The organism is Streptomyces sp. NBC_01216, assembly GCF_035994945.1.
GTDB lineage: Bacteria > Actinomycetota > Actinomycetes > Streptomycetales > Streptomycetaceae > Streptomyces.
Window position 1 is genome coordinate 1,893,780 of record NZ_CP108677.1, and the last position, 56,048, is coordinate 1,949,827.

The following is a 56,048-nucleotide window of genomic DNA, read 5'->3' on the forward strand; positions in this document are numbered from 1 at the left end:
GCGTCCTGTTCCTGGAGGGCGAGCCGGTCGGTGGCGCGGCCGGTGGCCAGGTGGAGGGCGTCGCGGGCGTCGAGCAGGCGGCGGCGGGCGGCGTCGAGTCCTTCCCGGGGGGCGTCGGCGAGCCAGGAGGCGGCGACGGCGCGCAGGACCTGGGCGTCGCGCAGTCCGCCGCGGGCCTCCTTGAGGTCGGGTTCGAGGAGGAACTGGAGCTCGCCCATGCGTTCGGCCCGCTCGCGGCAGAGGGCGTCGAGTTCGGGGAGCCGTCCGGGAGCCTGGTTGCGCCAGTCGGCGAGGACGGTGGTGCGCAGCGCGGTGACGAGTCCGAGGTCACCGGCGATGTGCCGGGCGTCGAGCAGGCCGAGCTGGACCTTGAGGTCCTCCCCGGCCGTTCTGCGGGCCTCGGCGGGGGTGCGCACGGAGTGGTCGAGGGCGAGGCCGAGGTCCCAGACCGGATACCAGATGCGGTCGGCGAGGGCGGCGAGGGTGCCGGCGTCGGTCGTGCCGTCGTGGAGCAGGACCAGGTCGAGGTCGCTGCGTGGGGAGAGTTCGCCGCGTCCGTAGCCGCCGACGGCGACGAGCGCCACCCCTCGTGGTGGTCGGGCGGCGGCGAACAGTCCGTTCAGCCAGTCGTCGGTCAGGCGGGCCAGGGCGGCACGGCGCGGCGGCCCGGACTGCGTCTTCTCGCTGAGAAGGCGCAGCCGGGCCGCCGCGTAGCCGCTGGGTCCCGAGTCTTCCGCTTGCGTACTCACTTCGAGGCTCGTCACCCAGCAGCTCCCTGGTTCGCGTGCTTACAGTGCGTCCGGACCGCGTTCGCCGGTGCGGACGCGTACGGCCGTCTCGACGGGCACGCTCCACACCTTGCCGTCACCGATCTTGCCGGTTCGGGCGGCCTTGACCACGACATCGATGAGCTGTTCGGCGTCCTCGTCCTCGACGAGGACCTCGATGCGGATCTTGGGGACGAGGTCGACGGTGTACTCGGCGCCGCGGTAGACCTCGGTGTGCCCGCGCTGCCGGCCGTAGCCGCTGGCCTCGGTGACCGTGAGGCCCTGGACCCCGAATGCCTGGAGGGCTTCCTTGATCTCGTCCAGCCGGTGGGGCTTCACGACGGCGGTGATGAGCTTCATGCGTCCACCTTCTTGGTCTCGGGGGCGGCGGGGGCGGTGGCGGTGGTGGAGCGCGAGGCGGCGCCGCCGCCTGCTCCGCTGAAGTCGTACGCGGTCTCGGCGTGCTCGACCTGGTCGATGCCGGAGATCTCGTCGTCCTCGCTGACCCGCATGCCCATCGTCTTGTCGATGAGGAGCGCGAGGATCGCGGAGGCGATCAGAGAGTACGCGAGGACCCCGAAGACTCCGACGGCCTGCTTGCCGAGCTGGTCGAGGCCGCCGCCGTAGAAGAGGCCCTTGGCGTCGGACTGGACGCCGCCGGTGGCGAAGAAGCCGACGAGGAGAGAACCGACGATTCCGCCGACGAGGTGGACGCCGACGACGTCGAGGGAGTCGTCGTAGCCGAACTTGTACTTCAGGCCGACGGCCATGGCGCACAGGAGACCGGCGACGGCGCCGATGGCGATGGCGCCGAGGGGGGAGCAGGAACCGCCGGAGGGGGTGATGGCGACGAGGCCGGCGACGGCGCCGGAGGCGGCGCCGAGGGTGGTGAAGGAGCCGTGGCGGATCTTCTCGTAGATCAGCCAGGCGAGCATCGCGGCGGCGGTGGCGACCTGGGTGTTGACGAACATCACCGCGCCGACGCCGTCGTCGTTGCCGAGCCAGGAGCCGGCGTTGAAGCCGAACCAGCCGAACCACAGCAGGCCGGCGCCGAGCATGACCAGCGGGAGGCTGTGCGGGCGCATCGGGTCCTTCTTGAAGCCGACGCGCTTGCCGATGACGAGGATCACGCCGAGCGCCGCGGCGCCCGCGTTGATGTGGACGGCGGTGCCGCCGGCGAAGTCGATGACGCCCATCTCGAAGAGCCAGCCGCCGGAGCCCCACACCCAGTGCGCGACCGGGAAGTAGACGACGGTGACCCAGAGGGTGATGAAGAGGGCCCAGGCGGTGAACTTCACCCGGTCGGCGAGGGCGCCGCTGATGAGGGCGGGGGTGATGATCGCGAACATCAGCTGGAAGACGGCGAAGACGAACACCGGGATGGTGTAGCCGTCCCAGACTTCGGAGACGCCGATGCCGCTGAGGCCGACGTATTCGGAGGACCAGCCGACGACCGATCCGAGGTCGGTGCCGAAGGCCATGCTGAAGCCGTAGAGCACCCACAGGATCGTGACGATCCCGAGGCTGATGAAGCTCATCATCAGCATGTTGAGGGTGGACTTGACCCGGACCATTCCTCCGTAGAAGAAGGCCAGGGCCGGGGTCATCAGCATGACCAGGGCGGAGCAGATGAGCATGAACCCGGTGTTCGCGGCAGACAGCTCGGGGGCGTCTGCGGCCAGGGTCGTGATGGCTGAGGCCATCGGCGTCTCCTCGTCGTCGGTACGGCCGGTGCGGGGGGCGGGCCGGAGGGCGGCTTGGCCGTGAGGGGTGGCCGGTTATGGCCCAGAGGTTGGCGCAGCGCCGTTTCCGCCGATGCCGCTCGATGTTTCCGGGCGGTGACGAAGGGGTGGGGAGTGTTACGCCGCTGTGAACCCCTGGGTCACGGGGATGTAACGGCGGTACCGTTCGTGGCCGGCGACCGGGGACGTGGACCGGCCGCGACAGTCGTCCCTGTGTCCTTGCGGCGGGGGAGCCGAGTCGGGCAGTACGGGAGGGCTGTCGCGGCCGGGGTTCCGGGGGTGCGCCGGGGGCGCGGTGGGGGTCAGACGGCCTCGGCGGCCTCGGGGAGCAGCGCGGTGAGCCGGTCGGTGAGCTGGACGACCTCGGTGACGTGGCCGTAGTCGCGGGCGGCGGTGTCGACGGTCTTGCGCAGGCGGGTGTTGACCCGTTCGGAGCGGACGCTCCGGGCGACGCCGAGGGCCTTCTCGGCGAGGAGTGCGGACTGTTCGGGTTCGCGCTTGAGCAGGTGCACGGTGGCCATGCCGATGAGGTTCAGTGCGTACGAACGCTGGTGCTCGGTGTCCTTCTCGAAGAGGGCGACGGCCCGCTCCATGACGGGCTCGGCGAGGGAGGCGTAGGTCGGGGAGCGGCCGGCGACGTAGGCGAGGTCGCGGTACGAGTGCGAGTTCTCGCCGTTGAGTTCGGCCTCGGAGAAGAAGCGGATCCAGTCGGGCTCGGGTTCGCCGTCGAGGCCGATGTCGGCGAAGGTGTCCTCGGCCATCCGGACGGCTCGCTTGCACTTGCCGGGCTGGCCCATGTTGGCGTAGGCGCGGGCCTCCATCGCATACAGCATCGCCTGGGTGCGTGCGGTCGCGCAGTCGCGACTGCCGTACTGGGCGAGGTGGACGAGTTCGAGGGCGTCGTCGGGCCGGCCGAGGTGGATCATCTGGCGGCTCATCGAGGACAGGATGTACGAGCCGAGGGGCTTGTCCCCGGCTTCCTTGGCGGCGTGCAGGGCGAGGACGAAGTACTTCTGCGCGGTGGGTTGGAGGCCCACGTCGTAGCTCATCCAGCCGGCGAGTTCGGCGAGTTCGGCGGCGCAGGCGAAGAGGCGCTTGGCGGTGGCGGTGGGCTGCGGCTCGTGGAGGAGGTCGGTGACCTCGTGGAGCTGGCCGACGACCGCCTTGCGGCGCAGTCCGCCGCCGCACTGGGCGTCCCACTGGCGGAACATCGCGGTGGTGGATTCGAGGAGGTCGAGTTCGCCCGGGGAGAGGCGGTGGGGGCGGCGGGTGTCGGTGGCCGGTTCGGGCCGGTCGGCCTCGGTGGCCGGGGTGGGGACGAGCCAGCGCTGCATGGGCTCGATGAGGGAGGGGCCGGCGGCGAGCGAGAGGGCGGAGCCGAGGAAGCCGCGGCGGGCGAGCATGAGGTCGCTGCGCGAGAACTCGCTGAGCAGGGTGACGGTCTGGGGCCCGGCCCAGGGCAGGTCGACGCCGGAGACGGAGGGCGACTGGTGGGCGGCGCGCAGTCCGAGGTCCTCGACGGCGACGACGGAGCCGAACCGCTCCGAGAACAGTTCGGAGAGGATGCGCGGGATGGGCTCGCGGGGCTGTTCGCCGTCGAGCCAGCGCCGCACCCGGGAGGTGTCGGTGCTGATGTGGTGCGCGCCCATCTGGCGCGCTCTGCGGTTCACCTGGCGCGCCAGTTCGCCCTTGGACCAGCCGCTGCGCACGAACCACGAGCTCAGCTGCTCGTTCGGGCGCTTGCCGGCAGTCGTACCGTCTGCGCCGTTGCCGCCCACAGGATTGCCCCCATCCACATCGATGCCCTTGCTGCGCGAACCCCTATCAGAATGCCGCGAGTTGCGGCGTCCGTCCGGAGCTTGTACTCCTTCGAACGGGAAATCGGGTTGCCTCCGGCATACCCGCGCGCGCATCGACCCGAGGGCTCGTGTACCGAAAGTAATCCTACGATCACCTCTCCCGCGAGGGCGATTCAAGAATCGCCACCATTCGCCACCCCTTCGAATGAACTCACCTGAGACTGAACGCGATTCACTTGACATGCGACGAACCAGGGGTCGGCGGAGCGGTGCGCGTGGAGGCGCGTGTCGCGGTCCACACCACCCCTCCCGCGACGGTGCGCCACCGTTGGACACAGAGCGTGACGGGGGGACTCCCGGTCGTAACCACCGGCGCGTCCGACCCGTTGGAGGGGGCATGGGCTTCACGATCGGCGGCATTCGTGAGATGAGGTCCGGCGCACGACGCCGCGTCCGCAGCACGGAGTGCACGGCAGTGGCGGAGTACACCGGACTGTGGGGCTGGGACGTGCTCCCGGGTGCGAGGGCCGTTTCCGGCCAGTGCTCCTGCGGGCGTTCCGCCTGTATGGCACCGGGGGCGCATCCGCTCCCGTTCGCCGAGGCGGTGCCGGCGGGCGCGGGCCTCGGCGAGGCGACGCGGGCCTGGTCGCGGTATCCGGGAGCGGCGATCCTGCTGCCGCTGGGGCGCGCCTTCGACGTGATCGAGGTGGCGGAGCCGGCCGGGCGGCGCGCCCTGGTCCGGCTGGAGCGGATGGGGCTCCCGCTGGGTCCGGTCTGCGCGACGCCGACGGGGCGGGCGCAGTTCTTCGTGGCGCCCGGAGCGGCCGCGGAGCTCCCGCGGCTGCTGTACCGGATGGGCTGGGATGATGCCGGCCTGGACCTCGAGTGCCTGGGGGCGGGCGCCCACATCACGGCCCCGCCCTCGGACCTGGGCGGCCTCGGCCCCGTCCGCTGGCTGCGCCCGCCGACGCTGGACACGGCCGGGGCGCCGCCACAGGCGCGACTGCTGCTCGGCACGCTCGCCTACGTCTGCCACCGCAGCCCCTCCTGACCCGGCGGCGGGCCCGGCATGACGGAGGCCCCGCCGCCGGGCGGGGCCTCCGTCATGACCGGAGCGTTCGTCGCGACCCGGGGGTTCCGGGTGTCCGGAGCGGTCGTCTCCGGTGGATGTACGGGTCTCCGGCGGGGCGTCAGTCGCCGATGAGGGCGTCGACGAAGGCGCCCGGTTCGAACGGCGCCAGGTCGTCCGGGCCCTCGCCCAGTCCGACCAGCTTGACCGGGACCCCCAGCTCGCGCTGGACGGCGACGACGATGCCACCCTTGGCGGTGCCGTCGAGCTTGGTCAGGACGATGCCGGTGATGTCGACGACCTCGGCGAAGACACGGGCCTGGATGAGACCGTTCTGACCGGTGGTGGCGTCGAGCACGAGAAGGATCTCGTCGAGCGGGCCGTGCTTCTCCACGACGCGCTTGACCTTGCCCAGCTCGTCCATCAGGCCGGTCTTGGTATGCAGCCGGCCGGCGGTGTCGATGAGGACCACGTCGGCGCCCTCGGCGACGCCCTCCTTGACCGCGTCGAAGGCGATGGAGGCAGGGTCGCCGCCTTCCGGGCCGCGCACGGTCCGCGCACCGACCCGCTCACCCCAGGTCTGGAGCTGGTCGGCGGCGGCGGCGCGGAAGGTGTCCGCGGCGCCGAGCACGACCGAGCGGCCGTCGGCGACCAGGACACGGGCGAGCTTTCCGGTGGTGGTGGTCTTGCCGGTGCCGTTGACGCCGACGACCATGACGACGCCCGGGGTGTCCGCGCCGCTCTCGGTCTTCACCGCACGGTCGTGGTCGCCGAGCAGGACGAGCAGCTCCTCGCGGAGCAGGTTCTTGAGTTCCTCGGGGGTGCGGGTGCCGAGGACCTTGACGCGCTCGCGCAGGCGTTCGACGAGCTCCTGGGTGGGGGCGACGCCGACGTCGGCGGTGAGGAGCGTCTCCTCGATCTCCTCCCAGGTGTCCTCGTCGAGGTGCTCACGGGAGAGCAGCGTGAGCAGCCCCTTGCCCAGCGAGTTCTGGGAGCGGGCGAGCTTGGCCCGCAGGCGTACGAGACGACCCGCGGTCGGTTCGGGGACCTCGAGGGCGGGGACGGCCGGCTCGGCGACGACCGGTGGCTCCTCGACGGTGGCGGAGTCCTCGGCGGCCGGGAGCCCGACCTCTTCGACGGTGCGGCGTGGTTCTTCCCGCGGTGCCTCCGCCTCGTCGCCGACATGCGGTTCGGCGGGCGGAGCGGTGATGGTCGGCGTGGTGGACGGACCGGCCGGCGGCAGCTTCTTCTTGCGACCGCTGATCACGAGCCCGCTGGTCACGGCGACCGCGACGACCAGAGCGATGACTACAGCAAGGATGAGTTCCATAACCCGACCAGTATCGGACACGAAGGCGCCGGAGGTCCGCACTCCCCGCCCGGCCCCGCCGCACGCCCACCGGGGGCCCCGCCGGTGGGTACCGGCCCCGGGCCGGGGTCCGCGAGGCCGTTTCCATCTGATGTAGCGTCAGATATGGTCCCTTGGCCGGCCTGTCCCGCCCGCGGAGGGGGTCCCCCATGCCGTTCACGGTCGTACGGTTCAACCTCGCCGACCCCCGGGGGACCCCGGAGTCCCTCTCGGAGCGCTATCGCGCGGCGCTCGCGATGGCCGCGTACGCCGACACGCACGGGATCGACACGGTGCAGACCGAGGAGCACCACGGGGTGGCCGACAACTGGCTGCCCTCGCCCTTCGCCTTCGCCGGCGCGGTCTTCGGGGCGACCCGCCGGATCGCGGTCACCGTCTCGGCGGCCATCGGGCCGCTGCACGATCCGCTGCGGCTCGCCGAGGAGATCGCGGTCCTCGACCTGCTCAGCGCGGGCCGCCTGGTGACGGTCGCGGGAATCGGCTACCGGCCGGAGGAGTACGCGGAGCGCGGCATCGACTGGAGCCGGCGCGGCGAACTCCAGGACCTGCTCCTGGAGACGCTGCTGCGGGCGTGGTCCGGCGAGCCCTTCACCTACCGGGGCCGCACGGTGCGGGTCACCCCCCGGCCCCTCACCAGGCCGCATCCCCCGCTGCTGGTGGGCGGCTCCTCCCGGGCGGCGGCGCGGCGGGCGGCCCGGCTGGGGCTGCCGTTCTTCCCGAGCGCCCATCTGCCGGAGCTGGCGGCGTACTACCGGCAGCGGTGCGCGGAGTACGGCACCGACGGCTGGACCCTGATGCCCGCGGAGGAGACACCGCTGCTGCACGTGTCGCGGGACCCGGACCGCTGCTGGGCGCTGTACGGGGAGCACCTCCTCCACGAAGCGCGCACCTACGCCTCGTGGCAGTCGAAGGACATCCGCTCTGCGGTGCGCTCGAGGGCGACGACGACGGAGGAACTGCGCGCCGAGGGCGTCTACCGGATCGTCACTCCGGACGAGTGCGTCGCGCTGGGGCCGCGGAGTCCGGTGCTGCATCCACTGTGCGGCGGGATGCCGGTGGAGGAGGCGTGGCGGAGCCTGCGACTGTTCGGCGAGGAGGTACTGCCCCGGCTCGGGGCGTAGGGCCGCGAGCCGGGTCCGTACTCACACCGAGGAGAGGGGCAGCGGGGTTCAGCACATCTCCTCCAACGCCTCGCCCTTCGACTCCTTGACGTACCGCAGCACGAAGGGGATCGAGAGCACGGCGAAGACCGTGTAGATGACGTAGGTGCCGGAGAGGTTCCAGTCGGCGAGGGACGGGAAGCTCGCGGTGACGGCCCAGCCGGCGATCCACCGGCTTCATCCCCCATGAGGTAACGGGGCGTCCCTTCCAGTGGGACACGACGAAACGACTGCCGGCCTACCCCTCACTGGAGGCCCATCGGGGGATTGGATATTCAAGCCTTGAATGTGATGGTGCTCGAGGGACCGTCAGCGCAGCCGCTGGCTGATCACCTTCGACACCCCGTCGCCCTGCATGGAGACGCCGTACAGCGCGTCCGCGACCTCCATGGTCCGCTTCTGGTGCGTGATCACGAGTAGCTGCGAGGACTCCTGGAGCTCCCGCATGATCCGGATCAGCCGCTGGAGGTTGGTGTCGTCGAGCGCCGCCTCCACCTCGTCCATGACGTAGAACGGGCTGGGGCGGGCCTTGAAGATGGAGACGAGGATGGCCACGGCGGTCAGCGAGCGTTCGCCGCCGGAGAGCAGTGAGAGCCGCTTGACCTTCTTGCCGGGCGGGCGGGCCTCCACCTCGACTCCCGTGGTGAGCATGTCGTCGGGGTCGGTCAGGACCAGCCGCCCCTCACCGCCCGGGAAGAGCCGCGAGAAGACCCCCTCGAACTCCCGTGCCGTGTCCCGGAACGCCTCGGTGAAGACCTGCTCGACCCGGATGTCGACCTCCTTCACGACCTGGAGGAGGTCCGCCCGGGTCTTCTTCAGGTCCTCCAGCTGCTCGGAGAGGAACTGGTGGCGCTCCTCCAGGGCGGCGAACTCCTCCAGCGCCAGCGGATTGACCTTGCCGAGCCGCTGGTACGCCCGCTCCGCGGCCCTGAGTCGCTTCTCCTGCTCCGTTCGGAGGAACGGGCGGGGCTGGTTGCGCGGATGTCCGGGGTCCTCGGGAAGCTCCTCCCCCTCGGCCGGCGGAGACGGCGGCACCGGCTGGTGGGGGCCGTACTCGGAGACCAGCCCGGCCGGTTCGACGCCGAGCTCCTCCAGCGCCTTCGTCTCCAGCTGCTCGATCCGCATCCGCTTCTCGGCGCCGAGGACCTCGCCGCGGTGCACGGAGTCGGTGAGCTTGTCGAGTTCGGCCTTGAGCGCGCGTCCCCGGTTCCGGGCCGTGGTCAGCTCCTGCTCGCGGGCCCTTCCGGCGGCGTCGGCCAGCGCGCGTTCCCGCTCGGCGCGGACCAGCGAGACCTCGATGTGGGCGAGCAGCCGGCGCGCGCCGGCGGCGACGGCCCCCGCCACCTCGGCCTCGTGGCGCAGCCGGGCGCGGCGCCGCGCGGCCCGCGCGCGTGCCTCGCGTTCGGCGCGGGCCGACCGGTCGAGGGAGTCCGCGCGGCCCGCGAGGCCCTTGACCCGTTCCTCGTGGGTGCGCAGCTGGAGGCGGGCCTCCATCTCGGTCTGCCGGGCGTTGGCGCCGTCGGCCGCGAGCCGCTCGCGGACGGAGGTGTCGGGCTCCTCCTCGGCGGGGGCCTCCTCCGCGACGAGCAGCCGCTCGGCGAGTTCCTCGGCCTCGGAGCCCGCCCGCTCCAGGGCCTCCTCGGCGCGGGCGGTCGCCGCGGCGGTCCGCTCGGCCTCCCCGGCGGCACCCCGGGCCTGCCCGGCGAGCCGTCCGAGCCGCTGCGCCACGGCGGACTTCTCGCGGTCGGCGGCACGGCGGAGTTCGGCCAGTTCCTCGACGAGCGCGGCGGCTGCGGCCCGGCGCCCGGTGGCTTCCTCCTGGGCGGCGGCCAGTTCCTCGCAGCGCACGGCGAGCCGCTCCAGCTCGGCGGCGGCCTCGTCGACCGATGCCCGCACTTCGAGGAGGCTGGGCGCCCCGGCCGAGCCTCCCTGGGCGAAGTGCGCGCCGAGCAGGTCGCCTTCGGCGGTGACGGCGGTGAGGTGCGGGAAGTGACGGACGAGCTCCTCGGCCTCCTCCAGCGTGCCCACCACGACGATCCCGTCCAGGAGTCGGCGGACGGCCCGCATGATCTCCTCGGGCCCGCTCACGAAGGCGACGGCGGGCCGGGCCTCCGCTCCGGGGCCGGGGACCCCGTCGACCGGGTCGTGCCCCGCGCCCCGCGACGCCCCGTCGACCGGGTCGCGGTCGGCGGGTCCGGCACCCTCCGGGGGGCGGTACGGCTCCGGGGAACCGGCCGTCAGGAGGGCGGCACGGCCCGCGTCCTGCTTGCGCAGCAGTCGCAGGGCGTCGGCCGCCGCCGCCGGGCCTGACACGGCGACCGCGTCGGCCGCCGCGCCCAGCGCGGCGGCGAGCGGAATCTCGTGACCGGGTGTGACGGCGAGGAGTTCGGCGGCCGGTCCGAGGAGGCCGTTCAGTGTGTCGCGGGCGCCGAGCAGCGCGCCGGTGCCGTCCTTGCGGCGGAGCCCCAGCGCCAGCGCGTCGTGTCGGGCCCGGGTCGCGGCCCGGCTGCGCTCCGCGTCGGTGGCCGCCTCGCGGGCCTCCGTCAGCGCGGACTCCGCCGCGGCCAGGTCACGGCGGGCGGCCTCGTACCGCTCGCCCCGCTCACTGTCGTCCGCGTCGAGACCGTCGACCTCGGCCTTGAGCTGTTCGTACTCCTCCTGGGCGAGGGCCGCCCGGTCCCGCGCCTCGTCACGCGCGGCGGCCAGCCGGTCGATCTCGGCCTGTGCGGAGGCGGCCCGCGAGCGAGCGGCGTTGACCTGTCCGTGCAGCCTCGCGAGACCCTCGCGCCGGTCGGCGATGGCGCGGGCCGCGTCTTTGAGGCGCCGCTCCTCCGCCGCGAGTTCGCGCTCCAGTTCGGCGCGGTGGGCGACGGTGTCCTCCCGTGCGCGCTCGGCGGCCTCCAGGGCCGCTTCCAACTCGGCCTCCTGCTCCCGGATGCGCGCCGCCTCTCGCTCCATGTCCTCCGGGTCGCGGCCCCGCCGCTCCTCGGGGGGCTGCGCGGTGGCGCTCTTCACTCGCGCGTCGGCGAGCGAGACGGTGCCGCGCACCCGCTCGGCGAGCTGGGAGAGTTCGTACCAGGTCTGCTGGGCGCGCTGAAGGCGTGGGGCGAGCCGGCGGACCTCGTCCTCCAGGCCGGTCTCCGCGGCGAGCGCGGCCCGCAGTTCCGCCTCCGTGCCCTCCTTGCGTGCGAGCAGGGCGGCCTCGTCGGCGACCTCGGTCCGCAGCGCCTCCTGAAGGCGTACGAGGTCGTCGGAGAGCAGGCGAAGCCGCGCGTCGCGCAGATCGGCCTGGATGACGGCGGCTCGGCGGGCGACCGCCGCCTGGCGCCCCAGTGGTTTGAGCTGTCGGCGCAGTTCGTCCGTCAGGTCCTGCACACGGGCGAGGTTGACCTGCATCGCGTCGAGCTTCCGAAGCGCCTTCTCCTTGCGCTTGCGGTGCTTGAGTACACCGGCGGCCTCCTCGATGAAGGCACGGCGGCCCATCGGGTCGGCGTGCAGCACGGAGTCGAGCCGGCCCTGGCCGACGATGACGTGCATCTCGCGGCCGATCCCGGAGTCGGAGAGCAGGTCCTGGATGTCGAGCAGCCGGCAGGTGTCACCGTTGATCTGGTACTCGCTGCTGCCGCCCCGGAACATGATCCGGGTGAGGGTGACCTCCGCGTAGTCGATGGGCAGGGCGCCGTCGGAGTTGTCGATGGTCAACGAGACCTCGGCACGGCCGAGCGGAGGCCGCCCGGTCGTGCCGGCGAAGATGACGTCCTCCATCTTGCCGCCGCGCAGCGACTTGGCACCCTGTTCGCCCATGACCCAGGACAGCGCGTCCACCACGTTGGACTTGCCCGATCCGTTCGGCCCCACGACGCAGGTGATTCCCGGTTCGAACCGCAGCGTGGTGGCGGAGGCGAACGACTTGAAGCCACGGAGGGTGAGGGCCTTGAGGTGCACGCCCCCGGACTCTACCGGGGACCGTGCGTTTCACCGGTGAGGGCGCAGGGCACATCCTCCCTCAAGAAAGGGGTGTCACCTGGGGGGACGCGGGTCGGCGAAGAAAGAAGGGACGCCGGAGCGCCCCTTGCATGTCTGGCTGTGCCGGCGAGAGTGATTCTCACCTGGCCCCGGCACGGGGCTTGCCTGTCAGGTGAGCGCGGGCTCCGCCTGGGGAACGTCGAGGTCGATGCTGTCGAGCAGCGACTCTCCATGCTGAGCGGCGGCAGCGTTGAGCGCGTCGTTCTCGGACTGGATCCGAACAAGCTCGGACTCCAGATCCTGGACGCGCTGCTGAAGCCGTCGCATCTCGGCGAGGAGTCGCGGGTCGGAGCCGCCGACGTAACCGAGAAGCGCCTTTGCCATGATGGATGGTCCTCCACACTGAGTGACCGACCGAAGCGGTGTGGGTCGTGAGGGATTCGCACCCGCGGTGCTCGGCAGCACTGCTGATCGTGCCGATTCCTACTGCCAAACAGCTAAGGTGCGCGGGGATTCCAGAGTCTCACCAAAAAGTTTGACGGTCAACACGATCACGCCCCGCATCAAGGGGCGACCGGCGGGCGGCGGCCGTGGGAACGGCGGCGGGGCCTCGCGACTCGGTGCCTCGGGGGGCGTGGAGATCATCCTTGCGCGCACAGACTCCCAGGGCAAGCCCCTCTCCGCAACCACCAGGCCGTTTCCCCTTCAGGGGGCCGTCTTCGAACGTCCACCCGAGGACCGCGCGAGGCACCGGGCGGGCCACTGCCGACAAGATCGTCAGCGGATGGCGAAGCCGTCGTAGCCGCCACGCGGAGTGCCCCATATCTCAGTGACTCCGTCCACACGTCCGGGCGTGTCGGCCGAGCGCAGCCACTCCAGCAGACGGTGGCAATTCTCACTCGACCCCTCGGCCACGACCTGCACCCTGCCGTCGTCGAGGTTGAGCGCGAAGCCGACGAGCGCTCCGATCTCCAGCGCGTTTGCCCTGGTGAACCAACGGAAGCCCACTCCCTGTACACGGCCGCGCACCCAGGCGGTGAGCCGTACGTCTTCGTTCATGACTGCACGTTAGCGCCCGGAATGCCGGAAGAGCACGGCACCCCCGCCCCGTCATGGCGTACAGTCCCCACCCGGTGAGCGTCACGCGAACGGGCGCGCTCCCGAAGGCACTCGACAGCGATTGCAAAGATCAGCAAAGCGCAGAGCACAGTGCAGACAGCACAGGTCGTCAGGAAGGCAGAGCAGATGGGACGCCATCGTCGCTCCGGCGCCGCGCCCGCCGCAGAAGGATATGCGGACGGCACGGACCGCCGGCACCGGGGTACCCGACGCAGGAGGCCGGTCCGCACCGGGCTTCTCGGTGCCTCCGCGGCCGTCGCGGTCGGCGCGGTCGCCGTCGCCTCGGGCCTGATACCCGGAGGCGGGGATACCGTCACCGTGGGCAGCGCCGGTTCCGGCGAACGCCAGACACAGTCCCAGCGGGCGCCGGAGCTGCTCACGCAGCAGGGCGGCGCCTCGGCGACAGCCTCCGACGAGCCCACGGGCACCGTCACCGGTCCCGGCGGGGCGGCCTCACCCGCGAGCCCGTCCCGGACCGCCGCTCCCTCGCCCACGGCCACGCCGTCCGCGAAGCCGAAGCCGAAGCCGGCCGCTTCGAAGGAGGCTCCCGCGAAGGCGAGCCCCACGAAGGAGGCTCCCGCGAAGGCGAGCCCCACGAGGGCGGCCCCCACGAAGGCCGCCGCCCCGGCTCCGAAGAAGACGGCGGCGGTCGAGCCCTCGCGCACGGCGCGGCCGAAGCCCACCACTCAGCCACCGGTCCAGCGCACCCAGCCCCCGGCTCCGGTGAATCGTGAGGCCGCCGCGGCGGCGGAGGTCGCCCGGCTGGTCAACCAGGAGCGGGCCAAGGTGGGCTGCACCCCGGTCACGGTCGACGCGCGGCTCGCGGCGCTGGCCGACGCCTTCAGCGCGGACATGGCGACGCGCGGCTTCTTCGACCACACCGACCCGGACGGCGCGACCCCCTGGGCGCGTGCCGCGAAGGCGGGCATCGTGGGCATGGGCGGCGAGAACATCGCCCGCGGCCAGGTGGACGCCGCGGCGGTGGTGGCGTCCTGGATGAACAGCGACGGCCACCGCGCGAACATCCTCAACTGCGACTTCCGGACCATGGGGGTCGGCGTCCACTTCGCGGACGGCGGCCCGTGGTGGACGCAGGACTTCGGCTACTGAGACAGCGGCCGGCCGACGGCGCGGGGCGCGCCCGACCGGATGCGAGAGGACCCGTCACCTGCCGGTGACGGGTCCTCTCGCATCCGGTGAGCGGGACGGCCGCCCGAGGAACGGCTCCGCGACGCGCGGCGAGCGTCGCGGCTCGACGCGGGCCGGGTCAGGTCGGGTACAGGTCAGGTCAGGTCAGACCGTGGCGCGGCCGGCCGCGAAGGTGCGGGCCGTCTCGGCGACGCGGCGGCCGAGGTGCTCCGCAGTGGCGATGTCGGCCTTGTGCACGGTCTCCGGGCCCTCGTCGCTGTTCGACTGGGCGGCGGCACCGGCGAAGAAGCCGAGGCGGTTGATGTCGTGCTCGGACCCCGTGCTCGAGTTCCAGCCCGGCTTCAGACCGAGGTTCACCCAGTGCATGCCGTGCTGGCCGGCCAGCACCTGGAAGAACTGGAGCGTGTGCAGTTTGTCGCCGCTCTTGGAGGCGGAGTTGGTGAAGCCCGCGGCCAGCTTGTCCCGCCAGGCGTCGGTGAACCAGCGCTTGGAGCTCAGCTCCGCGAAGGCGTGGAAGGCGCCCGAGGCGGTGCCCATGTAGGTCGGCGATCCGAAGACGATCGCGTCGGACGAGTCGAGCAGCTCCCACTGGGCGTCGGTGATCTCGTCGACCTTGACGAGGTGGACGGTGGCGCCGGTGTCGGCGGCCCCGACACGGACGGCCTCCGCGAGGACGGCGGTGTGGCCGTAGCCGGAGTGATACGCGATGGAGACGACAGGGGTGGTCACAGGAATGCTCCTCATCGGCAGGGAATGCACCAGAAGTAGAGCACTAACAAATAGTTAGCGCAATCTGTAAGTAAGCGCACTCCAGTAGTAAGCGCTGCGTCCGCGTATGGTAGGGACATGACTGACGACCCCGCGTTCGATGTGTTCGCCCGGTCCTGTCCGTCCCGTTGCACGCTGGAACACGTGACGGGGCGGTGGGGCAGCCTCACGCTCGGAGCCCTGCACGAGGGCACGTTCCGCTTCAACGAGCTGCGCCGCAGGATCGACGGCGTGAGCGAGAAGATGCTGGCCCAGACCCTGCACGCGCTGGAGCGGGACGGTCTGGTCCATCGCGAGGCCCAGTCGACGAACCCGCCGCGGGTGGACTACCGCCTCACCCCCCTGGGCCGGGAGATCACCGAACGGCTGCTCGGCCTGATCGACGTGGTCGAGAACCGGATGCCGCAGGTCCTGTCGGCACGGGAGACCTACGACGCCAAGCACACGCCCACGGACCCCGAGCCGCGCGCCTCGACCTGCGCCGCGGTGCGCTGACGGACGAGCCGTCCGAGCGCTGTCGTACCGGGTCGTCACACGGCCCGTCCGGCGCCCGGCGGCGACGGGGCTCGGCGTCAGGCGGTCGCCCGCGGCGGCCGCTGGCAGCGCGGACAGAAGTAGCTCGAACGGTTCATCCAGGGACGGCGGCGTATCGGCGTGCCGCACCGGTGACAGGGCTCGTCCTCGCGCCCGTACGCGTCCAGCGACCGGTCGAAGTAGCCCGACTCGCCGTTCACGTTGACATAGAGACTGTCGAAGCTGGTCCCGCCGGCCGAGAGGGCCGCGTTCATGACGTCCCGCACATGGCCGAGCAGCTCGGCCGAGCGGGGACGGACCAGCGTCGCCGTCGGCCGGTCGTAGTGCAGCATGCTGCGCCACAGCGCCTCGTCGGCGTAGATGTTGCCGACCCCGCTGATCAGCGACTGGTCGAGCAGCGCGCGCTTGACGGTCGTCCGGCGCAGGCGGAGCGCGACCTGGAAGGCGGCGTCGTCGAACCGGGGGTCCAGGGGGTCCCGCGCGATGTGCGCGATGACCTCGGGCAGTCCCTCGGGAGTATCGTCGTGCAGCGAGAGACCGCCGAAGGTGCGCTGGTCGACGAAGCGGAGCTCGGTGCCCAGGTCGTCCTGGAACCGTACCCGGATCCGCAGGTGCTTCTCGTCCGGCGCGGTCTCCGGCTGGACGAGCAGCTGCCCGCTCATGCCGAGGTGCCCGAGAACCGAGGAGCCCGAGTCGGCCAGCGGGATCCAGAGATACTTGCCCCGTCGGCGGGCCGTCCCGAGACGGTGGCCCTTCAGCCGCGCCGCGAAGTCCGCGCCGCCCGCCGGATGCCGTCGCACCGCCCGGGGGTGCAGCACCTCGACCTCGCCGACGGTCCGGCCGCCGACCCATCGCTCCAGCCCGCGCCGTACGACCTCGACCTCGGGCAACTCGGGCACGGGAATCCTCCGCGGGGGTACGTACGGGAACGCTGCCGAAAGCCTATCTCCCGCGGGAGGGAGGCCGGACCGGGTCCCAGGAGGCCGGCCGGCACCGCACACGAATCCGCCCGCCCCCGGACTCGGGGGCGGGCGGACCGACGGTGCGAAAGAGCGGGCGGCTCAGAGCCTGTCGGGTGGCCTCTGGCCGGGCGCTCGAAGGCCACCCGACAGGCTCTCGGTCTTCAGGCCGAAGGAAGGTCGGCGGAGGTCGGCGCCCCGCCGTCGTGCTCCTGCGGACCGGACTCGGCGGCGCCGGACTCGGCCGCCGCCTTCGCCTCGGCCGCGCGCTCGTCCGCCGCGGCACGGATCGCGCGCCACGCGGACTCGGCGGCCTGCTGCTCCGCCTCCTTCTTGCTGCGGCCGGTGCCGGTGCCGTACGAGACACCACCGACGCGGGCGGCAGCAGTGAAGGTCTTCTCGTGGTCCGGACCCTCTTCGGAGACGAGGTACTCCGGCACACCCAGACCCTCGGCCGCGGTCAGTTCCTGGAGACTGGTCTTCCAGTCCAGGCCCGCACCGAGGTTCGAGGACTTCTCGATCAGCGGGTCGAAGAGCCGGTGTACCAGCTCGGACGCCGCGTCGAGACCCTGGTCGAGATAGACCGCGCCGATCACCGCTTCCAGGGTGTCGGCGAGGATGGACGCCTTGTCCCGGCCGCCTGTGCCCTCCTCACCCCGGCCGAGTCGGATGAAGGAACCGAGTTCGAGGCCTCGGCCGACCTCCGCCAGCGCACGCGAGTTGACCACCGCGGCCCGCAACTTGGCCAGTTGGCCTTCGGGCAGGTCGGGGTGGGTGCGGTACAGCGTGTCCGTGACCACCAGACCGAGCACGGAGTCCCCGAGGAACTCGAGACGCTCGTTGGTGGGCAGACCGCCGTTCTCGTACGCGTACGAGCGATGGGTCAGCGCACGCACCAGAAGGGCGGACTCGAGCCGATAGCCGAGCCGCCCTTCCAGAAGCGTGTGGGACGAGGCATTGTCCGTCTTGTTGGACTCAGACATTGCGCCTCTCACCAGCCACTCAGACCGAGAGGACCTGGCGCTTGTTGTAGGTGCCGCAGCTCGGGCACGCGATGTGCTGCTGCTTCGGCTCCTGGCAACGCTCACACGAAACCAGGGTGGGGACCGCAGCCTTCCACTGCGACCGGCGGTGGCGCGTGTTGCTGCGCGACATCTTCCGCTTCGGAACAGCCACGGCTACTTCTCCTGCTTCTCGGCGGCGCTCTGAACGTCGTCAGATGCAGTGCCGCTCATGTTGTCCTTCTCATCGGTTCCCAGCGAACCGGCGAGTCCCTGCAGTGCCGCCCAACGGATGTCGACGGCTTCATGGTGGTGGTCCGGGTGATCGTTCAGGTTGATTCCACAGTCGGAACACAGACCCGCACAGTCCTCCCGGCACACCGGCTGCAGCGGCAGTGCGAGCACCACCGCGTCACGCAGCACGGGTTCGAGGTCGAACATGCCGTCCTCGAGGGGAATCATGTCCTCGTCGTCCTCGGCTTCGTCGTCCGCGGCCGCCTTGGAGCGGCCCCGGTCGTCGGAGTCGGGGTACGAGAACATCTCCTGGAAGTCCACGTCGAGATCGAGCTCGACGGGCTCCAGACACCTTACGCACTCCCCCTCGGCCGATGCACGGGCGGTGCCTGTGACGAGCACCCCTTCCATGACCGACTCGAGACGGAGGTCGATTTCCAGAGGCGCGCCTTCCGGCACACCCACGACTCCTTCGACACCGAAGTGCTGAGGGGCCGCGACCGAACGCGAGAGCCGCTGAAGGGCACCAGGACGCCGCCCCAGCTCGTGTGTGTCGAACACGAGGGGGTTGCGGTGGTCGAGGCGCGTGCTCAGGGTTCTTCCCGCTTTCGGATCGTGAGGGGTCTGCCGCGCGCGCATCGCGTGACGAAGCGGGCAGCAGGGATCGCGGTCATGCGCGCGACCGAAGAGCCAGGATACTGGACGCTTCGCTCAGGGCCCAATCCGGTCCGCGGGCCGCCGGGCGCACCCGCTCCGCCGGGGCCGCCGGGCGGGGCGCGCCGCGGTCGGGCCGGGCCGGGCGGCCGCGCCCGGCACCCTCCCGAGCGGCCTCAGTGTCCCTGCTCGTAGCGGCGCAGCTGCTCCAGATCGATCATGCTCGTGTCGAAGAAGCTGGTCTCGTCGAGGGCGGCCTGCTGCTGCGGGGCCGGCTGCTGGTAGCCGTACGGGTCCGTCTGCTGGTGCTGCGGCTGCTGGTACGCGTACGGGTCCTGCGCCTGGTAGGCGTAGGAGTCCTGCGAGCCGACGTACTCGTCGGCGTAGGCGGTGTCGGCCGCGTAGACGTCCTGGGACTGCTGCGGGTACCCGTACGGATCGGGCTGCTGCGCCGGGATCTGCGGGGCCGGCTGCCGGACGGGCTCGGGGTCGGCCAGTTCGGCGAGGCCGGCCAGGTAGTCCGCGTCGCTGGTGTGCACCGTGCCGGCCGCCGCGTCCTGGGCCGCCATGTGGGCCCCGAGTTCGTCGGTGGCGATCCTGCCGTGCAGTGTCTGCCGGCCGCGGCCGACGGCCTCCAGGGTCTTGCCGAGGACGGCCTCGAAGGCGCCGAGCTTGGCGGCGATGAACTCGTCGGCCTCGTCGATCCGCTGGATCAGCTGCCGCGGGTCGGCGGCGTACTCGGGGTCGCCCTCGTCGGTGTAGCCGTGCTCGGCGCCGCCCGGGCCGCGGCTCAGCAGCTTCTCGCGGCCGCGGTCGACCGAGCCGATGGTCTTGTTGAGGACGACCTCGAAGTTGGCGAGCTTGGAGTCGACGTAGTCGTCGGCCTCGGCGCGGATCTCCTCGGCCTCCCGGCGGGCCTCACCCAGGATGCGGTCCGCCTCGTCCTGGGACTGGCGGGCCACCTGGGTGTCGGAGATCAGGGAGCCGCGCTCGAGGTGGGCGGCCTCGATGATGCGCTCGGCCTCCTGGCGGGCCTGTTCGACCATGTGCTCCCGGCCGCCGAGGAGCTCCTGGGCCTGTGCGAGCGAGCCCGGCAGCGCCTCGCGCACCTCTTCGAGCGCGGCGAGCAGCTCGGCGCGGTTGACCACGCAGGACGCCGACATCGGCATGGAGCGGGCGTTGGTGATCGTCGAGACGATCTCGTCGAGTTTCTTCTGCACGTCCACCGGGTGCTCGCCACTCTCTACAGCTGGATGGAGACGGACGGGACGACTGTAAGGGCAGTCGGCGCCCGTCCGACACCGGGTGACCGTGCGTGACGGGGTGTCAGCGTCCCTCGCCCGTGGTCACGTCGGGCGTCGCTGCTCGGCGAGACGTGCGGTGAGCCGGCCGAGGACGGCGGGCGGAACCAGGTGGGAGACGTCGCCGCCCCAGGCCGCGACCTCCTTGACCAGGGAGGACGACAGGAAGCTGTAGGTGGGGTTGGTCGGCACGAACAGGGTTTCGACACCCGAGAGGCCGTTGTTCATCTGGGCCATCTGGAGTTCGTAGTCGAAGTCGCTGACGGCGCGCAGGCCCTTGACGATCGCGGGGATGTCGCGCTGCTTGCAGAAGTCGACGAGGAGGCCGTGGAAGGACTCCACCTCGACGTTGCCGAAGTCGGCGGTGACCTCGCGGATCAGCTCGATCCGCTCGTCGACGGTGAACAGTCCCTTCTTCGACTGGTTGATCATCACCGCGACGTGTACGACGTCGTACAGCTTGGAGGCGCGGGCGATGATGTCGAGATGTCCGTTGGTGATGGGGTCGAATGACCCCGGACAGACGGCGCGGCGCAACGTGGGTTCCTCGCTCTCCGGTCCGGTCATCGTGCGTCTTCGCACGTAGAGGCGGCGCGACCGTACCAAAACGTTCCCTCGCCGTAGCGACGGGCCCGCAGTGGATCGAAACCGGCCGGCCAGCCGAATTCCCCGCCTCGGGTGCTGCGCTCCACGGTGACGAGCGCGGCGTCGCCGATCCAGCCCTCCGAGCGGAGTGTGAGGAGGATCTCCCGAAGATCGTCGTCCGGGACCGCGTAGGGCGGGTCGAGGAAGACCAGGTCGTAGGGGGTGGCGGGGGCGGGTCCGGTGACGATCTGCTCGGCTTTGCCGGTGCGGACCTCGGCGCCGGGCAGACCGAGCGCGCGGACGTTCTCGCGGACGGTCCGGGCGGCGCGGGCGTCGGCCTCGACGAGCAGGGCGTGGGCCGCGCCCCGGGAGAGCGCCTCCAGGCCGACGGCGCCGGAGCCCGCGTAGAGGTCGGCGACCCGGGCGCCTTCGAGCGTGCCCCGGAGCGACTCCCAGGTGGAGAAGAGGCCCTCGCGCGCCCGGTCGGAGGTGGGGCGGGTGCCGTTGCCCGGCGGTACGGCCAGTCGGCGTCCGCCGGCGGTTCCGGCGATCACGCGGGTCATCTGAGGTCCTCGTCCTTCGCTGAGATCGGTGTCTCCACGATATGGCCGGGGACCGGCCCGCGAGGTCACCCCTTCTCCAGGAACTCCTCCCGTTCCTTGTCGAGCAGGGCGTCCAGGGCCGTCCGCAGGGCCGGATGGCCGGCCAGGTCGGGGTCGGCGAGCACGACGGCGGTGGCCTCCTCCCGGGCGGCGGCGATGACCTCCTCGTCCTCGATGACGGTGAGCATCCGCAGCGAGGAGCGGACGCCGGACTGGGCCTGGCCGAGGACGTCGCCCTCGCGGCGCTGTTCGAGGTCGATCCGGGAGAGTTCGAAGCCGTCGAGGGTGGAGGCGACGGAGGTCAGCCGCTGCCGGGCGGGACTGGCCTCGGGCATCTCGGTGACGAGCAGGCAGAGGCCCGGGGCGGAGCCACGGCCGACGCGACCGCGCAGCTGGTGCAGCTGGGAGACACCGAAGCGGTCCGCGTCCATGATCACCATGGCGGTGGCGTTGGGGACGTTGACGCCGACCTCGATGACCGTGGTGGCGACGAGGACATCGGCCTCACCGGCGGCGAAGCGGCGCATCACGCCGTCCTTGTCGTCCGGGTGCATCCGGCCGTGCAGCACCTCGACGCGCAGCCCGGCCAGCGGACCGGTCCGGAGCGTCTCGGCGACGTCCAGGACGGCCAGCGGGGGACGTTTGCCGGTCTCGTCCTCGGGCGGGGACTTCTCTCCGGCACCCTTGCGTCCCGTGGCCGCCTGGCCGTTCTCCTCGTCTCCGTCGCCGATCCGCGGGCAGACGACATACGCCTGGTGGCCGTTCTCCACCTCCTCGCGCACCCGCTCCCAGGCGCGGGTGAGGAAGTGGGGCTTGTCCGCGGCCGGCACCACATGACTGGCGATGGGCGAACGTCCGGCGGGGAGCTGGTCGAGGACGGAGGTCTCCAGGTCGCCGAAGACGGTCATGGCGACGGTGCGCGGGATCGGGGTGGCCGTCATGACCAGCAGGTGGGGGGTCCGCTTCTCGTCCCCGGTGTGGCCCTTGCCGCGCAGCGCGTCGCGCTGCTCCACGCCGAAGCGGTGCTGCTCGTCGACGACGACGAGACCCAGGTCGTGGAACCGCACCGTGTCCTCGATCAGGGCGTGTGTGCCGATGACGATCCCGGCCTCGCCGGTGACCAGGTCGAGCAGCGCACGCCGGCGCGCGGCGGCGCCCATGGAGCCGGTGAGCAGCACGACCTTGGTGGCGTGTTCGGCTCCGCCGAGCATGCCGCGCTCGGCGAGCTCGCCCATCATCTCGGTGATCGAGCGGTGGTGCTGCTGGGCGAGGACCTCGGTGGGGGCGAGCATGGCGGCCTGCCCACCGGCGTCGACGACGGCGAGCATCGCGCGCAGCGCCACCATCGTCTTGCCCGAACCCACTTCTCCCTGGAGCAGCCGGTGCATGGGGTGCTCGGTGGCGAGGTCGTCGAAGATCTCCTCCGTCACCCGCCGCTGGCCGTCGGTGAGGGTGAAGGGCAGTCCGGCGTCGAAGGCGTCCAGGAGACCTCCCGGGGCGGGGCGGCGGGCGACGGCGGGGAGCTGGGTGTCGGCGTACCGGCGGCGGGCGAGGGCGACCTGGAGGACGAATGCCTCGTCCCACTTGAGCCGGTCGCGGGCGACGGCGATGTCCGCCTTGCTGCGGGGGCGGTGGACCTTCCACAGGGCGTCGGGCAGGTCGGTGAGGCCGCGGCCCTCGCGCAGGGCGGGCGGCAGGGGGTCGGCGAGTCCGGCCCACCCGGTGGCCGCGAGGGAGTCCAGCGCGATGGAGACGGACTGCTCGATCGTCCAGGACTCGAGTTGCCGGACGGCGGGGTAGATCGGGAGGAGTTCGTTCGCGAAGGCCCGGACGGCCTCGTCTCCGGTGTCGGCGTCCAGGAGTTTGTACTCGGGGTGCGAGAGCTGGAGCTTGCGGTTGAACACGCCGACCTTGCCGGCGAACATCCCGCGCCGTCCGGGCAGGAGCTCCTTCTGGTGGAAGTGGACCGCGCGGCCGAAGAAGACCAGTTGCATGCGGCCGCCACCGTCGGTGACGGTCACCTCCAGGCGCCGTCCGGTGCCCCGACCACCCTTGTTGAAGGTGTGCACCCGGGCGTCGGCCACCTGCGCCACCACCGTGACGTGTTCGTCCAGGGGCAGTTCCGCGAGCGAGGTGAGTTCACCGCGTTCGGCGTACCGCCGTGGGTAATGGTGCAGCAGGTCGCCGACCGTGTGCAGGTCGAGGTGCTCGGCCATCACCTTGGCGGTGGCGGCTCCGAGCAGTTTCTTCAGTGGTTCGTCGAGCGCGGGCACGGGCTCCATTGCACACCACCGCACCGACAGTCGTCCCGCGGGCCGGGGAGATCCGCCGGCCGGGTCGCGGCGGGCGGGCCTCTCCGGCGCGGGGACGGGCGGTGCGGACGCGTGTCCTCCCGGGGGTGCGGCGGGCTGTCGAGGGGCCTCCGGCCCCGGTCGTAGCGGGTCGTGCCGGTCCCGGCTACTCGACCCCGATGAGGAGCGGCGGGGCGCCTTCGCCCGCGTGGTAGGTGGTGGTGTCGACCGCCAGATGGGTCTCGCGGACGTGCCGTTCCAGGGCGGCGGCGAGGGACGGGGGCGTGCCGTCGGCGACGATCAGGGTGACCAGTTCACCGCCGGCCGACAGCATCCGGTCCAGGACCGTGCGGGCCGTCGCCGTCAGGTCCCGGCCGATCACCGCCACGTCGCCCTCGATGAGGCCCAGGACGTCACCGGCCTGGCAGACACCGGCCGAGGTGAAGGACTGCCGTTCGGCGACGGCGAGTTCGGCGTAGCGGGTGGCGCCCGCCGCCGCGGTCATGGCGACGACGTCCTCGTCGAAACGCCGGTCGGGTTCGTGGACGGCGAGGGCCGCGATGCCCTGCACGGCCGCCCGGGTGGGGATCAGGGCGACCCGGATGCCCTCCGCGCGGGCCTGTTCGGCCGCGGCGCCGGCGGTGTGCCGCAGGTCGGTGTCGTTCGGCAGGAGGACGACCTCGTGCGCGTGGGCCCGCCGGATCGCCTCGACCAGGGCGCCGCTGACCGGCGGCCGGCCCGGCCGGGCCAGCAGGGTGGTGGCGCCGGCCGCCTCGCACAGTCCGGCGAGCCCCTCCCCCGGCAGGACGGCCACCACGGCCCGCTGGGCGCGTTCGGGCGCCTGGGCGGTGCCGGGGAAGTGCGTGATCCGGATCCGGTACGGCCGGCCCGCCTCCACGCCCGCCTCGACGGCGGCTCCCGCGTCGTCGACGTGGACGTGGACGTTCCACAGCCCGTCCCCGCCGACCACGACGAGGGACTCGCCCAGCGCGTCGAGCCGGTCCCGGAGGCGGGCCACGGATTCCTCGGGCGCCTCCAGGAGATAGATCACCTCGAACGCCGGACCCCCGCGCGTCGCGCAGTCCTCGGCCGCGACCGGTCGGTGCGGGGCCGCCGTCGCGGGCCGGATCTGCGCCTCGCCGGAGACGACCTCGACCAGGGCGCCGAGGACGGTGACCAGTCCTCGTCCGCCCGCGTCCACGACCCCGGCGCGCTCCAGTACGGCGAGTTGGCCGGGGGTCGCCTCCAGGGCGACCCTGGCCCCGTCGTAGGCGGCCCGGGCCACCGTCACGAGGGTTCCGCCGCCCGCGCAGGCCGCGGCGGCGGCGCCCGCCACGCTCAGGATGGTGCCCTCCACCGGGTGGGCCACGGCCTGCCGGGCCGCGCTCGCCGCGGCGGCGAGCGCGCGGGCGAGGTGCTCTCCGTCGCCCCCTTCGGCCAGGACCGAGGCCATCCCGCGCAGCAGCTGCGAGAGGATCGTCCCCGAGTTGCCGCGGGCTCCGATCAGGGCGCCGTGCGCCATCGCCCGTACGGCGGTGGCGGGGTCGGGAGGGCCGGCGTGGCCGCCGTCTCCGGCGTCGACCGCGAAGGCCGCGTCGACCGCCTGGGCGGCGGACTCCACGGTGAGGTAGAGGTTCGTTCCGGTGTCCCCGTCGGCGATCGGGTACACGTTGATCGCGTCGATCTCCTCGCGTTCCCGGCCGAGCGCGTGCAGCGCCCGTACGCACCAGGATCGGACCGCTGCGGCGTCGAGGGTCTGCGCGGTCTGCGGCAACGGGGGGTCCTCCTGCTCGGGGCCTCGGGTTCCGGGTCATCGCAGCGTAGACCGGCTCGTGACCTGGGCCGGGAGCGGGGGCCGCGACGGCCATGGTAGTTTCGTTCCACGGGAGCAGTCGTTGTATGCTGCTTCGGTTGCCCGATGAGAGTCGGGCCATTCCCCCGGCAAGCCACTTCAGAACTCTGATTCCGGTGCGCCGGATTTCACTGTAAACCTGAAGTCTTTGGAGTGACCCGTGGCTGCCAACTGCGATGTCTGCGGCAAGGGGCCGGGCTTCGGCAACAACATTTCGCACTCGCACCGCCGTACGTCTCGTCGCTGGAACCCCAACATCCAGCGTGTGCGTGCCGTGGTCGGTCGGACGCCGAAGCGGCTCAACGTCTGCACCTCGTGCATCAAGGCCGGCAAGGTCTCGCGCTAAGTGATGTTCCCCGCGCGAGCGGGGATGATCTCGCCGACGTTTTGTCGTAGCGCAGCCCCTGCGGTTGCCTTGAAAGGCCGGTTCACCTTGGTGAACCGGCCTTTTGCCATGTCCGCGTGAGGCCCTGTCCGACGGGGGACCGCCCCGACCGGGCCGCGGGGATCGGCCGACGGCGAGGACGGCGCCGGTGCCGCGCCGGGGGCGCGGGCCCGGCGGGACGTCCGGAACACGGTCTACGGCCGGAACGGCCAGGCGTGGTCGACGGGGCCGATGCCGGACCCCAGCCGGAAACCGGCGGCGATGGCGCCGGTCACGTACTCCTTGGCCTCCCGGACCGCGTCCGGGACCGGCAGCCCCTTGGCGAGGCCGGAGGCCACCGCCGAGGCGAGCGTGCAGCCCGTGCCGTGGGTGTGCCGGTTGTCGTGGCGGGGAGCGCGCAGCCAGTGCTCCTCGGCACCGTCGGTGAGGAGGTCCACCGCTCCGGCGCCGACGGGCAGGTGCCCGCCCTTGACGAGTGCCCAGCGCGGCCCGAAGGCGAGGATCGCCCCGGCGGCGGCGCGCATCCCGTCCTCGTCGACCACGCGCAGGCCGGTGAGCTGTTCGACCTCGTCCAGATTGGGGGTGGCGACGGTCGCGAGCGGCAGCAGCCTCCGGCGCACCGAGTCCAGCGCGGAGGCCGCGAGCAGCGCGTCACCGTGCTTGGAGATCCCGACCGGGTCCACGACCACCGGGGCGTCGGTCGAGGCGAGCAGTTCGGCCACCGTGTCCACCAGGACGGCGGAGGCCAGCATGCCGGTCTTCACCGCCTGGACGCCGATGTCGTCGGCCACGGCGCGGTACTGGGCGCGTACGGCCTCCGCGGGCAGTTCCCAGCTGCCCTGGACGCCAAGCGAGTTCTGGGCGGTGACGGCGGTGATCACGCTCATGCCGTGGACGCCGAGGGTCAGCATGGTCTTGAGGTCGGCCTGGATACCGGCGCCGCCGCCGGAGTCGGACCCCGCGACGGTCAGCACCCGGGGCGGTGCGGTGGTCACTCGCCCGCTCCGAAGTGGTCCCAGCCGCCCTTGCTGTGCCAGGGCGCCCCGTCGACGGTCACCTGGGGCAGCGCGGAGGGGTTGAGCACCTCGCCGATGACCTTCCAGCGGGCGGGCAGTTTCACGTCCGGCGGGAAGGTGGCCACGATGGCGTGGTCCTCTCCCCCGGTGAGCACCCACTGCAGAGGGTCCACTCCGACGGCCTGGCCGATGTCGTTCATCTGCGTGGGAATGTCGATGCGTCCGGAGCGCAGGTCGATGCGGACCTTGCTGGCCTCGGCGATGTGGCCCAGGTCGGCGATGAGTCCGTCGCTGACGTCGCACATCGCGGTCGCGCCGAGGCCCGCCGCCGCGGGTCCCGCGTGATACGGCGGCTCGGGTCGCCGGTGGGCCTCGACGAAGGCGCGCGGGGAGCGGAAGCCGCGGGAGAGGACCGCGTATCCCGCGGCGGACCAGCCGAGCCAGCCGGTGTAGGCGACGACGTCGCCGGGCTGCGCCCCGCCCCGCGTCACCGGGTCGTGGTTCCGCAGGTCGCCGAGCGCGGTGATGGACACCGTGATGGTGTCGCCGCGGACGACGTCGCCGCCGACGACGGCCGCTCCGGCGACCTGGCACTCGTCGCGGAGTCCGTCCATGAGCTCGGTGGGCCAGGTGACCGGGAGCTCCGCGGGGACGACCAGTCCGAGGAGCAGCGCGGTGGGTACGGCGCCCATGGCGGCGATGTCGGCGAGGTTCTGCGCCGCGGCCTTGCGGCCCACGTCGTACGCCGTCGACCAGTCGCGGCGGAAGTGACGTCCCTCCAGCAGGATGTCCGTGCTGGCCACCACGCGCCGGTCGGGCGCGGAGACGACCGCGGCGTCGTCGCCGGGGCCGATCCGTACCGCCGGTGTGGTGGTGAGCCGCGAGGTGAGCTCCCTGATGAGCCCGAACTCCCCCAACTCGCCGACTGTGCCCTTCACCGCGCCTCACCTCGTGTCGTCGTGCCGGACGTGCGCGCCCCGTTCCGCGGGTCGCGGGCCGCCACTGCGCCGGATACCGTCAAGTAGACCGTCAACTTCTGTCGTGCGTACGCCACCCTGTGGGCGCCGCCGGGCGCGCGGGTCTCCCCGCGGCCCGCGGCGACGCGGTACCGTTGCGAACCTTTCAGCAGGTTCATTCATCTCCCCCCAATGATCCTCGTGGCCGCCCTGGAGGTTCCGTGGTACAGGCGTACATCCTCATTCAGACCGAGGTGGGCAAGGCGTCGACCGTCGCCCAGACCATCTCCGAGATCCCAGGGGTGATCCAGGCCGAAGACGTGACGGGCCCGTACGACGTGATCGTCCGCGCCCAGTCCGACACGGTCGACGACCTCGGCCGCATGGTGGTCGCCAGGGTGCAGCAAGTCGAGGGCATCACCCGCACCCTCACCTGCCCGGTCGTCCATCTGTAGCCCCCGTCTACCCTTGGCCGGTGATGTCTTCCCACCGGCCCTCCGCCCTGCCCGCCGCCGTCGCCGCCGCGTTGCTGCTGGGCGCCGCGGGCTGCTCCTCCACGGACGCGACGGCGTCGGTCCCGGTTCCCAGCCCTCCGGCGGCGGAAGCCGCCGTCTGCCAGGCACTGGCGAAGGAGCTTCCGGACACCGTGGCGGGGCTGGAACGGAAGGACCCGGAGCCTGACTCCGAACTGACCGCCGGGTGGGGGGACGCGGCGATCGTACTGCGCTGCGGGGTTCCCCGGCCCGAGAAGATGAGCGATCCCCAGGCGCACGGTGTCGAGGTCGACGGCGTGAACTGGATGCTGGAGGAAAGGGAGGGCGACGGCCCCCGCTTCACCAGCACGTACCGGGTGGCCTACGTCGAGGTGACGCTGGACGAGCGGTACGCCCATGACGCCGGCCCGCTGGTGGACCTGGCCGGCCCCGTCGCCGCGGCGGTTCCCCCCGGTCTGTGACCCGCCCTCGACGGCGGGCGGGTCCGGCGGGGCCTCCGGGACACGCCCGGGGGCGTCGTCCCGGCCCGGCGGATCGTGGTCCTCCCCGACGACCCGCCCCGGTCCCGGGTGGCCCGCGGCGCCGTCCCTCAGCGCAGGCCGGTGGAGCGGGTCAGCGCCGCCTGGATGAGCCGGTCGACCAGTTCCGGGTAGCTCACGCCGCTCTCCTGCCACATCCGCGGGTACATGGAGATCGGGGTGAACCCGGGCATGGTGTTGATCTCGTTGATCACGAACTCGCCTTCGTCGGTGAGGAAGAAGTCCGCGCGGACCAGCCCCTCGCAGGAGACGGCCTCGTAGGCGGCGACCGCGAGCCGCCGGACCTCCGCGGTGGCCGCGTCACCGATCGGCGCGGGGACGATCCCGGAGGCCGAGTCGATGTACTTGGCCTCGAAGTCGTAGAAGTCGTGGTCGGTGACCGGCGGGATCTCGGCGGGCACGCTGGCCCGCGGGCCGTCCTCGAACTCCAGGACACCGCACTCGATCTCGCGTCCGCGCAGCAACGACTCGACGAGGATCTTGGGGTCGTGGCGGCGGGCCTCCTCGACGGCCTCGTCGAGGCCCGCCAGGTCGTCGACCTTGGTGATGCCCATCGAGGAGCCGCCACGGGCGGGCTTCACGAACAGCGGCCAGCCGTGGGTCGCGGCGAACTCCACGATCTTCTTGCGGGCGGCGGCCGGGTTCTGCTCCCACTCCCGGGGGCGAACGACCTCGTAGGGGCCGACGGGCAGGCCGAAGGAGGTGAAGACCCGCTTCATGTACTCCTTGTCCTGGCCGACGGCGGAGGCGAGGACGCCCGCGCCGACGTAGGGGACCCCGGACAGCTCCAGGAGACCCTGCAGGGTGCCGTCCTCGCCGTAGGGGCCGTGGAGCACCGGGAAGACCACGTCCACCTCGCCCAGGGCCCTGGGCACGGCGCCGGGCTCGGTGTGCACGACCTCGCGGTTGGCCGGGTCGACGGAGAGGATCACGCCGCCCTGCTCGGATTCGGTGAGGTCGGAGACGCTCGGCAGGGAGCGGTCGGCGATGGCCATCCGCTCGGGAGCGTCGGCGGTCAGCGCCCAGCGGCCGTCGGTGGTGATCCCGATGGGCAGCACGTCGTACTTGGTCCGGTCGATGGCGCGCAGGACGGCGCCGGCCGTGACGACGGAGATGGCGTGCTCGGAGCTGCGTCCGCCGAAGACGACGGCCACGCGCGGCTTGCGGGGGCTCTGGGTGTTCTCGCTCATATCGCGATGAGCGTACCTTGCGCCTCCGGCGCTCCCGAGGGCCTGGTCCGCCGCGCGCGGGTCGTGTCCCGCGGTGGGCCGGGCCGCGTCGGGCGGGGTCAGCGGCGCTCGGACTTCGCGCTGCGCGACATCAGTTCCTTCAGCGCGACGATGGGCGGCTTGCCCTCGTGGACGATGGAGACGACCGTCTCGGTGATCGGCATGTCGACGCCGTGGCGGCGGGCCAGGTCGAGGACGGACTCGCAGGACTTGACGCCCTCGGCGGTCTGCTTGGTCGCGGCGATGGTCTCCTGGAGCGTCATCCCGCGGCCCAGGTTGGTACCGAAGGTGTGGTTCCGGGACAGCGGCGAGGAGCAGGTGGCCACCAGGTCGCCGAGACCGGCCAGGCCGGCGAAGGTGAGCGGGTCGGCGCCCATGACCAGGCCGAGCCGGGTGGTCTCGGCGAGGCCGCGGGTGATGAGGGTGGCCTTGGAGTTGTCACCGAGGCCCATGCCGTCGGCGATGCCGACGGCGAGCCCGATGACGTTCTTGACCGCTCCGCCGAGTTCGCAGCCGACGACGTCGGTGTTGGTGTAGGGGCGGAAGTAGGGGGTGATACAGGCGGTCTGGAGGCGCCGGGCCACGCTCTCGTCGCTGCACGCGACGACGGCGGCGGCGGGCTGGCGGGCCGCGATCTCCTTGGCCAGGTTGGGGCCGGTGAGGACGGCGACGCGGTCGGAGGGGACCCGCGCGACCTCTTCGACGACCTCGCTCATGCGCTTGGCGGTGCCCAGTTCGACGCCCTTCATGAGGGAGACGAGGACGGTGCCGGGGGCCAGCAGGGGCGCCCATTCGGTGAGGTTGCCGCGCAGGGTCTGGGAGGGGACGACCAGGACGGTGAAGTCGGCGTCCCGGGCGGCCTCGGCGGGGTCGGTGGTGGCCCGGACGCTCGGAGGGAGTTCGACACCGGGGAGGTAGTCCGGGTTGGTGCGGGTGGTGTTGACGGCCTCGGCGAGTTCGGCGCGGCGGCCCCAGAGCGTCACCTCGCAGCCGGCGTCGGCGAGCACCATCCCGAAGGCGGTCCCCCACGATCCGGTGCCGAAGACTGCGGCCTTGGTCACTTCATACCTTCCTCGGCGGCCTTGCGGCGCTGTTCCAGACGGGCCTTGCGGTGGTCGTACTGCTCGACCGGGGCCTTCTCCCCTCGGACGTCCTCCAGCAGGGCGGTGATCGCGGCCATGATGACCTCGGTGGCCTCGCGGAGCACCTCGGGCGTGGGCTCCAGGCCGTGGAAGCGCGAGAGGTCGACGGGCGGTCCGGCCTGCACGATGAGCGTCTTGCGGGGGAACAGGCTGAGCTTGTTCTCCTTGGCGTAGGGCGGCATCGCGAGGTTGGCGCCCCACTGTGCGACGGGGATCACGGGCGCCTTGGTCAGGAGTGCGACGCGCGCGGCGCCCGTCTTGCCGGCCATGGGCCACATCTCGGGGTCGCGGGTGAGGGTGCCCTCGGGGTAGAAGGCGACGCACTCGCCGCGCTCGATGGCGTCGACGGCGGCACGGAAGGCGTCCAGCGCGTTGGTGGTCTCGCGGTAGACCGGGATCTGGCCGGTGCCGCGCAGCATGGTGCCCACGAACGAACCCTTGAAGAGACCCGCCTTGGCGAGGAATCGCGGGACCCGGCCGGTGTTGTACTGGTAATGCGCGTACGACAGCGGGTCCAGGTAGGAGTTGTGGTTGACGGCGGTGATGAATCCGCCGTCCGTCGGAATGTGTTCCGTTCCGCGCCAGTCCCGCTTGAACAGAACCACCAGCGGCGGTTTAGCGATGACCGCCGCCAGGCGGTACCAGAAGCCGATTCTGCGGCGGGACACTCGGACACCTTCCTCTGGATCTGGGTTCGCAGGGGGTCAAGTGTCGCCCCATGCCCCTGGTCTGTCGAGGACACCGTACGCCTCGGGTTCCCGGTCCCGCCCGGCACACCGGTGCGACGGGCCCGTCGCACCGGTGTGCCGGGCGTCGCGACACAATGGGCCGCGATGAACACCGATCCGGACGGCGGCTGGTCCCTGGTCGTCCCCCTGAAGCCCCTTGTGCGGGCGAAGAGCAGGCTCGCCGCGACGGCCGGCGCGCTGCTGCGTCCACGGCTCGCGCTGGCGTTCGCGCAGGACACGGTGGCGGCGGCGCTGGCGTCTCCGGGCGTGCGGGATGTGGCGGTCGTCACGGACGATCACGTCGCCGCGGTCGCGCTCGCGGCGCTCGGGGCGCGGATCGTGCCCGACTCCCCGGCCGCCGGGCTCAACGCGGCGCTGGCGCACGGGGCGCGGACGGTACGGCGGGCCCGTCCCGGGGCTCCGGTGGCGGCGCTCAACGCGGACCTGCCCGCGTTGCGGCCGGCGGAGCTCGGCCGGGTCCTGGAAGCGGCGCGGAAATCCCCGAGGGCTTTTCTCCCGGATGCCGCCTATATCGGTACGACATTCCTCTCGGCGGGTCCCGGTGTGGAATTGGCACCCGCTTTCGGGGGTGCTTCGCGGCGGCGCCATTTGTCGTCCGGGGCGGTGGAAATCCGGCTGGCGGGGGTGGATTCCGTGCGCCGGGACGTGGACACCGGGGAGGACCTGGCCGCGGCGCTCGCCCTGGGTGTCGGCCCGCGGACGGCGGTCCGCTGGGAACGCGCGGCCGGATAGGCTGCCGCTCATGCAGGCGACCGCGTTCACGTACGACCCCCAGACCCGCAGCGGAAGTGTGCTGCTCGACGACGGCACCCCGGTGGAGTTCGGGGCCGACGCCTTCGACGCGGGCGGGCTGCGGCTGCTGCGTCCGGGGCAGCGGGTGCGCCTCGAGACGGCGCCGGGCGGCGGGGGCGGCGGACCGCGCATCACGCTGATCACCCTGCAGACGCTCTGAGATCCGGTCGGCGGACCGGCGGCCCCCGCGCACGGGCTCCCCTGGCGCGGCCGGCGGCGTCCGCGGCCCGCTCCGTCCGTGCGGGGCCGCGCGGCGGCGGACGGCCGGAACGCGCCGCGGGCCGGGCTCCCCGAGAGGGAGTCCGGCCCGGCGTGTGAGTGGCCCTCGGCCTGGGTGCCGCTTACGGGTGCGTTACTTCTTGGCGGCGGCCTTCTTGGCGGTGGTCTTGCGCGCCGTCGTCTTCTTGGCGGGCGCCTTCTTCGCCGTGGTCTTCTTCGCCGGCGCGGTCTTCTTCGCGGCGGTCTTCTTGGCCGCCGTCGTGGTCTTCTTCGCCGGGGTGGCCTTCTTGGCCGCCGCCGTGGTCTTCTTCGCCGCCGCGGTGGTCTTCTTGACGGCCGTCTTCTTCGCGGCGGTGGTCTTCTTGACCGCGGTCTTCTTGGCCGTGGTGGCCTTCTTCGCGGCGGCCTTCTTGGCCGTGGTGGCCCGCTTCGCCGCGGCCTTCTTCACGGTCGCGGAGGCGCCGCCCGAGAGGCTGCCCTTGGGCGCCTTCTTGACGGAGACCTCGCCGCCCTTGGGCAGCTTCTTCGAGCCGCTGACCAGGTCCTTGAAGCCCTGACCCGCGCGGAAGCGCGGAACGGAGGTCTTCTTGACCCGCACGCGCTCACCGGTCTGCGGGTTGCGCGCGTACCGGGCCGGACGGTCGACCTTCTCGAACGAACCGAAGCCGGTGACCGAGACCCGGTCCCCGCCGACCACGGCACGCACGATCGCGTCCAGCACCGCGTCGACAGCGTCCGCGGCCTGCTGACGGCCGCCGAGCTTGTCGGCAATCGCTTCTACGAGCTGCGCCTTGTTCACGTCTTCCCCTTCGGAGACATTGCCAGAACGAAAGTGTTCAAGCTTTTTCGCACGTTAGGCATGTATATACCGCAAATCAAACACGAAACGGGCTAATCACCCTAGTGCCGCAACGCGGAAGTGCCGTTGCGGAGTTCCGGGCGTCAGTCGTCTTCAGGGAATCGACCCTCGTCGAGGTCCTTCATCAACCGGTCCAGACGCGTCGCCGCGTCCGCGAGATCGTGCTTCGCCGCCGCCGTCACGACCAGCAGCTTCCGGGACAGCGCCATCCTTACGCCCTCCGGGACTTGCAGTGAGCGCACTCTTGTGTGCGCTTCCTTCAACCGGGCGGCGACCGCCTCGTAGAGCTCGAGTTGGCTGTCGCGTTCCATGCACCGATTGTGCCATCTAGGGCGAGTTGTCGCCCGACGGGGTCTCAACAAGCGACTGCGCCCCCCACCGGACGGTGGGGGGCGCAGTCCTGTAAAAGCGCTGCTCAGACGGTAATTGTACGGGGCTTGTAGGCCGGCCGCGCCGCCTCGTAGGCCGCGATGTCCGCTTCGTTCTGAAGGGTGAGGCTGATGTCGTCCAGACCGTTCAGCAGTCGCCAGCGGGCGTTCTCGTCGAGCTCGAAGTCGGCGTCGATCCCAGGGGCGAGGACCTTGCGCCGCTCCAGGTCGACGGTGATCTCGGCCGTGGGGTCGGCCTCCGTGACCTCCCAGAGCGCGTCCACGACCTTCTGGTCGAGGACGACCGTCAGCAGCCCGTTCTTGAGCGAGTTGCCGCGGAAGATGTCGGCGAACCGGGAGGAGACGACGGCCTTGAAACCGTAGTTCTGCAGCGCCCAGACGGCGTGCTCACGGGAGGAGCCGGTGCCGAAGTCGGGGCCGGCCACCAGCACCGTGGCGCCCTGCCGCTCGGGGCGGTTGAGCACGAACTCGGAGTCCTTGCGCCATGCCTCGAACAGGCCGTCCTCGAAGCCGTCGCGGGTGACCTTCTTCAGCCAGTGCGCGGGGATGATCTGGTCGGTGTCGACGTTGCCGCGGCGCAGCGGGACGGCCCGTCCGGTGTGTGTGGTGAAAGCTTCCATGGTTCCTCAGACCCCCGCGGGCGTAGCGACGTCGGACAGATCGGCCGGGGAGGCCAGGTGGCCCAGCACGGCGGTGGCGGCGGCGACCTGGGGCGAGACCAGGTGGGTACGGCCGCCCTTGCCCTGCCGGCCCTCGAAGTTGCGGTTGGAGGTGGAGGCGGAGCGCTCGCCGGGAGCGAGCTGGTCGGGGTTCATGCCCAGGCACATCGAGCAGCCGGCGTGCCGCCATTCGGCTCCGGACTCCTTGAACACCTTGTCCAGCCCCTCCTCGACGGCCTGCAGGGCGACCCGGACGGAGCCGGGGACGACCAGCATGCGGACGCCGTCGGCGACCTTGCGGCCCCGCAGCAGGCCCGCCGCGTTGCGCAGGTCCTCGATGCGGCCGTTGGTGCAGGAGCCTACGAAGACGGTGTCGACCCTGATGTCGCGCAGCGGCTGCCCGGCGGTCAACCCCATGTACTCCAGGGCCTTTTCGGCGGCCAGGCGCTCCGAAGCGTCTTCGTACGAAGCCGGGTCGGGGACGTTCGCCGAAAGCGGGGCGCCCTGGCCGGGGTTGGTGCCCCAGGTGACGAACGGAGCCAGCGCGGCGGCGTCGATGACGACCTCGGCGTCGAAGGCCGCGTCCTCATCCGACTTCAGGGTCTTCCAGTACGCGACGGCGGCGTCCCAGTCCTCACCCTGGGGGGCGTGGTCGCGGCCCTTCAGGTAGGCGAAGGTGGTCTCGTCGGGGGCGATCATGCCCGCGCGGGCTCCGGCCTCGATCGACATGTTGCAGATGGTCATCCGGGCCTCCATCGAGAGCTTCTCGATGGCGGAGCCGCGGTACTCCAGGATGTAGCCCTGGCCGCCGCCGGTGCCGATCCTCGCGATGATCGCCAGGATCAGGTCCTTGGCGGTGACGTCCTCGGGCAGTTCGCCGTCGACGGTGATGGCCATGGTCTTCGGGCGGGCCAGCGGCAGCGTCTGGGTGGCGAGCACGTGCTCGACCTGGCTGGTGCCGATACCGAACGCCAGCGCGCCGAAGGCGCCGTGGGTGGAGGTGTGGGAGTCGCCGCAGACCACGGTGGTGCCGGGCTGGGTCAGACCCAGCTGCGGGCCCACCACGTGGACGACACCCTGCTCGACGTCGCCGAGCGGGTGCAGCCGCACGCCGAACTCGGCGCAGTTCTTCCGCAGGGTCTCCAGCTGTGCGCGGGATACCGGGTCGGCGATCGGCTTGTCGATGTCGAGGGTCGGGGTGTTGTGGTCCTCGGTCGCGATGGTGAGGTCGAGGCGCCGCACGGGGCGGCCGTTCTGGCGCAGGCCGTCGAACGCCTGGGGGCTGGTCACCTCGTGCAGCAGGTGCAGATCGATGAAGAGGAGGTCGGGCTCGCCCTCGGCGCGCCGGACGACATGGTCGTCCCAGACCTTCTCCGCGAGTGTCCTACCCATCGCTTTCCCTCCGGCCGGCGTGGTGTGCCGGCACTTCTAGAGACATGTGGGCCCGCGTCCGTACCCCACGCGCCGGACGCCGGCAGCGAACCCGATTGGTCCGCGGGCCGCACGTACAGGTTCGCAAGTTCCCAGGAAAATTGAACTTGCGTTTCACAGAGTGAGACGCGAATATCGTTGCATGGACAACTCTAGCGGCGTAGGCGTTCTCGACAAGGCAGCCCTTGTCCTGAGCGCCCTGGAGTCCGGTCCGGCCACCCTCGCAGGTCTGGTCGCGGCGACGGGACTCGCACGACCCACGGCACATCGTCTCGCCGTGGCACTGGAACACCACCGGATGGTGGCGCGTGACATGCAGGGCCGGTTCATCCTCGGACCGCGTCTGGCGGAGCTCGCCGCCGCGGCCGGCGAGGACCGCCTACTCGCGACCGCGGGCCCGGTACTGACCCACCTGCGCGACGTCACCGGGGAGAGCGCCCAGCTCTACCGCCGGCAGGGCGACATGCGCATCTGCGTGGCTGCGGCCGAGCGGCTCTCCGGCCTCCGGGACACCGTGCCGGTCGGCTCGACGCTCACCATGAAGGCCGGTTCCTCCGCGCAGATCCTGATGGCCTGGGAGGAGCCGGAGCGGCTCCACCGCGGGCTTCAGGGCGCCCGCTTCACGGCGACGGCCCTCTCGGGCGTACGGCGGCGCGGCTGGGCCCAGTCGATCGGCGAGCGGGAGCCGGGCGTCGCGTCCGTCTCCGCGCCGGTCCGCGGCCCGTCGAACCGTGTGGTGGCCGCCGTGTCGGTCTCCGGTCCGATCGAGCGCCTGACCCGCCACCCGGGCCGAATGCACGCCCAGGCGGTCATCGACGCGGCCGCCCGCCTCTCCGAGGCGCTGCGCCGCACCGGCTGACCTCCGGCACCCGGCTCCACTCCTTCCGTCCGATTCCGGCTCACCGCTTCAACGCCGCAGCGGTGGGCCGGAGTTGTGTATGCCGTGCCGGACGACGAAGAAGCCCTCCCCCGAAGGGAAGGGCTTCTCTCGCTGGTACCCCCGACCGGATTCGAACCGGCGCTACCGCCTTGAGAGGGCGGCGTGCTAGGCCGCTACACAACGGGGGCAAGATCTTGTTCCACGCGACGAGGTCGCGTGGTACTTCTACGCTGGCCTACCAGGACTCGAACCTAGACTAACTGAACCAGAATCAGTCGTGCTGCCAATTACACCATAGGCCACTGGTGGTTGAGGACCAGTTGGTACCCCCGACCGGATTCGAACCGGCGCTACCGCCTTGAGAGGGCGGCGTGCTAGGCCGCTACACAACGGGGGCCCTAGCGATCCTGCATCAGGTTCACCGGGTGCGACCCAGGTGATCCCGCGGGAAGGATCTGTACCCCCGACCGGATTCGAACCGGCGCTACCGCCTTGAGAGGGCGGCGTGCTAGGCCGCTACACAACGGGGGCTTCGCGGATCAGATCCGCGTGGTGCAGATGAGCTCTGCGAGCTGGCCTACCAGGACTCGAACCTAGACTAACTGAACCAGAATCAGTCGTGCTGCCAATTACACCATAGGCCACCAAAACACAATCCCTTGCGGGGATCTTGTTCGGGTTGTGCTCCGTGGGTTTCGGCCTTTCGGCTTGCTCCCCTCGGCGCAGGAAGAACATTACCCGAAGGTCTCCGGCGCTCCAAAACGGGTATCCCCGCACAGCAGCGCGGGGAGCTGGTGCAGGTCGGTGATGCGCGTCAGCTCGGGCCTCCCGCCCACGCCCGCACGATCCAGCCAGACGCCTCTGAGGCCCGCCTCGGCTGCCCCACGCGCGTCGATGTCCGGCTGGTCCCCCACGTAGGCCACCTCGTGCGGGGCCAGGTCCAGGGCGGCGCAGGCGGCGTGGAAGGCCGCCGCGGCGGGCTTGGCCACCCCGAGTTCGGCGGCGCACAGCACCGCCTCGAAGCGGTCGCGCACGCCGAGGACGCGCAGCTTGCGTTCCTGGTTGTGAATACTCGAGTTCGACAGAACGGCGTGACGGTAGTCACGGGCGAGCAGATCGAGGACGGGGACGGCGTCCGGGAAGAGCTCCCAGGCGGACTCGTAGTGCGCGACGTAGCGCTCGAACCACCCGTCGGCCTCGTCCGCGCCCAGATCCCGCGCACCCAGGAAGTCGCGCACCCGCTCGCGCCGCTGCTCCCGGAAGTCCACACCTCCGGCCTCGAAGCGGCGCCAGTGGACGACGGTGAGTTCCTGCCAGCGGCGCAGGGCCTCGGCGACGGACTCGGGACCGGCGGCGGGCAGGCCCTCGGCCGCGAGGTGGTCGCGCATGCCGGCCAGGTCGGCGCCGGCGTAGTCGAAGAGGGTGTCGTCGATGTCCCAGAGGACGCCGCGGATCGCCATGCCCCCACGGTACGGGCTTCGGCGCCCGTGCGGGTCCGGACGCCGCGCCCGGGTACTCCCCCGCCGGTCGCGCCCGCCGAGGACGGCACGGGCACGGAGCCGACACGGCCGAGGCCCGGAACCCGTCGTTCCGGGTTCCGGGCCTCGGCCGTGTCGGCTCCGCGGGCCTGTCAGCCGGCGAGCCTGGCGAGCGCCGCGTCGACGCGTGCCAGGGTCTTCTCCCGGCCCAGGATCTCCAGGGACTCGAAGAGCGGCAGGCCCACCGTGCGGCCGGTGACCGCGACACGGACCGGGGCCTGGGCCTTGCCGAGCTTCAGGCCGTGCTCCTCACCGGCGGCGAGGACGGCGCCCTTGAGGGACTCTGGGTCGCTCCAGTCGGCCGACTCCAGGGCGGCGCGGGCGGTGGTCAGGAGGGCGACGGGATCGCCCTTCATCGCCTTGTCCCACGAGGGCTGGTCGAAGACCGGCTCGGGCAGGAAGAGGAAGTCCACGTTGGCCGTGATGTCCGAGAGGACGGTCAGCCGGGTCTGGGCGTGCGGCGCGATGGCCTCCCAGGCTGCGCGGTCGAAGTCCTCGGGCGCCCAGGAGGCGTGCGGGGCGGTGAGCCAGGGCTCACAGGCCGCGGCGAACGCCTTCACGTCCAGCATGCGGATGTGGTCGGCGTTGATCGACTCGGCCTTCTTGAGGTCGAAGCGCGCCGGGTTGGCGTTGACGTCGGCGATGTCGAACTTCTCGACCATCTGCTCGATGGTGAAGACGTCCTGGTCCGCCGAGAACGACCAGCCCAGGAGGGAGAGGTAGTTCAGGAGGCCCTCGGGAAGGAAGCCGCGCTCCCGGTAGAGGTTCAGGGACGCCTGCGGGTCGCGCTTGGAGAGCTTCTTGTTGCCCTCGCCCATCACGTACGGCAGGTGTCCGAAGGCGGGAGTCTCCTTGGCGACACCCAGCTCGATCAGCGCCCGGTAGAGGGCGATCTGGCGCGGGGTGGAGGACAGCAGGTCCTCGCCGCGCAGCACGTGGGTGATCTCCATCAGCGCGTCGTCGACCGGGTTGACCAGGGTGTACAGCGGTGCGCCGTTGGCGCGCACGATGCCGTAGTCCGGAACGTTGTCCGGGGTGAAGGTGAGTTCGCCGCGGACCAGGTCGGTGAAGGTGATCGACTCGTCCGGCATCCTGAAGCGCACGATGGAGTCGCGGCCCTCGGCCCGGTAGCGCGCGATGCGCTCCTCGCTCAGGTTGCGGCAGGTACCGTCGTAGCCCGAGGGCTTGCCCGCCAGGCGGGCCGCGTCGCGACGGGCCTCCAGCTCCACGGCGGTGCAGAAGCAGTGGTAGGCGTGGCCGGCGGCGAGCAGTTTCTCCGCGACGTCCCGGTAGATCTCCATCCGCTGCGACTGGCGGTACGGCTCGTGGGGGCCGCCACCCGTACCGGAGGCGCTGTCGAAGGCGGCCGGGCCCTCGTCCCAGTCGAGACCGAGCCAGCGCATCGAGTCGAGCAGCTGGCCGTACGACTCCTCGGAGTCGCGTGCCGCGTCGGTGTCCTCGATGCGGAAGACCATGGTGCCCTGGTTGTGCCGGGCGAAGGCCCAGTTGAACAGGGCGGTGCGGACCAGACCCACATGGGGGTTGCCGGTCGGGGAGGGACAGAAACGTACGCGGATCGCGTTAGCCACGCTTGATCACCTTGTTGGTGAGAGTGCCGATGCCTTCGATGGTGACGGCGACCTCGTCGCCGACGTTGAGGGGGCCGACCCCGGCCGGAGTGCCGGTGAGGATGACGTCACCGGGCAGCAGCGTCATGGCCTCGGTGATGTGGACGACCAGGTCCTCGACGGAACGGATCATGTCACTCGTGCGGCCGAGCTGGCGCTGCTCGCCGTTGACGGTGGCCTGGATGGTGAGGTCGCCCGGGTCGAGCGCGGTCTCGACCCAGGGGCCGAGCGGGCAGCTGGTGTCGAAGCCCTTGGCGCGCGCCCACTGCTTCTCGCGGCGCTGGGCGTCACGGGCGGTGACGTCGTTGGCGCAGGTGTAACCGAAGACGACGTCCTTGACGCGCTCGCGGGGAACCTCACGGCACATGCGGCCGATCACCACGGCCAGTTCGGCCTCGTGGTGAAGCTCTTCCGAGAAGGAGGGGTACTCGATGGCGTCGCCGGAACCGATCACGGAGGTCGTCGGCTTGAAGAAGGCCACCGGGACCTCGGGGACGTCGTTGCCGAGTTCGGCGGCGTGCTCCGCGTAGTTGCGGCCGATGGCCACGACCTTGTTGGGGAGCACGGGCGGCAGGAGCCGTACCTTGCTCAGCGGCACTTTGGTCCCGCTGAGTTCGAAGTCCGTGTACGGGATGCCCTTGATGATGTCGAGGACCAGACCGCCGGACTCGACGGTTCCCTCGCCCTCGACGGCGCCGAAGGCGACATTGCCGTCGATGGAGAATCTGGCGATGCGCACGAGTGCTGTCGCCCCTCACTTGCTGCTGGCTGGAGTCTGACGCTCCAGGCTAACGCGGCGAGGGGCGGCCTCCGCCGTATTACGAGGCGGGCTGCGGGGCCGCCGGGGCGGTCATGAGGACCGTGCGGCGCGGGTTGGCCGTCTGGGTGGGAAGGTCGACCGGGTGCTCCGGCTGGACTCCGCGGCCGAGGAGGGCGGCGTCCTCGATGTGGGCGAGCGTCGTACGGCGCGGGTTGGCCGTGGAGCGGAGCACCATCGTCGTCTTCTTCACGTGGCAGACCTCTACAGAGTCGGGGCACTTGTAAAACGTCAGGCTAAACATGCGATTCCCTTCGAATGCACGGAGGAGGCGTCCGGCGCTGTGTGAGTTTGCTCACCATCTCGCACATAAGGCGGACATAACGACTGATGCTCCAGGGGTGACAAATCAGGCATTACGCCACTGAATGCTGCATTCCGCTCCTGATCATGGCGACTGGGACACTCGCTCCCCCTGAACCTTTTGGAGTGATACAACCGATTTGACCGTGATCATCTTCTACGTGGGGTGACGCGATGTTCACGTTTTGTTATACGAATCGTGGCCCAGCACCCAGCTCTTGTTGGAGATCCGGCACTGTGCTGGAATTCCACGCACCGTCGCGGGTTTCAAGCCGGCACGCAGGGGCGCAACGCAGCGCCGGGTAAGCGGCGGGAAAGGGGGATCTGCGCCGGTCACCGACGACCACCATGGGGTGCATTCCGTGCCCCGAGATGCCGACACCGTCCACTCCGTTCACTCGGAAGGACGCCTGGTCCAGAGGTTGCGACGCTAGTGCAGGGACGTTTCAAGAGGGATGGCAGCGCTGCGGCGGAGCAGGAGCCGCGCGCCGGAACCGACCGCGGTTCCTCGGCCCCGCACACTCAGAGCCCGGGGCAGGGCACAGCCGGCGAGGGCGGTGACACCGCCAAGCGCGGCGGCTCCACCTCCCCGGCCACCGCTCCGCCGCCGGCGGCTCCGGAGGTCGACGCGGGGCCCCGAATAGCCCTGCGCAACTGGCGCATCTCGACGCGCCTGGTCGCGCTGCTGACCCTTCCCGTGGTCGCGGCCACCAGTCTCGGCGGCATCCGCATCAGCGAGTCGCTCGACGACATGGAGCAGCTGGAGCACATGCAGCTGCTGACCAAGATGACCAAGGAGGCGACGGACCTCGCCAAGGCGCTCCAGGAGGAGCGCGACCACTCCGCGGGTCCGCTCTCCAACGGCCGCTCGGTCACCGACTACCAGGTCGACGACCCCCGCAAGAAGACGGACCGGGCCAAGAACGAGTTCCTGGCCGCCACCGAGGGCATCGGTGACACCGAGGGCAACGAGGCGCTGCAGGGCATTCGGCAGAGCGTCAGCCAGATCACCACGCAGATCGTCAAGATCAAGGACATCCGGAGCGGCGCCTACCAGGAGAGCTCCCACTCGGTGACGGTCGAGGCTTACAGCCGCCTGATCCGTTCCCTCCTCAGCCTGTCCCAGGACATGGCGCAGGCGACCAGCAACCCCGAGATGATCAAGCGGACCCGTGCGCTCGCCGCGTTCTCGTCCGCCAAGGAGTACGCCTCCATCCAGCAGGCGATCATCGCCGCCGCGCTGCCGTCCAGTGACAACAAGTCCGGGAAGCTCGGGGAGGGCGACCGCCTCTACGGCGACGCCGCCCGCGAGAGCGAGGGCGTCGAGCTCAAGACCTTCGCGACGATCTACGAGTCGGCCGGCGGCGACGCCGACGAGCTGACCGCGTCGCTGACCACCGGCAACCCGTCGATCGAGGCCGCCGAGCAGTACACGGACCGCGTCCTGAGGAGCAGCAACGGCCTGCAGGCGAGGACTCCTCGCGGCCACCTGAACTTCACCGACGAGTACGGCACCAAGATGAACGCCATGAACACGATCGAGGCCACCCTCCTCGGTCAGATGGAGACCAAGGCGCGCGAGCTGCGCCAGGAGTCCCAGCGTGAGGCGATCATCAACGGTGCCCTGATCCTCCTCGTCCTCGGTGTCTCCCTCATCGGCGCCTTCGTCGTGGCCAGGTCCATGATCCGGTCGCTGCGCCGACTCCAGGACACCGCCACCAAGGTCGCCCAGGAACGTCTGCCCGAGCTCGTCAAGCAGCTCTCCGAGACCGACCCGCAGGACGTCGACACGTCCGTCGAGTCCGTCGGTGTGCACTCCCGTGACGAGATCGGCAAGGTGGCCGCGGCCTTCGACGACGTGCACCGCGAGGCGGTCCGCCTCGCCGCCGAGCAGGCCCTGCTGCGGGGCAACGTCAACGCGATGTTCACCAACCTCTCGCGCCGCTCCCAGGGCCTCATCCAGCGTCAGCTCTCGCTCATCTCCGAGCTGGAGTCCCGCGAGGCGGACCCGGACCAGCTGTCGTCGCTGTTCAAGCTCGACCACCTGGCCACCCGTATGCGCCGGAACGGCGAGAACCTTCTCGTCCTCGCCGGTGAGGAGCCGGGCCGCCGCTGGACCCGTCCGGTCCCGCTGGTCGACGTCCTGCGTGCCGCCGCCTCCGAGGTGGAGCAGTACGAGCGCATCGAGCTGGCGGCGGTCCCGGCGACCGAGGTCGCCGGCCGCGTCGTGAACGACCTCGTACACCTCCTCGCCGAGCTGCTCGAGAACGCCACCTCGTTCTCCTCTCCGCAGACGAAGGTCCGGGTCACCGGTCACGCCCTTCCCGACGGACGGGTGCTCGTCGAGATCCACGACACCGGCATCGGCCTCTCCCCCGAGGACCTCGCCGCGATCAACGAGCGGCTCGCCTCGCCGCCCACGGTGGACGTCTCGGTGTCCCGCCGCATGGGTCTGTTCGTGGTCGGCCGCCTGTCCCTGCGACACGGCATCCGCATCCAGCTGCGTCCGTCGGACTCCGGCGGCACCACCGCGCTCGTCATGCTCCCCGTCGATGTCGCCCAGGGCGGCAAGAAGCCCGCCCCCAAGCCGGGTGCCGGCGGCCAGGGCGCGATGCCCCAGGGCTCCGCGGGCCAGGGTGGCCGTCCGGGGCTCGGCGGACCCGGTGGGGCCGGTGCCGCCGGCGCCTCGGGCGGTGGCCGCCCGGGGATGGGCGGTGCGCCGTCCTCCGCGGCCGGCCGGCTGGGTGCCGCCGCCGCTGCCGCGCGCGGCCAGGTCGGCGCGGGCAGCGCGCCGCGTGCCGCGCTGCCGGGCCAGAACGGACCGCAGGGCGGACAGGGCGGACAGGGCGGACAGGGCCAGGCATACGCGGGACAGGGCGGACCGAGCCAGGGTCACGGAGACCAGGGTGCGCAGACCGCTCAGCTGCCGCAGGTTCCCCAGGAGTCGCAGCGTCCCGGCAGCGGAGCCGGTGGCTTCGGCGGCGGCGCCCAGCGCGCCATCCCGTCCCGTACGGACGTCTGGGGCAACCAGGGCCAGAACAACCAGAGCCAGGCCCCGCAGCCCCAGCAAGCGCAGGCCGGTCCGCAGCAGGACCAGGGCCGGCAGGACGGCTACCCGCGCGGCGAACTTCCCGGCAACGCGCCGCAGTCGCAGCGTCCGCAGGCGACCAGCTGGGGCAACGACCAGGCGCAGCCGGTCCGTCGTCCGCAGCAGGAGATGTCGCCGCTGGACTCGCCGCGCGGTCACGAGGAGCCGGAGACGACGGGCCAGTACGCCCGTCCGCCGGCTCCGCAGGACCCTTCGTCCACGGGTCAGTTCCCGCAGCCGGACTTCGGCGGTCGGCAGACCTCGCAGGGCTACCCGCAGCAGGACCCTTCGTCCACGGGTCAGTTCCCGCGGCAGGACTACCACCAGCAGCAGGCCCCGCAGGGCTACCCGCAGCAGGCGCAGGCCCCGCAGCAGCGCGGTGGCGGTGACTACGGCGCGCCGCGTCCGGCCGGCAACCTGCCGCAGCAGCCCCAGTCCCGGCCCCAGCAGCCGCGCCAGCCCGAGGCTCTGCCTCCGGCGGGCGACGCCGGTGACGGCCGTACCCCGCTGTACGACACGCTGGAGACCAACTGGTTCCACGGTCAGGCCGCGGGGCAGGACCAGAACCGGCAGGACGAACGCCCGGCCCAGGACGCCGAGCAGACCCGGCAGACACCGGCCGTCCCGCAGCAGCCGACCTCGCTCCCGCCGCGTCGCCCCGCGGCGCCCCAGGGCGGCGGCGACTCCGGCCAGCAGGCCGCGGCTCCCGCCTCCTGGCGGACCTCTCCCAATGACGAGCTGGTGCGCCAGGCCGAGCGGGTCCGCAAGCCCGCGGCCGGCGGTGTCACCACCTCCGGGCTGCCGCGGCGGGTGCCGCGCGCCAACCTCGTGCCCGGGACCGCCCAGGAGCAGGCCCACACGGCCGGCCCCCAGGTCTCGCGTGCACCCGACGACGTCCGCGGCCGGCTCACCAACCTGCGCCGCGGCATCCAGCAGGGCCGTCAGGCGGGTAACTCCACCACCGGCAACTTCCCTCTCGGTCCCACCCACCAGCAGGAGCGTTAGTTGAGCGCGATGAGCCAGGCGGCGCAGAATCTGAACTGGTTGATCACCAACTTCGTGGACAACACCCCAGGGGTGTCGCACACGGTGGTGGTCTCCGCCGACGGTCTGCTGCTGGCCATGTCCGAAGGATTCCCCCGCGATCGCGCCGACCAGCTGGCGGCGGTCGCATCCGGACTGACCTCGCTGACCGCGGGCGCGTCCCGGATCTTCGAGGGCGGTCCGGTGGCACAGACGGTCGTGGAGATGGAGCGCGGGTTCCTCTTCCTGATGTCCGTCTCCGACGGCTCCTCGCTGGCCGTGCTCTCCCACCCGGAGTGCGACATCGGCCTCGTGGGCTACGAGATGACGCTGCTGGTCGACCGGGCCGGCAGCGTCCTGACCCCGGACCTTCGCGCCGAACTCCAGGGAAGTCTGCTCCACTAGACACCGACAACACGGCACGGCGGTGCGCCCCTCCGCACCGCGGTGTCCCACACACCGTCCGGCCGCCCCATCCGGCCCCCCACCGGCCCCATCAGACGGCAGACCTCTTGCTGTCACGCCCGGAGGATTCATGACCCCGCCCCCCGCCTCTCACGATCCGTACGGCGCCTCACTCGACGAGTCGTACGGACATGAGGGCGACCAACCGCTGGTACGTCCGTACGCGATGACCGGCGGTCGGACCCGGCCGCGTTACCAGCTCGCCATAGAGGCGCTGGTCAGCACCACGGCCGACCCGGCGCACCTCTCCAGTCTGCTCCCCGAGCACCAGCGGATCTGTCACCTGTGCCGCGAAGTGAAGTCGGTGGCGGAGGTGTCGGCGCTACTGTCGATGCCGCTGGGCGTGGCCCGGATCCTGGTCGCCGACCTGGCGGAGGCGGGCATGGTGGCGATCCACCAGCCGGGTAACGGAGAGGCCGGCGGCACGCCGGATGTGACACTGCTGGAAAGGGTGCTCAGTGGACTTCGCAAGCTCTAGCGGCGGCACCGGCGCCGCCGGCCGGTCGACCACCAGCGCGAAGATCGTGGTGGCGGGTGGCTTCGGCGTGGGCAAGACCACGTTCGTCGGCGCCGTCTCGGAGATCAACCCGCTGCGTACCGAGGCCGTGATGACGTCTGCTTCCGCGGGCATCGACGACCTCACGCACACCGGCGACAAGACGACGACGACTGTCGCGATGGACTTCGGCCGTATCACCCTGGACCAGGACCTGATCCTGTACCTCTTCGGTACGCCCGGACAGGACCGCTTCTGGTTCATGTGGGACGACCTGGTACGCGGCGCCATCGGCGCCGTCGTCCTCGTCGACACGCGCCGCCTCGCCGACTGCTTCCCCGCCGTCGACTACTTCGAGAACTCCGGCCTGCCGTTCGTCATCGCCCTCAACGGCTTCGACGGACACCAGCCCTACCAGCCGGAAGAGGTCCGCGAGGCCCTCCAGATCGGCCCGGACACCCCGATCATCATCACGGACGCCCGCCACCGCGCGGACGCCAAGAGCGCGCTCATCACCCTGGTCGAGCATGCGCTGATGGCACGACTCAAGTAGGCGGGGGTCTACGGCAGTTGTCGTAGGGCTTCGCCGGGGGCGGCCTGTGTCCTATGACACGGTCCGCCCCCGGGTTCATAACGTTTCGACAGAGAATTGGGCGGGACCGGACACCCGACGCATCCGATCGGTGCCACTGCGCTCACATGAGCCCCGCCTTTTGGCGGGGCTCGTTCTTTATGCCCGTTTTATCTGAGGCGTGGACCACTGAAAACCGTCCCTGCCAGCTGTTTGGTAGGGACACCCTTCACGTGCTGCAATTCATGAACTCCCGAGTAGTACGGCCCTGAACGAAATACCGGCACAACGTAGGTGCCGACGCCGAGAGGTTGTTGGTCGAGTGAGGCGAAGCACAGAAAGCTCCGCAGAGCAGCAAGCGCGAGGCAACTTCACCCCGGCACGCACGATGACGCCGCCCGCCGAGGTGCCCGAGGTGCCTCAGAGCGCGAGCGGCGGCGCGGGCGGTTCCAGCAGGCTTTCCCCGCGCAACTGGCGGGTGCCGACCAAGCTGAACGCGATCCTCCTCATACCCGTGCTGGTCGGCCTGGTCATGGGCGGCTTCCAGGTGAAGGGCTCGATCGACACCTGGCAGGAAGCGCAGAACGCCGAGAAGACGGCGTTGATCGTGCGCGCCGCCTCGGAGTACAGCCAGGCACTGCTCAACGAGCGTGACCTCACCGCGGCGCCGCTCCTCACGGCGAAGACCTCCTCGGACCGCGAGAGCGCGGCCGTCACCCAGGCGTACTCCGCCACCGACGAGGCCAAGGCCAAGTTCGACCAGGTCGTCACGAACATGCCGGAGGGCGAGGGCCTCGAACGGCGTCTGGACCTCTTCCGGACCGAGGAGCCCAAACTCGAGGCTCTCCGGAAGGTCGCCTACTCCACCTCGCTCGACCCGGTGAACACCCAGCTCGGGTACATCGGCATCCAGCACTACCTGATGGAATTCTCCAACGAGCTGGGGCTGGGCACCGGCAACATCACCAGCTACGGCCGTACCGTCTACGCCATCCAGCTCGCCCAGGCCGCCGAGTCGCTCCAGCGCTCGATCGGCATGCAGCTCCTGGTGCGACCCAGCCAGAAGAGCGCGGTCTTCGCCCAGCAGTCGGTGGCGTTCACCTCGTACAACTACCTGGAGCAGATCGCCCTCGGCGAGTACAAGTCCGGTGGTACCCAGGAGGACGTCGACCGGCTGAAGCAGGTCATGACGGCCAAGGCCACCGAGGGCGCCAAGAAGCTCGCCGAGGCGGAGCTCGACCCGCCCAAGGACGACGAGGGCTCCGTCTACGGCGGCATGGCGAGGGCGATCGGGGCGGCCAAGGACGCCGACGCGATCAAGGACCTGCGCGAGCAGGACGTCACCCCCGAGACCTGGATGGCCGCGGCCACCGCCAAGTTCGACGGCTACACCGAGGTCGAGAAGGAACTCGTCGACAAGGCCGTGAACGAGGCCGCCGCGATCTCCGACGACGCCAAGACCGACGCGTTCGTCAGTGGTGGCATCGTCGTCATAGCCCTCCTGGCCGCCTTCATCATCGCCGGGATCATGGCCCGCCAGATGAGCCGCTCGATGCAGCAGCTGCGCACCGCCGCCTTCGGCATCGCCGAGCAGCGCCTGCCGATGCTGGTCGACCAGCTCTCGCGCACCGAGCCCGGCCGGGTAGACACCCGGGTGCAGCCCATCCCCATCGACACCCAGGACGAGATCGGCGAAGTCGCCCGCGCCTTCGACCAGGTCCACCGTGAGGCCGTCCGGCTCGCCGCCGAGCAGGCCATGCTCCGGGGCAACGTCAACGCGATCTTCACCAACCTGTCCCGGCGCAACCAGTCGCTGATCGAGGGCCAGCTGACCCTGATCACCGACCTGGAGAACAACGAGGCCGACCCGGACCAGCTGGAGAACCTCTTCCGTCTGGACCACCTGGCCACCCGTATGCGCCGCAACGGCGAGAACCTCCTGGTCCTCGCCGGCGAGGAGCCCGGCCGCCGCTGGGACCAGCCGGTCCCGCTGGTCGACGTGATGCGTGCCGCCTCCTCAGAGGTGGAACAGTACGAGCGCATCGAGCTGGCCGGTGTCCCGGAGGCGGAGATCCACGGCCAGGCCGTGACCGACCTGGTGCACCTGCTCGCCGAGCTGCTGGAGAACGCGACCACGTTCTCCTCCCCGCAGACGAAGGTCCGGGTCACCGCGACCCGGCTGCCGGACGGCCGGGTGATGGTGGAGATCCACGACAAGGGCATCGGCCTGACCGCCGAGGACTTCGCGGACATCAACCACCGGCTGGCCAACCCGCCGACCGTGGACGCCGCCGTCTCGCAGCGCATGGGCCTGTTCGTGGTCGGCCGTCTGGCGGACCGCCACGGCATCCGCGTCCAGCTCCGCCCGTCCGGCGAGCAGGCCGGTACGACCTCCCTGGTCATGCTGCCCGACGCGATCACCCACGGTGGTGGCGGCGAGGCGGTGCCCGACAGCGACTTCACCGTCTCTCAGATCATCCCGCAGCAGGGCCATCACGACTTCGACTCCGGCCAGCAGCCCATGCGGACCGCGGCGGAGCTCGGCTTCGACGACTCCCGCTACGAGCAGCAGGCCGACGAGCAGCAGCTCGACCCGGTGAACCGCTCGCTCCAGCGCGAGGAACGCCGGGCGTCCCTGGAGGCTCAGGCCCAGGCCGGCGAACGCCCGCTGTTCCAGGACGAGGTCGAATCCTCACAGCAGGCGTACGTACAGCAGGAGCACGAGCAGGGCTACGCTCCCGAGCAGGAGTACGTCCAGGAGTACGGTGCCGATTTCGGCGGGTCCCCGGAACACTCCGGTTACGAGGCGACCCCCTCGCGGGAAACCGGTTACGGGACGTCCCCGCAGGACTACGATGCTTACGGCGCGACCTCCGGCGGGTACCCCGAGTCCAGCTATGCGGAATCGGCACACCCGGGCCAGGACCAGGGCCACACGCAGTATGAGAATTCCTATGACCCCCAGGCCCAGCAGGGCGAGTGGGCTGATCAGGGTGCGTATCAGGGCGACTACGGTCAGCAGTACGGAGCTGAAACGGAATCTGCCCCCAGCGCTCCCGAAGCGGCTTCCGAGCGCGTAGGCTTCGACCGTCCGGGTTCCACCCCGAACCCCACCCAGGACGCCGGCCACGCGCTGACCGACGCCGGTCTGCCGCGCCGTGGAAGCACTGCCGCGCAGGTGCCCCAGGCAGCGCAGCAGCCGCTCCCCACACGGACGGGTCAGCAGAACGAAGCGGCCGGTTCCGACGACTGGCGCTCGACCAACGACGAGCGCTGGGAGCGGGCCGAGAAGCTCCGTGACCCGAAGGCGGGCGGGGTCACCCCCTCCGGTCTTCCTCGACGGGTCCCCAAGGCCAATCTGGTCGAGGGAACGGCGGAGCAGACCCCGCAGGGCGGCCCACAGGTCTCCCGCGCCCCCGAGGACGTGCGGGGCAGGTTGAGCAACCTGCGCCGTGGTGTTCAGCAGGGACGCAACGCGGGAACGGACACGAACGGACCGGGCCACGGCCCGGGCAGTACCTACAACCAGGAGCGTTAGTGTGAGCATGAGCCAGGCGGCGCAGAATCTGAACTGGTTGATCACCAACTTCGTGGACAACACCCCCGGGGTGTCCCACACTGTGGTGGTCTCCGCCGACGGACTCCTGCTGGCGATGTCCGAGGGCTTCCCCCGGGACCGAGCCGACCAGCTGGCGGCCGTCGCCTCCGGACTGACCTCGCTGACCGCGGGCGCGTCCCGGATCTTCGAGGGCGGTGCGGTCAACCAGACCGTCGTGGAGATGGAGCGGGGCTTCCTCTTCATCATGTCGATCTCGGACGGCTCCTCGCTGGCCGTGCTCTCGCACCCGGAGGCGGACATCGGCCTCGTGGGCTACGAGATGGCGTTGCTCGTGGACCGGGCGGGCAGTGTCCTGACACCTGACCTCCGGGCGGAGCTTCAGGGAAGTCTTCTCAACTAACAAACAGACAGTGCGTTTCGCGCCACCGCCCCGTAAGGTGCGGTGGCGCGGTTCCACAGGGACATGGACCGCGAGCAGTCGGAGGAGGAGACGTGGGAACACCCCCGGGCAATAGCCCGTTCAATGGTTTTGGTGCTCAGCAGCCGCACGGTAACCCCGGGCACAACCACTTCAACTTTCCCTCCACGCCCAGCAGACAGGGTGCACAGCAGCCCTATCGGCAGTCGCAGTCCCAGCAGTCGCCCGTGGGCGCGCCCGGCTCTTCCCGGGGCGGCGGCACCAGCGGGTCGGGCGCACACAACCCGCTGGTGCGCCCGTACGCGATGACCGGCGGCCGGACCCGGCCGCGTTACCAGCTCGCCATCGAGGCGCTGGTCAGCACGACGGCCGACCCGTCCAGGCTGCAGGGGCAGTTGCCCGAGCACCAGCGGATCTGCCGGTTGTGCTTCGAGATCAAGTCGGTCGCAGAGATCTCGGCTCTTCTCTCCATTCCCCTCGGCGTTGCCCGGATCCTCGTCGCCGACCTGGCGGAGGCCGGACTTGTCGCCATCCACCAGCCCGGCGGCGACGAAGCCGTCGGCGGTCAGCCAGACGTGACACTGCTCGAAAGGGTGCTCAGTGGACTTCGCAAGCTCTAGCGGCGGCGCGGCCCGTTCAACCACCAGCGCGAAGATCGTGGTGGCGGGTGGCTTCGGCGTGGGCAAGACCACGTTCGTCGGCGCCGTCTCGGAGATCAACCCGCTGCGTACCGAGGCCGTGATGACGTCTGCTTCCGCGGGCATCGACGACCTCACGCACACCGGCGACAAGACGACGACGACTGTCGCGATGGACTTCGGCCGTATCACCCTGGACCAGGACCTGATCCTGTACCTCTTCGGTACGCCCGGACAGGACCGCTTCTGGTTCATGTGGGACGACCTGGTACGCGGCGCCATCGGCGCCGTCGTCCTCGTCGACACGCGCCGCCTCGCCGACTGCTTCCCCGCCGTCGACTACTTCGAGAACTCCGGCCTGCCGTTCGTCATCGCCCTCAACGGCTTCGACGGACACCAGCCCTACCAGCCGGAAGAGGTCCGCGAGGCCCTCCAGATCGGCCCGGACACCCCGATCATCATCACGGACGCCCGCCACCGCGCGGACGCCAAGAGCGCGCTCATCACCCTGGTCGAGCATGCGCTGATGGCACGACTGCGCTGACGCCGCGACGAGCGGCGCCACGGGCGGACCCGACGATGGCGCGACACGTGCCGCGACCGTCCCTCCGGATCCCGCTGATGGCCCCCGCACCGCCTCTTTCGGTGCGGGGGCCATCAGTGTGTCGCGGGCCGGCGGAGCGCCCGGTTCGTGGCGGGGACGGCTCTCGGGGCGGGCGGCGGCGTGGGAGACGGCCGTGTCAGGGGGGCGGGAAGTCGCCATGGCATGCCTGAGGGCCCCCGCGCCGGTGCGGTGCACCGGCGCGGGGGCCCTCAGGGTCTGCCGCGGGTCAGCCCTGCCAGGAGTGGGAGGGGCGGAAGCCCGACTGGCGCTCCAGGCGGCGCCAGCCGGCCGTGGACCGCGCGTGGGCGGACGTCTCGGCGGGCTGGGAGGCAGCGCGGGCGAGCAGCACCGCGGTGATCGCGGCGAGCTCCTCGGGGTCGGCGTGGCCCTTCTCGACACGGAGAAGGTTGGCAGGCGTGGTCACGTCAGTGGCTCCTCTTACTGAGGCGGGTTGCCGTGCTTGCGGGACGGCAGGTCGGCGTGCTTGGTGCGGAGCATGGCGAGGGACCTGATCAGGACCTCCCGCGTCTCGGCGGGGTCGATGACGTCGTCGACCAGACCGCGCTCCGCGGCGTAGTAGGGGTGCATCAGCTCGGCCTTGTACTCCTTGACCATGCGGGCCCGCATGGCCTCGGAGTCCTCGGCCTCGGCGATCTGCTTGCGGAAGATGACGTTGGCGGCACCTTCCGCACCCATCACCGCGATTTCGTTGGTGGGCCAGGCGTACGTCAGGTCGGCGCCGATGGACTGGGAGTCCATCACGATGTAAGCACCGCCGTACGCCTTGCGCAGGATCAGCGAGATCCGGGGCACGGTCGCGTTGCAGTACGCGTACAGCAGCTTCGCGCCGTGGCGGATGATTCCACCGTGCTCCTGGTCGACCCCCGGAAGGAAGCCGGGTACGTCCAGAAGAGTGATGATGGGAATGTTGAAGGCGTCGCACATCTGAACGAAGCGGGCGGCCTTCTCGGACGCCTCGATGTCCAGCACACCGGCCAGCGACTGCGGCTGGTTGGCGACGATGCCCACGACCTGGCCGTCGAGCCGGGCCAGGGCGCAGATGATGTTGCGGGCCCAGCGCTCGTGGATCTCCAGGTAGTCGCCCTCGTCGACGAGCTCCTCGATCACCTTGCGCATGTCGTAGGGGCGGTTGCCGTCGGCCGGCACCAGGTCCAGCAGGAGGTCCCCACGACGGTCCACCGGGTCCTCGGAGGCGACGGTCGGCGGGTTCTCCCGGTTGTTCTGCGGCAGCATCGACAGGAGGTAGCGCACCTCGGCGATGCAGGTCTCCTCGTCGTCGTACGCGAAGTGCGCGACGCCGCTGGTCTCGGCGTGCACGTCGGCGCCGCCCAGACCGTTCTGGGTGATCTCCTCGCCGGTGACCGCCTTGACGACGTCCGGGCCGGTGATGAACATCTGGGAGGTCTCGCGGACCATGAACACGAAGTCCGTGAGCGCCGGACTGTAGGCCGCGCCGCCCGCACACGGGCCGAGCATCACCGAGATCTGCGGGATGACGCCCGAGGCCCGGGTGTTGCGCTGGAAGATGCCGCCGTAGCCGGCGAGCGCCGAGACACCCTCCTGGATCCGGGCTCCGGCGCCGTCGTTCAGCGAGACCAGCGGGGCGCCGGACGCGATGGCCATGTCCATGATCTTGTGGATCTTGGTGGCGTGGGCCTCGCCCAGCGCACCGCCGAAGATCCGGAAGTCGTGGGCGTAGACGAAGACCGTGCGGCCCTCGACCGTGCCCCAGCCGGTGATGACACCGTCCGTATACGGCTTCCTCGCCTCCAGGCCGAAGCCCGTGGCGCGGTGCCGGCGCAGCTGCTCGACCTCGTTGAAGGAACCAGGGTCGAGCAGCAGCTCGATGCGCTCACGAGCGGTCAGCTTGCCCTTGGCGTGCTGCGCCTCGGTCGCCCGGTCACTCGGTCCGCGCCGCGCCTCCTCGCGGAGGGCGTGCAGCTCGGCCACACGGCCACGGGCGTCGGTCGGCTCGCTCGGGATCTGGTCCACAACGGTCATGTACCGACCCTACGAAGTCGCCCCGGCAAAACCCGCCGTCGACTCCGTACAGTCTCGTGCGCCGATTCCTGGTGAGGCTGGACAGAACCCGGTCCCGACCCAGCCGAATCGACAGCCGGACCCCCCTGGCGTTTGTGGGATTCCCATACAACCGCCGCGCGGTGGTGGGTGCCCCCGGGGCCCGGGGTGACGGCCGGGTGCCCCACCGTACCGGCCTCCCGGAAGGCGGCGGCGGTCGGCCCCGGCGTGAGGAGGTCGCGGCCGAGCGGACCCGCGGGGGTGGGCGGGAAGCCCGAGACCCGAAGATGTTGAAACTTGAACAGAAAAGGTCTACAGTCAATCTCGTTGAAGGTTCAACCGAATCTTCGTGAGTGCCGCCTCCCCCCGCGCACCGTCCCCAAGGAGCACGTCATGGGCATCTTCAGCCGCAAGAACGCCACCGCCACCGCCGTCGCCACCCTCCCCGTCGGCCCGGACCTGGCCGCGCTGACCGGCGAGTACACGATCGACCCCGCCCACAGCAGCATCGGCTTCACGGTCCGGCACGCCATGGTCACCAACGTGCGCGGCACCTTCGGTGAGCACCAGGGAACGCTGCGGCTGGACGGCGCCGACCCGAGCGCCTCCCACGCCTCCGTCGATGTCACGATCGCCTCGCTCGACACCGGCATCGCCGACCGCGACGGCCACCTCAGGAGCGGCGACTTCTTCGATGTCGAGCGGTTCCCGCTGATGACCTTCCGCTCCACGCAGGCGGCGCGGGTGGGCGGCGACACCTACCGCGTCACCGGTGACCTCACCATCAAGGACGTCACCCGCCCGCTCACGATCGACCTGGAGTTCAACGGCGCGGCCACGGACGTCTACGGCAACGAGCGCGTCGGCTTCGAGGGCTCGGCCGAGATCCTCCGCTCCGACTGGGGTCTGACCTGGAACGCGGCGCTGGAGACCGGCGGCGTGATGGTCAGCGACAAGGTGAAGCTCACCTTCGACATCTCCGCGATCAAGAACGCCTCCTGAGCCCCGCCCGGCCTCCGGGAGACCCGACGGGCACCGGCCGGCGGGGGCGGGAGCCGGGGCGCACGTCACCGGCACCGGGCGAGCGGTGTCGGTGTCGGTGTCAGTGGCCTTCGCTAGCTTGCCGAGCATGGAATTCCGCATCGACAGTGCCGTGTTGACCGACGCCGTGGGCTGGGCTGCTCGCGTGCTGCCCGCGCGCTCGTCCGTCCCCGCACTCGGCGGGCTGCTCCTGGAGGCGCGGGACGACCGGCTGCGCGTCTCGGGGCTGGACCACGAGGCATCCGCGCGGGTCGACGTGGCGGCGGACGTCGCCCGGGAGGGCCGCGCCCTGGTCCTGGGGCGGCGGTTGCTCGAAATCTGCCGGGTGCTCCCCCGGGGCTCGGTGGAGTGCGCCGTCGAGGGGGCACGACTGTCAGTGGACGGCGGCGGCGCCCGGTTCGGGCTCTCGCTGCTGCCGTTGGACGACTACCCCGCGTCGCCCGCGCTGCCCGCCTTCCGGGGCCTGGTGGAAGCCGGCGCGTTCGCCGGGGCGGTCGGCCAGGTGGCGGTGGCCGCGGGCCGGGACGACGCCCTGCCGGTGCTGACCGGCATCCGGCTCGCCCTGGACGGTACGACGATGACGCTGGCCGCCACCGACCGGTACCGCTACGCGGTGCGCACCCTGGAGTGGCGGCCCGAGGGCGGCGCCCCGGAGGGCGGGGCGGCCGGGGTCACCGATGTGGTGGTGCCCGCCCGGCGCCTGACCGAGATCGCCCGCTCGCTGACCGCGAGCGGGCCGGTGCGGCTGGCCATGGACGGCGGTTCGATCGGCTTCGAGCAGGACGGCGTCCGCGCCACCACCCGCCTCCTGGACGGCCGTCTCCCCCGCCACGCCAAGCTGTTCGCCCTCGGGAAGCACGCGGTCGCCACCACCGGCCTGGAGCCGCTGACCGAGGCGGTCAAGCGGGTCGCGGTGGTCGCGGAGGGCGACAGTCCGGTACGGCTCGGCTTCACCGCCGGGACCGTCCGTCTCCAGGCGGGCCACGAGGACGACATCGCCTCCCAGTGCCTGCCCGCCACCCTGGAGGGAGCGGAGTCGCAGACGGTGGCCTTCAACCCGGCGTACCTGCTGGACGCGCTGGGCTCCTTCCATACGGACACGGTGTCCTTCCGCCTCCTCGGCCCGGGGCAGCGTGCCCTGCTCACGGCGGGCTCCGGG

53 protein-coding genes, 5 tRNA genes and 1 pseudogene (2 of these 59 cut by a window edge) are annotated in these 56,048 nt (G+C 71.2%); 20 read left to right on the forward strand and 39 right to left on the reverse strand.

The annotated features are described in order from the left end of the window. The 4 genes from OG393_RS07900 to nsdA all read right to left on the reverse strand — a co-directional run. Window positions 1-764, reverse strand: partial view of a [protein-PII] uridylyltransferase gene (locus tag OG393_RS07900; RefSeq protein WP_327373922.1) — the 5' end (the start) only. It extends 1,681 nt beyond the left edge of the window; 764 of the gene's 2,445 nt are visible here — the first part of the coding sequence; it begins with the start codon at window positions 762-764; its stop codon lies off the left edge, out of view. A gap of 24 nt (window positions 765-788) precedes the next feature. Continuing rightward, complete coding sequence (locus OG393_RS07905; RefSeq protein WP_069170469.1) at window positions 789-1,127, reverse strand: P-II family nitrogen regulator; 339 nt, start codon at window positions 1,125-1,127, stop codon at window positions 789-791. Further along, window positions 1,124-2,470, reverse strand: coding sequence for an ammonium transporter (locus OG393_RS07910; protein ID WP_327373923.1), 1,347 nt, complete (start codon window positions 2,468-2,470; stop codon window positions 1,124-1,126). Before OG393_RS07910 ends, OG393_RS07905 begins: the two co-directional genes overlap by 4 nt. Before the next feature lie 341 nt (window positions 2,471-2,811). Next, window positions 2,812-4,287 (reverse strand): transcriptional repressor NsdA, encoded by a 1,476-nt coding sequence (nsdA, locus tag OG393_RS07915; RefSeq protein ID WP_327373924.1) that lies wholly within the window; start codon window positions 4,285-4,287, stop codon window positions 2,812-2,814. Window positions 4,288-4,705: 418 nt separating this feature from the next. Here nsdA and OG393_RS07920 point away from each other — a divergent pair, with 418 nt between their 5' ends. Then, complete coding sequence (locus OG393_RS07920; RefSeq protein ID WP_327373925.1) at window positions 4,706-5,359, forward strand: bifunctional DNA primase/polymerase; 654 nt, start codon at window positions 4,706-4,708, stop codon at window positions 5,357-5,359. Between the two features lie 139 nt (window positions 5,360-5,498). On the opposite strand, the gene ftsY is transcribed toward OG393_RS07920, so the two are convergent. Further along, window positions 5,499-6,707 carry a signal recognition particle-docking protein FtsY gene (gene ftsY, locus OG393_RS07925; protein ID WP_327373926.1) on the reverse strand — a complete coding sequence of 403 codons (1,209 nt, stop codon included), beginning with the start codon at window positions 6,705-6,707 and terminating at the stop codon, window positions 5,499-5,501. Window positions 6,708-6,895: 188 nt separating this feature from the next. Here ftsY and OG393_RS07930 point away from each other — a divergent pair, with 188 nt between their 5' ends. Continuing rightward, on the forward strand, window positions 6,896-7,867 hold the full coding sequence (locus tag OG393_RS07930) for an LLM class flavin-dependent oxidoreductase (RefSeq protein WP_327373927.1): 972 nt from the start codon (window positions 6,896-6,898) through the stop codon (window positions 7,865-7,867). Window positions 7,868-7,915: 48 nt separating this feature from the next. Here the strand turns inward: OG393_RS07930 and OG393_RS07935 are convergent. The 4 genes and pseudogenes from OG393_RS07935 to OG393_RS07950 form a co-directional block, all read right to left on the reverse strand. Next, window positions 7,916-8,083, reverse strand: a pseudogene (locus OG393_RS07935) (MFS transporter); the annotation flags it as partial. Window positions 8,084-8,215: 132 nt separating this feature from the next. Then, on the reverse strand, window positions 8,216-11,851 hold the full coding sequence (smc, locus tag OG393_RS07940) for a chromosome segregation protein SMC (protein ID WP_327373928.1): 3,636 nt from the start codon (window positions 11,849-11,851) through the stop codon (window positions 8,216-8,218). A 189-nt stretch (window positions 11,852-12,040) separates the two neighbouring features. After that, a complete protein-coding gene (locus OG393_RS07945; protein ID WP_215066520.1) occupies window positions 12,041-12,256 on the reverse strand; it encodes a hypothetical protein in 216 nt (71 codons plus the stop codon). 393 nt (window positions 12,257-12,649) lie between these two features. Then, entirely contained in the window at window positions 12,650-12,931 is a 282-nt protein-coding gene (locus OG393_RS07950; protein WP_327373929.1) for an acylphosphatase, read from the reverse strand. Window positions 12,932-13,117: 186 nt separating this feature from the next. Here OG393_RS07950 and OG393_RS07955 point away from each other — a divergent pair, with 186 nt between their 5' ends. Continuing rightward, complete coding sequence (locus OG393_RS07955; protein ID WP_327373930.1) at window positions 13,118-14,101, forward strand: CAP domain-containing protein; 984 nt, start codon at window positions 13,118-13,120, stop codon at window positions 14,099-14,101. Between the two features lie 183 nt (window positions 14,102-14,284). Here OG393_RS07955 and OG393_RS07960 read toward each other — a convergent pair whose 3' ends face one another. Beyond that, window positions 14,285-14,869 carry a flavodoxin family protein gene (locus OG393_RS07960; protein WP_327373931.1) on the reverse strand — a complete coding sequence of 195 codons (585 nt, stop codon included), beginning with the start codon at window positions 14,867-14,869 and terminating at the stop codon, window positions 14,285-14,287. Window positions 14,870-14,986: 117 nt separating this feature from the next. Here OG393_RS07960 and OG393_RS07965 point away from each other — a divergent pair, with 117 nt between their 5' ends. After that, window positions 14,987-15,403, forward strand: a complete 417-nt coding sequence (locus OG393_RS07965) for a winged helix-turn-helix transcriptional regulator (RefSeq protein WP_327373932.1) — start codon at window positions 14,987-14,989, stop codon at window positions 15,401-15,403. A 77-nt stretch (window positions 15,404-15,480) separates the two neighbouring features. Here the strand turns inward: OG393_RS07965 and mutM are convergent, their stop codons facing one another. From mutM to OG393_RS08010, 9 genes are all read right to left on the reverse strand, one after another. After that, complete coding sequence (gene mutM / locus OG393_RS07970) at window positions 15,481-16,341, reverse strand: bifunctional DNA-formamidopyrimidine glycosylase/DNA-(apurinic or apyrimidinic site) lyase (protein WP_327373933.1); 861 nt, start codon at window positions 16,339-16,341, stop codon at window positions 15,481-15,483. Window positions 16,342-16,565: 224 nt separating this feature from the next. After that, the gene (rnc, locus tag OG393_RS07975; protein ID WP_327373934.1) at window positions 16,566-17,384 is read right to left on the reverse strand and encodes a ribonuclease III; all 819 of its coding nucleotides are present in this window, start codon (window positions 17,382-17,384) and stop codon (window positions 16,566-16,568) included. A 19-nt stretch (window positions 17,385-17,403) separates the two neighbouring features. Continuing rightward, entirely contained in the window at window positions 17,404-17,577 is a 174-nt protein-coding gene (gene rpmF, locus OG393_RS07980) for a 50S ribosomal protein L32 (RefSeq protein ID WP_030496967.1), read from the reverse strand. 2 nt (window positions 17,578-17,579) lie between these two features. Further along, the gene (locus tag OG393_RS07985) at window positions 17,580-18,275 is read right to left on the reverse strand and encodes a YceD family protein (protein WP_327373936.1); all 696 of its coding nucleotides are present in this window, start codon (window positions 18,273-18,275) and stop codon (window positions 17,580-17,582) included. A 191-nt stretch (window positions 18,276-18,466) separates the two neighbouring features. Further along, complete coding sequence (locus OG393_RS07990) at window positions 18,467-19,516, reverse strand: ATP synthase F0 subunit B (RefSeq protein ID WP_327373937.1); 1,050 nt, start codon at window positions 19,514-19,516, stop codon at window positions 18,467-18,469. A 120-nt stretch (window positions 19,517-19,636) separates the two neighbouring features. After that, a complete protein-coding gene (coaD, locus tag OG393_RS07995; protein ID WP_327378347.1) occupies window positions 19,637-20,128 on the reverse strand; it encodes a pantetheine-phosphate adenylyltransferase in 492 nt (163 codons plus the stop codon). 26 nt (window positions 20,129-20,154) lie between these two features. Continuing rightward, complete coding sequence (gene rsmD / locus OG393_RS08000; protein WP_327373938.1) at window positions 20,155-20,739, reverse strand: 16S rRNA (guanine(966)-N(2))-methyltransferase RsmD; 585 nt, start codon at window positions 20,737-20,739, stop codon at window positions 20,155-20,157. 65 nt (window positions 20,740-20,804) lie between these two features. Further along, a complete protein-coding gene (recG, locus tag OG393_RS08005; RefSeq protein ID WP_327373939.1) occupies window positions 20,805-23,060 on the reverse strand; it encodes an ATP-dependent DNA helicase RecG in 2,256 nt (751 codons plus the stop codon). 175 nt (window positions 23,061-23,235) lie between these two features. Beyond that, window positions 23,236-24,843 (reverse strand): DAK2 domain-containing protein, encoded by a 1,608-nt coding sequence (locus OG393_RS08010; protein ID WP_327373940.1) that lies wholly within the window; start codon window positions 24,841-24,843, stop codon window positions 23,236-23,238. 238 nt (window positions 24,844-25,081) lie between these two features. On the opposite strand from OG393_RS08010, the gene rpmB reads away from it, so the two are divergent. Next, on the forward strand, window positions 25,082-25,267 hold the full coding sequence (gene rpmB, locus OG393_RS08015; RefSeq protein WP_003957616.1) for a 50S ribosomal protein L28: 186 nt from the start codon (window positions 25,082-25,084) through the stop codon (window positions 25,265-25,267). 233 nt (window positions 25,268-25,500) lie between these two features. On the opposite strand, the gene thiD is transcribed toward rpmB, so the two are convergent. Together thiD and OG393_RS08025 are read right to left on the reverse strand one after the other, a co-directional pair. Next, complete coding sequence (gene thiD, locus OG393_RS08020; RefSeq protein ID WP_327373941.1) at window positions 25,501-26,301, reverse strand: bifunctional hydroxymethylpyrimidine kinase/phosphomethylpyrimidine kinase; 801 nt, start codon at window positions 26,299-26,301, stop codon at window positions 25,501-25,503. Further along, the gene (locus tag OG393_RS08025; protein ID WP_327373942.1) at window positions 26,298-27,260 is read right to left on the reverse strand and encodes a thiamine-phosphate kinase; all 963 of its coding nucleotides are present in this window, start codon (window positions 27,258-27,260) and stop codon (window positions 26,298-26,300) included. The genes thiD and OG393_RS08025 overlap by 4 nt, the downstream gene beginning before the upstream one ends. A 239-nt stretch (window positions 27,261-27,499) precedes the next feature. Here OG393_RS08025 and OG393_RS08030 point away from each other — a divergent pair, with 239 nt between their 5' ends. Continuing rightward, window positions 27,500-27,733: an Lrp/AsnC ligand binding domain-containing protein gene (locus tag OG393_RS08030; protein ID WP_327373943.1), complete on the forward strand. Its 234-nt coding sequence runs from the start codon at window positions 27,500-27,502 to the stop codon at window positions 27,731-27,733. Window positions 27,734-27,756: 23 nt separating this feature from the next. After that, window positions 27,757-28,233, forward strand: coding sequence for a DUF3515 domain-containing protein (locus tag OG393_RS08035; RefSeq protein ID WP_327378348.1), 477 nt, complete (start codon window positions 27,757-27,759; stop codon window positions 28,231-28,233). A gap of 128 nt (window positions 28,234-28,361) precedes the next feature. On the opposite strand, the gene OG393_RS08040 is transcribed toward OG393_RS08035, so the two are convergent. The 3 genes from OG393_RS08040 to OG393_RS08050 form a co-directional block, all read right to left on the reverse strand. Then, complete coding sequence (locus OG393_RS08040; RefSeq protein ID WP_327373944.1) at window positions 28,362-29,501, reverse strand: D-alanine--D-alanine ligase family protein; 1,140 nt, start codon at window positions 29,499-29,501, stop codon at window positions 28,362-28,364. A gap of 98 nt (window positions 29,502-29,599) precedes the next feature. Beyond that, a complete protein-coding gene (locus OG393_RS08045; protein WP_327373945.1) occupies window positions 29,600-30,601 on the reverse strand; it encodes an NAD(P)H-dependent glycerol-3-phosphate dehydrogenase in 1,002 nt (333 codons plus the stop codon). Then, a complete protein-coding gene (locus OG393_RS08050) occupies window positions 30,598-31,350 on the reverse strand; it encodes a lysophospholipid acyltransferase family protein (protein ID WP_327373946.1) in 753 nt (250 codons plus the stop codon). The genes OG393_RS08045 and OG393_RS08050 overlap by 4 nt, the downstream gene beginning before the upstream one ends. Window positions 31,351-31,515: 165 nt before the next feature. On the opposite strand from OG393_RS08050, the gene cofC reads away from it, so the two are divergent. Both cofC and OG393_RS08060 read left to right on the forward strand, forming a co-directional pair. Beyond that, the gene (cofC, locus tag OG393_RS08055; protein WP_327373947.1) at window positions 31,516-32,163 is read left to right on the forward strand and encodes a 2-phospho-L-lactate guanylyltransferase; all 648 of its coding nucleotides are present in this window, start codon (window positions 31,516-31,518) and stop codon (window positions 32,161-32,163) included. 10 nt (window positions 32,164-32,173) lie between these two features. After that, window positions 32,174-32,383 (forward strand): hypothetical protein, encoded by a 210-nt coding sequence (locus tag OG393_RS08060; RefSeq protein WP_327373948.1) that lies wholly within the window; start codon window positions 32,174-32,176, stop codon window positions 32,381-32,383. Window positions 32,384-32,575: 192 nt separating this feature from the next. Here OG393_RS08060 and OG393_RS08065 read toward each other — a convergent pair whose 3' ends face one another. The 4 genes from OG393_RS08065 to leuC form a co-directional block, all read right to left on the reverse strand. Then, window positions 32,576-33,241: an HU family DNA-binding protein gene (locus OG393_RS08065; protein WP_327373949.1), complete on the reverse strand. Its 666-nt coding sequence runs from the start codon at window positions 33,239-33,241 to the stop codon at window positions 32,576-32,578. A 143-nt stretch (window positions 33,242-33,384) separates the two neighbouring features. Next, on the reverse strand, window positions 33,385-33,612 hold the full coding sequence (locus OG393_RS08070; RefSeq protein WP_147979841.1) for a hypothetical protein: 228 nt from the start codon (window positions 33,610-33,612) through the stop codon (window positions 33,385-33,387). 104 nt (window positions 33,613-33,716) lie between these two features. Beyond that, on the reverse strand, window positions 33,717-34,310 hold the full coding sequence (leuD, locus tag OG393_RS08075; protein WP_327373950.1) for a 3-isopropylmalate dehydratase small subunit: 594 nt from the start codon (window positions 34,308-34,310) through the stop codon (window positions 33,717-33,719). A gap of 6 nt (window positions 34,311-34,316) precedes the next feature. Continuing rightward, entirely contained in the window at window positions 34,317-35,741 is a 1,425-nt protein-coding gene (leuC, locus tag OG393_RS08080; protein WP_327373951.1) for a 3-isopropylmalate dehydratase large subunit, read from the reverse strand. Between the two features lie 181 nt (window positions 35,742-35,922). On the opposite strand from leuC, the gene ndgR reads away from it, so the two are divergent. Continuing rightward, window positions 35,923-36,639 (forward strand): IclR family transcriptional regulator NdgR, encoded by a 717-nt coding sequence (gene ndgR / locus OG393_RS08085; RefSeq protein ID WP_015036427.1) that lies wholly within the window; start codon window positions 35,923-35,925, stop codon window positions 36,637-36,639. 133 nt (window positions 36,640-36,772) lie between these two features. Here ndgR and OG393_RS08090 read toward each other — a convergent pair. From OG393_RS08090 to OG393_RS08130, 9 genes are all read right to left on the reverse strand, one after another. Next, a tRNA-Glu gene (locus tag OG393_RS08090) sits at window positions 36,773-36,848 on the reverse strand. Window positions 36,849-36,890: 42 nt separating this feature from the next. Next, window positions 36,891-36,962, reverse strand: a tRNA-Gln gene (locus OG393_RS08095). A gap of 19 nt (window positions 36,963-36,981) precedes the next feature. Continuing rightward, window positions 36,982-37,057 (reverse strand) — tRNA-Glu (locus tag OG393_RS08100). Window positions 37,058-37,118: 61 nt separating this feature from the next. Beyond that, window positions 37,119-37,191 (reverse strand) — tRNA-Glu (locus OG393_RS08105). Between the two features lie 41 nt (window positions 37,192-37,232). Next, window positions 37,233-37,304 (reverse strand) — tRNA-Gln (locus OG393_RS08110). A 90-nt stretch (window positions 37,305-37,394) separates the two neighbouring features. Next, a complete protein-coding gene (locus OG393_RS08115) occupies window positions 37,395-38,120 on the reverse strand; it encodes an HAD family hydrolase (RefSeq protein ID WP_327373952.1) in 726 nt (241 codons plus the stop codon). A 170-nt stretch (window positions 38,121-38,290) separates the two neighbouring features. Next, the gene (gene gltX / locus OG393_RS08120) at window positions 38,291-39,787 is read right to left on the reverse strand and encodes a glutamate--tRNA ligase (protein ID WP_327373953.1); all 1,497 of its coding nucleotides are present in this window, start codon (window positions 39,785-39,787) and stop codon (window positions 38,291-38,293) included. Next, window positions 39,780-40,565 (reverse strand): fumarylacetoacetate hydrolase family protein, encoded by a 786-nt coding sequence (locus OG393_RS08125; protein ID WP_327373954.1) that lies wholly within the window; start codon window positions 40,563-40,565, stop codon window positions 39,780-39,782. The genes gltX and OG393_RS08125 overlap by 8 nt, the downstream gene beginning before the upstream one ends. Before the next feature lie 79 nt (window positions 40,566-40,644). Then, window positions 40,645-40,887 carry a hypothetical protein gene (locus OG393_RS08130; RefSeq protein WP_327378627.1) on the reverse strand — a complete coding sequence of 81 codons (243 nt, stop codon included), beginning with the start codon at window positions 40,885-40,887 and terminating at the stop codon, window positions 40,645-40,647. A 492-nt stretch (window positions 40,888-41,379) separates the two neighbouring features. Here OG393_RS08130 and OG393_RS08135 point away from each other — a divergent pair, with 492 nt between their 5' ends. The 8 genes from OG393_RS08135 to OG393_RS08170 all read left to right on the forward strand — a co-directional run bounded on the left by OG393_RS08135 (window position 41,380) and on the right by OG393_RS08170 (window position 51,748). Then, window positions 41,380-45,039 (forward strand): sensor histidine kinase, encoded by a 3,660-nt coding sequence (locus OG393_RS08135; RefSeq protein WP_327373955.1) that lies wholly within the window; start codon window positions 41,380-41,382, stop codon window positions 45,037-45,039. A gap of 9 nt (window positions 45,040-45,048) precedes the next feature. Next, a complete protein-coding gene (locus OG393_RS08140) occupies window positions 45,049-45,462 on the forward strand; it encodes a roadblock/LC7 domain-containing protein (RefSeq protein WP_327378349.1) in 414 nt (137 codons plus the stop codon). A 130-nt stretch (window positions 45,463-45,592) separates the two neighbouring features. Beyond that, entirely contained in the window at window positions 45,593-46,000 is a 408-nt protein-coding gene (locus OG393_RS08145; RefSeq protein WP_327373956.1) for a DUF742 domain-containing protein, read from the forward strand. Beyond that, on the forward strand, window positions 45,981-46,571 hold the full coding sequence (locus tag OG393_RS08150; protein WP_327373957.1) for a GTP-binding protein: 591 nt from the start codon (window positions 45,981-45,983) through the stop codon (window positions 46,569-46,571). The genes OG393_RS08145 and OG393_RS08150 overlap by 20 nt, the downstream gene beginning before the upstream one ends. A gap of 340 nt (window positions 46,572-46,911) precedes the next feature. Next, entirely contained in the window at window positions 46,912-50,127 is a 3,216-nt protein-coding gene (locus OG393_RS08155; protein ID WP_327373958.1) for a sensor histidine kinase, read from the forward strand. Window positions 50,128-50,134: 7 nt separating this feature from the next. After that, complete coding sequence (locus OG393_RS08160) at window positions 50,135-50,548, forward strand: roadblock/LC7 domain-containing protein (RefSeq protein WP_147980024.1); 414 nt, start codon at window positions 50,135-50,137, stop codon at window positions 50,546-50,548. 92 nt (window positions 50,549-50,640) lie between these two features. Then, entirely contained in the window at window positions 50,641-51,186 is a 546-nt protein-coding gene (locus OG393_RS08165) for a DUF742 domain-containing protein (protein ID WP_327373959.1), read from the forward strand. After that, window positions 51,167-51,748, forward strand: a complete 582-nt coding sequence (locus tag OG393_RS08170; RefSeq protein ID WP_024756258.1) for a GTP-binding protein — start codon at window positions 51,167-51,169, stop codon at window positions 51,746-51,748. The genes OG393_RS08165 and OG393_RS08170 overlap by 20 nt, the downstream gene beginning before the upstream one ends. A 286-nt stretch (window positions 51,749-52,034) precedes the next feature. On the opposite strand, the gene OG393_RS08175 is transcribed toward OG393_RS08170, so the two are convergent. Together OG393_RS08175 and OG393_RS08180 are read right to left on the reverse strand one after the other, a co-directional pair. Further along, window positions 52,035-52,232: an acyl-CoA carboxylase subunit epsilon gene (locus OG393_RS08175; protein WP_327373960.1), complete on the reverse strand. Its 198-nt coding sequence runs from the start codon at window positions 52,230-52,232 to the stop codon at window positions 52,035-52,037. Between the two features lie 14 nt (window positions 52,233-52,246). Beyond that, window positions 52,247-53,830 (reverse strand): acyl-CoA carboxylase subunit beta, encoded by a 1,584-nt coding sequence (locus OG393_RS08180; protein ID WP_327373961.1) that lies wholly within the window; start codon window positions 53,828-53,830, stop codon window positions 52,247-52,249. 411 nt (window positions 53,831-54,241) lie between these two features. On the opposite strand from OG393_RS08180, the gene OG393_RS08185 reads away from it, so the two are divergent. Together OG393_RS08185 and dnaN are read left to right on the forward strand one after the other, a co-directional pair. Beyond that, window positions 54,242-54,850: a YceI family protein gene (locus OG393_RS08185; protein ID WP_327373962.1), complete on the forward strand. Its 609-nt coding sequence runs from the start codon at window positions 54,242-54,244 to the stop codon at window positions 54,848-54,850. 127 nt (window positions 54,851-54,977) lie between these two features. Then, a protein-coding gene (gene dnaN, locus OG393_RS08190; protein WP_327373963.1) for a DNA polymerase III subunit beta crosses the window boundary here: on the forward strand, window positions 54,978-56,048 show its 5' portion. 48 nt of this gene lie beyond the right edge of the window; only the first 1,071 of its 1,119 coding nucleotides appear in the window; it begins with the start codon at window positions 54,978-54,980; its stop codon lies off the right edge, out of view.

Coding starts and splice junctions, on each gene's coding strand:
- OG393_RS08040 (WP_327373944.1), bottom strand. CDS start 29,501: ATGAGCGAGAACACCCAGAGCCCCCGCAAGCCGCGCGTGGCCGTCGTC.
- OG393_RS07965 (WP_327373932.1), top strand. CDS start 14,987: ATGACTGACGACCCCGCGTTCGATGTGTTCGCCCGGTCCTGTCCGTCC.
- rsmD (WP_327373938.1), bottom strand. CDS start 20,739: ATGACCCGCGTGATCGCCGGAACCGCCGGCGGACGCCGACTGGCCGTA.
- OG393_RS07910 (WP_327373923.1), bottom strand. CDS start 2,470: ATGGCCTCAGCCATCACGACCCTGGCCGCAGACGCCCCCGAGCTGTCT.
- OG393_RS08070 (WP_147979841.1), bottom strand. CDS start 33,612: ATGGAACGCGACAGCCAACTCGAGCTCTACGAGGCGGTCGCCGCCCGG.
- ndgR (WP_015036427.1), top strand. CDS start 35,923: ATGGACAACTCTAGCGGCGTAGGCGTTCTCGACAAGGCAGCCCTTGTC.
- OG393_RS08160 (WP_147980024.1), top strand. CDS start 50,135: ATGAGCCAGGCGGCGCAGAATCTGAACTGGTTGATCACCAACTTCGTG.
- OG393_RS08130 (WP_327378627.1), bottom strand. CDS start 40,887: ATGTTTAGCCTGACGTTTTACAAGTGCCCCGACTCTGTAGAGGTCTGC.
- leuC (WP_327373951.1), bottom strand. CDS start 35,741: ATGGGTAGGACACTCGCGGAGAAGGTCTGGGACGACCATGTCGTCCGG.
- rnc (WP_327373934.1), bottom strand. CDS start 17,384: ATGTCTGAGTCCAACAAGACGGACAATGCCTCGTCCCACACGCTTCTG.
- OG393_RS08035 (WP_327378348.1), top strand. CDS start 27,757: ATGTCTTCCCACCGGCCCTCCGCCCTGCCCGCCGCCGTCGCCGCCGCG.
- OG393_RS08180 (WP_327373961.1), bottom strand. CDS start 53,830: ATGACCGTTGTGGACCAGATCCCGAGCGAGCCGACCGACGCCCGTGGC.
- OG393_RS07930 (WP_327373927.1), top strand. CDS start 6,896: ATGCCGTTCACGGTCGTACGGTTCAACCTCGCCGACCCCCGGGGGACC.
- leuD (WP_327373950.1), bottom strand. CDS start 34,310: ATGGAAGCTTTCACCACACACACCGGACGGGCCGTCCCGCTGCGCCGC.
- OG393_RS08185 (WP_327373962.1), top strand. CDS start 54,242: ATGGGCATCTTCAGCCGCAAGAACGCCACCGCCACCGCCGTCGCCACC.
- OG393_RS07950 (WP_327373929.1), bottom strand. CDS start 12,931: ATGAACGAAGACGTACGGCTCACCGCCTGGGTGCGCGGCCGTGTACAG.
- OG393_RS07920 (WP_327373925.1), top strand. CDS start 4,706: ATGGGCTTCACGATCGGCGGCATTCGTGAGATGAGGTCCGGCGCACGA.
- ftsY (WP_327373926.1), bottom strand. CDS start 6,707: ATGGAACTCATCCTTGCTGTAGTCATCGCTCTGGTCGTCGCGGTCGCC.
- OG393_RS08145 (WP_327373956.1), top strand. CDS start 45,593: ATGACCCCGCCCCCCGCCTCTCACGATCCGTACGGCGCCTCACTCGAC.
- OG393_RS07985 (WP_327373936.1), bottom strand. CDS start 18,275: ATGCGCGCGCGGCAGACCCCTCACGATCCGAAAGCGGGAAGAACCCTG.
- OG393_RS08140 (WP_327378349.1), top strand. CDS start 45,049: ATGAGCCAGGCGGCGCAGAATCTGAACTGGTTGATCACCAACTTCGTG.
- OG393_RS07945 (WP_215066520.1), bottom strand. CDS start 12,256: ATGGCAAAGGCGCTTCTCGGTTACGTCGGCGGCTCCGACCCGCGACTC.
- OG393_RS08115 (WP_327373952.1), bottom strand. CDS start 38,120: ATGGCGATCCGCGGCGTCCTCTGGGACATCGACGACACCCTCTTCGAC.
- OG393_RS07905 (WP_069170469.1), bottom strand. CDS start 1,127: ATGAAGCTCATCACCGCCGTCGTGAAGCCCCACCGGCTGGACGAGATC.
- OG393_RS07955 (WP_327373930.1), top strand. CDS start 13,118: ATGGGACGCCATCGTCGCTCCGGCGCCGCGCCCGCCGCAGAAGGATAT.
- recG (WP_327373939.1), bottom strand. CDS start 23,060: ATGGAGCCCGTGCCCGCGCTCGACGAACCACTGAAGAAACTGCTCGGA.
- cofC (WP_327373947.1), top strand. CDS start 31,516: ATGAACACCGATCCGGACGGCGGCTGGTCCCTGGTCGTCCCCCTGAAG.
- OG393_RS08060 (WP_327373948.1), top strand. CDS start 32,174: ATGCAGGCGACCGCGTTCACGTACGACCCCCAGACCCGCAGCGGAAGT.